General features: G+C 63.4%; 45 protein-coding genes, 1 pseudogene and 2 riboswitches (1 of these 48 only partly in view). Of the genes and pseudogenes, 32 read left to right on the top strand and 14 right to left on the bottom strand.

From position 1 onward, the window contains the following. The 7 genes in view from GGR36_RS20800 to GGR36_RS20830 are tightly spaced (at most 52 nt apart) and all read left to right on the top strand, a layout consistent with a single transcriptional unit that may run on beyond the window. Positions 1-1,101: the 3' portion of a TIGR03013 family XrtA/PEP-CTERM system glycosyltransferase gene (locus tag GGR36_RS20800; protein ID WP_183638154.1), read on the top strand. The gene continues 285 nt to the left of window position 1, outside the view; 1,101 of the gene's 1,386 nt are visible here — the last part of the coding sequence; its start codon lies off the left edge, out of view; it ends in the stop codon at positions 1,099-1,101. A 52-nt stretch (positions 1,102-1,153) separates the two neighbouring features. Further along, positions 1,154-3,232 (top strand): XrtA/PEP-CTERM system histidine kinase PrsK, encoded by a 2,079-nt coding sequence (gene prsK / locus GGR36_RS20805; protein WP_183638157.1) that lies wholly within the window; start codon positions 1,154-1,156, stop codon positions 3,230-3,232. A 2-nt stretch (positions 3,233-3,234) separates the two neighbouring features. Next, entirely contained in the window at positions 3,235-4,599 is a 1,365-nt protein-coding gene (gene prsR / locus GGR36_RS20810; protein WP_183638161.1) for a PEP-CTERM-box response regulator transcription factor, read from the top strand. A 16-nt stretch (positions 4,600-4,615) separates the two neighbouring features. After that, complete coding sequence (prsT, locus tag GGR36_RS20815) at positions 4,616-7,384, top strand: XrtA/PEP-CTERM system TPR-repeat protein PrsT (RefSeq protein WP_183638164.1); 2,769 nt, start codon at positions 4,616-4,618, stop codon at positions 7,382-7,384. A gap of 33 nt (positions 7,385-7,417) precedes the next feature. Next, on the top strand, positions 7,418-8,701 hold the full coding sequence (locus GGR36_RS20820) for a nucleotide sugar dehydrogenase (RefSeq protein ID WP_183638180.1): 1,284 nt from the start codon (positions 7,418-7,420) through the stop codon (positions 8,699-8,701). Between the two features lie 29 nt (positions 8,702-8,730). Beyond that, positions 8,731-9,627 carry a transglycosylase SLT domain-containing protein gene (locus GGR36_RS20825; protein ID WP_183638199.1) on the top strand — a complete coding sequence of 299 codons (897 nt, stop codon included), beginning with the start codon at positions 8,731-8,733 and terminating at the stop codon, positions 9,625-9,627. Beyond that, positions 9,614-10,387, top strand: coding sequence for a S1 family peptidase (locus GGR36_RS20830; RefSeq protein WP_244971073.1), 774 nt, complete (start codon positions 9,614-9,616; stop codon positions 10,385-10,387). The genes GGR36_RS20825 and GGR36_RS20830 overlap by 14 nt, the downstream gene beginning before the upstream one ends. On the opposite strand, the gene GGR36_RS20835 is transcribed toward GGR36_RS20830, so the two are convergent. From GGR36_RS20835 to GGR36_RS20850, 4 genes are all read right to left on the bottom strand, one after another. Further along, positions 10,384-10,848 (bottom strand): C40 family peptidase, encoded by a 465-nt coding sequence (locus GGR36_RS20835; RefSeq protein ID WP_242533492.1) that lies wholly within the window; start codon positions 10,846-10,848, stop codon positions 10,384-10,386. The two genes, GGR36_RS20830 and GGR36_RS20835, sit on opposite strands and share 4 nt — an antisense overlap. Positions 10,849-10,885: 37 nt before the next feature. Then, entirely contained in the window at positions 10,886-11,323 is a 438-nt protein-coding gene (gene dtd, locus GGR36_RS20840; protein ID WP_183638209.1) for a D-aminoacyl-tRNA deacylase, read from the bottom strand. Continuing rightward, complete coding sequence (locus GGR36_RS20845) at positions 11,320-12,030, bottom strand: SIMPL domain-containing protein (RefSeq protein ID WP_183638212.1); 711 nt, start codon at positions 12,028-12,030, stop codon at positions 11,320-11,322. Before GGR36_RS20845 ends, dtd begins: the two co-directional genes overlap by 4 nt. Before the next feature lie 68 nt (positions 12,031-12,098). Continuing rightward, positions 12,099-12,623, bottom strand: a complete 525-nt coding sequence (locus GGR36_RS20850; RefSeq protein ID WP_183638215.1) for a gamma carbonic anhydrase family protein — start codon at positions 12,621-12,623, stop codon at positions 12,099-12,101. Between the two features lie 214 nt (positions 12,624-12,837). On the opposite strand from GGR36_RS20850, the gene GGR36_RS20855 reads away from it, so the two are divergent. The 4 genes from GGR36_RS20855 to GGR36_RS20870 all read left to right on the top strand — a co-directional run bounded on the left by GGR36_RS20855 (position 12,838) and on the right by GGR36_RS20870 (position 15,645). Further along, complete coding sequence (locus tag GGR36_RS20855) at positions 12,838-13,374, top strand: SRPBCC family protein (protein ID WP_183638218.1); 537 nt, start codon at positions 12,838-12,840, stop codon at positions 13,372-13,374. A gap of 82 nt (positions 13,375-13,456) precedes the next feature. Then, complete coding sequence (locus GGR36_RS20860; RefSeq protein WP_183638221.1) at positions 13,457-13,624, top strand: LiaI-LiaF-like domain-containing protein; 168 nt, start codon at positions 13,457-13,459, stop codon at positions 13,622-13,624. A 93-nt stretch (positions 13,625-13,717) separates the two neighbouring features. Continuing rightward, positions 13,718-14,347: a uracil phosphoribosyltransferase gene (upp, locus tag GGR36_RS20865; protein WP_183638224.1), complete on the top strand. Its 630-nt coding sequence runs from the start codon at positions 13,718-13,720 to the stop codon at positions 14,345-14,347. A 68-nt stretch (positions 14,348-14,415) separates the two neighbouring features. Next, a complete protein-coding gene (locus tag GGR36_RS20870; RefSeq protein WP_183638226.1) occupies positions 14,416-15,645 on the top strand; it encodes a uracil-xanthine permease family protein in 1,230 nt (409 codons plus the stop codon). 87 nt (positions 15,646-15,732) lie between these two features. Here GGR36_RS20870 and GGR36_RS20875 read toward each other — a convergent pair whose 3' ends face one another. The 3 genes from GGR36_RS20875 to GGR36_RS20885 all read right to left on the bottom strand — a co-directional run bounded on the left by GGR36_RS20875 (position 15,733) and on the right by GGR36_RS20885 (position 18,059). Then, entirely contained in the window at positions 15,733-16,260 is a 528-nt protein-coding gene (locus tag GGR36_RS20875; RefSeq protein ID WP_183638229.1) for a glycine cleavage system transcriptional repressor, read from the bottom strand. A gap of 25 nt (positions 16,261-16,285) precedes the next feature. Continuing rightward, positions 16,286-17,185, bottom strand: a complete 900-nt coding sequence (locus GGR36_RS20880; RefSeq protein WP_183638231.1) for a DMT family transporter — start codon at positions 17,183-17,185, stop codon at positions 16,286-16,288. 67 nt (positions 17,186-17,252) lie between these two features. Further along, positions 17,253-18,059, bottom strand: a complete 807-nt coding sequence (locus GGR36_RS20885; RefSeq protein WP_183638233.1) for a transporter substrate-binding domain-containing protein — start codon at positions 18,057-18,059, stop codon at positions 17,253-17,255. Between the two features lie 275 nt (positions 18,060-18,334). On the opposite strand from GGR36_RS20885, the gene GGR36_RS20890 reads away from it, so the two are divergent. Next, positions 18,335-18,670: a rhodanese-like domain-containing protein gene (locus tag GGR36_RS20890; protein ID WP_183638235.1), complete on the top strand. Its 336-nt coding sequence runs from the start codon at positions 18,335-18,337 to the stop codon at positions 18,668-18,670. Here GGR36_RS20890 and GGR36_RS20895 read toward each other — a convergent pair. The 3 genes from GGR36_RS20895 to GGR36_RS20905 form a co-directional block, all read right to left on the bottom strand. Then, complete coding sequence (locus tag GGR36_RS20895; RefSeq protein WP_183638237.1) at positions 18,659-19,237, bottom strand: hypothetical protein; 579 nt, start codon at positions 19,235-19,237, stop codon at positions 18,659-18,661. The two genes, GGR36_RS20890 and GGR36_RS20895, sit on opposite strands and share 12 nt — an antisense overlap. A gap of 97 nt (positions 19,238-19,334) precedes the next feature. Next, complete coding sequence (locus tag GGR36_RS20900; RefSeq protein ID WP_183638239.1) at positions 19,335-20,636, bottom strand: glycoside hydrolase family protein; 1,302 nt, start codon at positions 20,634-20,636, stop codon at positions 19,335-19,337. Continuing rightward, positions 20,633-21,514 (bottom strand): glycoside hydrolase family 16 protein, encoded by an 882-nt coding sequence (locus GGR36_RS20905; protein ID WP_183638241.1) that lies wholly within the window; start codon positions 21,512-21,514, stop codon positions 20,633-20,635. The genes GGR36_RS20900 and GGR36_RS20905 overlap by 4 nt, the downstream gene beginning before the upstream one ends. 160 nt (positions 21,515-21,674) lie before the next feature. On the opposite strand from GGR36_RS20905, the gene GGR36_RS20910 reads away from it, so the two are divergent. The 3 genes from GGR36_RS20910 (at position 21,675) to GGR36_RS20920 (ending at position 24,953) form a co-directional block, all read left to right on the top strand. Further along, entirely contained in the window at positions 21,675-22,541 is an 867-nt protein-coding gene (locus GGR36_RS20910; protein ID WP_183638243.1) for a GyrI-like domain-containing protein, read from the top strand. Between the two features lie 333 nt (positions 22,542-22,874). After that, a complete protein-coding gene (locus GGR36_RS20915) occupies positions 22,875-23,462 on the top strand; it encodes a hypothetical protein (protein ID WP_183638246.1) in 588 nt (195 codons plus the stop codon). Between the two features lie 186 nt (positions 23,463-23,648). Then, positions 23,649-24,953 (top strand): InlB B-repeat-containing protein, encoded by a 1,305-nt coding sequence (locus tag GGR36_RS20920; RefSeq protein ID WP_183638249.1) that lies wholly within the window; start codon positions 23,649-23,651, stop codon positions 24,951-24,953. Between the two features lie 84 nt (positions 24,954-25,037). On the opposite strand, the gene GGR36_RS20925 is transcribed toward GGR36_RS20920, so the two are convergent. Next, complete coding sequence (locus GGR36_RS20925; protein ID WP_183638251.1) at positions 25,038-25,949, bottom strand: hypothetical protein; 912 nt, start codon at positions 25,947-25,949, stop codon at positions 25,038-25,040. Positions 25,950-26,998: 1,049 nt separating this feature from the next. Here GGR36_RS20925 and GGR36_RS20930 point away from each other — a divergent pair. Then, positions 26,999-27,397, top strand: a complete 399-nt coding sequence (locus GGR36_RS20930; protein ID WP_183638254.1) for a contact-dependent growth inhibition system immunity protein — start codon at positions 26,999-27,001, stop codon at positions 27,395-27,397. A gap of 172 nt (positions 27,398-27,569) precedes the next feature. Here the strand turns inward: GGR36_RS20930 and gcvP are convergent, their stop codons facing one another. The 3 genes from gcvP to gcvT all read right to left on the bottom strand — a co-directional run bounded on the left by gcvP (position 27,570) and on the right by gcvT (position 32,252). Further along, positions 27,570-30,440, bottom strand: a complete 2,871-nt coding sequence (gcvP, locus tag GGR36_RS20935) for an aminomethyl-transferring glycine dehydrogenase (protein WP_183638257.1) — start codon at positions 30,438-30,440, stop codon at positions 27,570-27,572. A 222-nt stretch (positions 30,441-30,662) separates the two neighbouring features. After that, the gene (gcvH, locus tag GGR36_RS20940) at positions 30,663-31,043 is read right to left on the bottom strand and encodes a glycine cleavage system protein GcvH (RefSeq protein WP_183638260.1); all 381 of its coding nucleotides are present in this window, start codon (positions 31,041-31,043) and stop codon (positions 30,663-30,665) included. A gap of 129 nt (positions 31,044-31,172) precedes the next feature. Beyond that, complete coding sequence (gcvT, locus tag GGR36_RS20945; protein WP_183638263.1) at positions 31,173-32,252, bottom strand: glycine cleavage system aminomethyltransferase GcvT; 1,080 nt, start codon at positions 32,250-32,252, stop codon at positions 31,173-31,175. A gap of 101 nt (positions 32,253-32,353) precedes the next feature. Then, positions 32,354-32,459: riboswitch (glycine riboswitch) on the bottom strand. Positions 32,460-32,478: 19 nt separating this feature from the next. Further along, a riboswitch (glycine riboswitch) is annotated at positions 32,479-32,567 on the bottom strand. Between the two features lie 75 nt (positions 32,568-32,642). On the opposite strand from gcvT, the gene GGR36_RS20950 reads away from it, so the two are divergent. The 16 genes and pseudogenes from GGR36_RS20950 to dnaB all read left to right on the top strand — a co-directional run bounded on the left by GGR36_RS20950 (position 32,643) and on the right by dnaB (position 50,168). Further along, positions 32,643-33,542: an alpha/beta fold hydrolase gene (locus GGR36_RS20950; protein WP_183638266.1), complete on the top strand. Its 900-nt coding sequence runs from the start codon at positions 32,643-32,645 to the stop codon at positions 33,540-33,542. Positions 33,543-33,564: 22 nt separating this feature from the next. Further along, the gene (locus GGR36_RS20955) at positions 33,565-34,401 is read left to right on the top strand and encodes a 3',5'-nucleoside bisphosphate phosphatase (protein ID WP_183638269.1); all 837 of its coding nucleotides are present in this window, start codon (positions 33,565-33,567) and stop codon (positions 34,399-34,401) included. A 62-nt stretch (positions 34,402-34,463) separates the two neighbouring features. After that, complete coding sequence (locus GGR36_RS20960; protein WP_183638272.1) at positions 34,464-35,093, top strand: L-threonylcarbamoyladenylate synthase; 630 nt, start codon at positions 34,464-34,466, stop codon at positions 35,091-35,093. A gap of 41 nt (positions 35,094-35,134) precedes the next feature. Next, positions 35,135-35,788: a site-2 protease family protein gene (locus GGR36_RS20965; protein WP_183638275.1), complete on the top strand. Its 654-nt coding sequence runs from the start codon at positions 35,135-35,137 to the stop codon at positions 35,786-35,788. Between the two features lie 4 nt (positions 35,789-35,792). Then, positions 35,793-36,995: a tryptophan--tRNA ligase gene (locus tag GGR36_RS20970; RefSeq protein ID WP_183638278.1), complete on the top strand. Its 1,203-nt coding sequence runs from the start codon at positions 35,793-35,795 to the stop codon at positions 36,993-36,995. A 16-nt stretch (positions 36,996-37,011) separates the two neighbouring features. Then, positions 37,012-37,845 carry a segregation/condensation protein A gene (locus GGR36_RS20975; RefSeq protein ID WP_183638281.1) on the top strand — a complete coding sequence of 278 codons (834 nt, stop codon included), beginning with the start codon at positions 37,012-37,014 and terminating at the stop codon, positions 37,843-37,845. After that, positions 37,835-38,446 carry an SMC-Scp complex subunit ScpB gene (gene scpB / locus GGR36_RS20980; protein WP_207064570.1) on the top strand — a complete coding sequence of 204 codons (612 nt, stop codon included), beginning with the start codon at positions 37,835-37,837 and terminating at the stop codon, positions 38,444-38,446. Before GGR36_RS20975 ends, scpB begins: the two co-directional genes overlap by 11 nt. After that, positions 38,403-39,239 (top strand): annotated as a pseudogene (gene rluB / locus GGR36_RS22030) (23S rRNA pseudouridine(2605) synthase RluB); the annotation flags it as partial. The gene scpB and the pseudogene rluB, both read left to right, overlap by 44 nt. A 648-nt stretch (positions 39,240-39,887) precedes the next feature. Next, a complete protein-coding gene (rimP, locus tag GGR36_RS20990; protein ID WP_183638290.1) occupies positions 39,888-40,316 on the top strand; it encodes a ribosome maturation factor RimP in 429 nt (142 codons plus the stop codon). 21 nt (positions 40,317-40,337) lie between these two features. Beyond that, positions 40,338-41,810 carry a transcription termination factor NusA gene (gene nusA, locus GGR36_RS20995; RefSeq protein WP_183638293.1) on the top strand — a complete coding sequence of 491 codons (1,473 nt, stop codon included), beginning with the start codon at positions 40,338-40,340 and terminating at the stop codon, positions 41,808-41,810. A gap of 19 nt (positions 41,811-41,829) precedes the next feature. Continuing rightward, on the top strand, positions 41,830-44,628 hold the full coding sequence (infB, locus tag GGR36_RS21000; RefSeq protein ID WP_183638296.1) for a translation initiation factor IF-2: 2,799 nt from the start codon (positions 41,830-41,832) through the stop codon (positions 44,626-44,628). Positions 44,629-44,712: 84 nt separating this feature from the next. After that, positions 44,713-45,138: a 30S ribosome-binding factor RbfA gene (gene rbfA / locus GGR36_RS21005; protein ID WP_183638298.1), complete on the top strand. Its 426-nt coding sequence runs from the start codon at positions 44,713-44,715 to the stop codon at positions 45,136-45,138. Further along, complete coding sequence (truB, locus tag GGR36_RS21010; RefSeq protein WP_183638301.1) at positions 45,135-46,052, top strand: tRNA pseudouridine(55) synthase TruB; 918 nt, start codon at positions 45,135-45,137, stop codon at positions 46,050-46,052. Before rbfA ends, truB begins: the two co-directional genes overlap by 4 nt. A gap of 65 nt (positions 46,053-46,117) precedes the next feature. Next, the gene (gene rpsO, locus GGR36_RS21015; protein ID WP_183638304.1) at positions 46,118-46,387 is read left to right on the top strand and encodes a 30S ribosomal protein S15; all 270 of its coding nucleotides are present in this window, start codon (positions 46,118-46,120) and stop codon (positions 46,385-46,387) included. Positions 46,388-46,562: 175 nt separating this feature from the next. Beyond that, entirely contained in the window at positions 46,563-48,674 is a 2,112-nt protein-coding gene (gene pnp / locus GGR36_RS21020) for a polyribonucleotide nucleotidyltransferase (RefSeq protein WP_183638319.1), read from the top strand. 102 nt (positions 48,675-48,776) lie between these two features. Then, positions 48,777-50,168: a replicative DNA helicase gene (gene dnaB, locus GGR36_RS21025; RefSeq protein WP_183638307.1), complete on the top strand. Its 1,392-nt coding sequence runs from the start codon at positions 48,777-48,779 to the stop codon at positions 50,166-50,168. The last annotated feature ends 160 nt before the right edge of the window (positions 50,169-50,328 follow it).

A 50,328-nucleotide genomic window follows, 5' to 3' on the forward strand; every position in this document is an offset into this window, starting at 1 on the left:
GTTTTTCGCGTATTGCCGTGGGGTTCGTTCGACCAGCGTCAGGGCGAACTGACCGTGGTGCTGATTCTCGGCTCGATTCTCGCGCTACGAGGCTTCGTGGTCGGCGCTGCGGGCGAACCCCTCTGGCGTCGGCGCGTGATGGTGATCGGAACGGGTGATGAAGCGGCCGCTGTCGATCACAGTCTTCGCAATCTGCATTCGCGTGCCCTTCAAGTCATCGGGTTTTACCCCGCCGTCAACAACGACGATGTGGCGGTATCGAATCACCGCATCCTGCCTTCGAACGCTTCGCTGCTTGAAGCGGTGCGGGCGCACGACGTGAATGAAATCATCGTTGCAGTCCGCGAGCGGCGTGGCGGTTCAATGTCGCTCAAGCAACTGCTCGATTGCAAACTTGCTGGCGTAAAGGTGCTTGACCTCTCGTCGTTCTACGAACGCGTGCGTGGGCAGGTGCGCATCGACTCACTCAAGGCCAGTTGGTTGATCTACGGAGAAGGGTTCCGTCAGGGCTGGTTGCGGTCAGCCATCAAGCGGACATTCGATCTGGTGGTGGGCGCTGCGATACTGTTGATGGCGTTGCCCATCATGCTGGTGACCGCAGTGGCGATAGCGATTGAGTCCGGGATGCCGATCTTCTACACGCAGGAGCGGGTCGGCCGCGGCGGGCGAGTGTTCCACGTCATCAAGTTCCGCAGCATGCGGACCGACGCGGAAAAGGACGGCAAGCCTCGCTGGGCGTCGGCCAAGGATGATCGGGTGACCCGGGTGGGACGGGTTATTCGCAAGACGCGGATCGACGAGTTGCCGCAGCTGTTGAACGTGATTCGCGGCGAGATGAGCCTAGTCGGTCCGCGCCCGGAACGTCCCTATTTCGTGGATCAGCTCGCGCGCGACATTCCGTTCTTTGCGGTTCGCCATAGCGTAAAGCCGGGATTAACAGGCTGGGCGCAGGTGCGTTATCAGTACGGATCAACGGTTGATGATGCTGTGCAGAAACTCCAGTACGACCTGTATTACGTCAAGAATCACACGCTGTTTCTTGATGTTCTCATCCTCGCCGAAACGGTTCGTGTTGTGCTCACCGGCGAAGGGGCTCATTGAGAGTGACTTTTCGCGCTGCTGCCTGCGGGTGGCATGAACAAAGGGGGCGGCGATGAACGCTGTTCCTGCGGGCATTGCGGCAACCGGATTCGGAATTGCCGCGATTGTCTTTGTGTTGGTCGGGCTGCACCTTCGACTGAGTTGGCGAGGAGGTCGCCAGGGGGCGTTGCTGCTCTACGCGGTCGCAGCGAGCCTGGCCTGGGCTGCGGCTGGGCTCGGATTCTCCCTGGAGCCATCGTGGTTATCGTGGGCTTTCGTCGGCATGCTCGACTGCCTGAGGATCGCCGCATGGCTCCTGTTCCTGCTGTCGCTGCTTCAGGCGGGGGCACCAGATCTGCCGCGTCCGCTTGTGCAGGTACGTCAGGTCACGCTCGCGATCCTTGGCCTCCGCTTCCTCAGTGAACTCCTTGGTGCAAACGGGCTATTGTCCGGTGTGCTAGGAGGGCAAGTCTCCACCGTACTTGCGCTGGCAAGTGCCGTTGCGGGCCTGGTGACTATCGAGCAGCTCTATCGCAACTTCCCCGAGCAGTCGCGCTGGGGCATCAAGCCGCTCGCGATCGGCCTGATTGGCGCGTTCTTCTTCGATACCTATGTTGCCGCAGACGCCTTCATGTTCCGGCGTATCGACCTGACCCTCTGGGGCGTCAGGGGATTCGTCTGGTCGGCATCCATGATTCTGGTGGCAATATCTGCGGGTCGCAGTCGGCAGTGGAATTTCCGCATCAGTGTGTCGCGAGAGGTGGTCTTCCACTCGGCCACGCTGGGCGTCGCGGGGGTCTTTTTGCTCGTCGTCGCGGCGGCAGGGTATTGGGTGCGCTATTTTGGTGGGGAGTGGGGCGGCGCGCTGCAGGTGCTGCTGCTGTTCAGCGGGTTGCTGGGTTGCGCGATCGTGCTGTTCTCCGGCTCGTTCCGCGCACGGCTTCGCGTTCTGCTGTCAAAGCACTTCTTCAGTTATCGCTATGACTATCGCGCCGAGTGGTTGCGATTTACACAGTCCCTGGCTGTCTCGGGCGCGAGCGCAGATCTTGCCGCGGCGGTCATTCGCGGTCTTGCCGATCTTGTCGAAAGTCCGGGCGGCCTTCTGTGGCTCAAGGATCACAATGGGCGTTTCGTGCCGTTTGGTCGGCTCAATCATGTGCAGGTCGATGCGTCAGAGCCTGTCGGCGGCCCGTTTGCACAGTTTCTTCAGTCGCGTGGATGGATTGTGGATCTGGCTGAGGTGCGCAGCCAGCCTTCGATCTACGAGGGATTCTCGCCACCCGAATGGCTGGAACAGGTGCCCGACGCGTGGCTGATTGTTCCCCTGTTCGTCGAAGTCGAGCTGGTCGGATTCGTTGTCCTGATGACTGCGCGAACGACGATTGATGTTGACTGGGAGGTTCTTGACCTCTTGAAGACGGCTTCGCGCCAGGCCGCGGTCCACCTGGGAAGGCATCAGGCGACCGAAGCGCTGCTGGAGGCGCAGAAGTTCGATGCCTTCAATCGCATGTCTGCGTTTGTCGTGCACGATTTGAAGAATCTGGTCGCCCAACTGCAGCTGATGTTGCGTAACGCAGACCGACACAAGGACAACCCCGAGTTCCAGCAGGACATGCTCGACACGGTGAGGCACGTGCAGGAACGCATGAAGGCCTTGATGTCCCAGTTGCAGGAAAAGCGCTCGATCGATATGCGGCGTCCGGTGGCGCTCGCTGAACTGGCGCAACGTATAGCCGACTCCAAGCGGCATCAGCGCCCGGCCGTCAAGGTGGTTCAAGAAAGCTCTCCAGTGGCAATGGCGCATCCGGAGCGGATCGAACGGGTGATCGGGCATCTCGTTCAAAATGCGATCGATGCCACTGGTGACGATGGTATTGTGGGAATCAGGGTGTTTGAACAGGCTGGCGTGGCGTGTGTTGAAGTCGCCGATAACGGGTGTGGAATGTCCGCACAGTTTGTACGCGAACGCCTGTTCAAACCGTTCCAGAGCACCAAGGACGCCGGAATGGGGATCGGCGCCTACGAGACCCTGCAGTACATCACCGAATTGGGCGGCAGGATCGACGTGAATAGTGAACCCGGGCGGGGAACTTCCATGCAAGTGTGGCTTCCTTGCGTGCGGGATGAGGCGGTGCCGGCTGAGGCGGCTTAGAGATGAACGACCGAAAACGCACACTTTTGATTGTTGAGGATGATCCCGCGCTGCAGAAGCAGATGAAATGGGCGTTCGACCAGTATGAGGTCGTTACGGCGGCGGATCGGGAATCTGCGATTACGCAGATCAGGCGCTACGAGCCGGCTGTGGTGACGATGGACCTGGGGCTGCCGCCATCGCCAGACGACACGAGCGAAGGCTTCCGGCTGCTCGGCGAGATCCTCTCTCTGGCGCCTGATACCAAGGTGATCGTGCTGACCGGACAGCACGACCGAGAGAACGCGGTGCGAGCTGTGGGCGCAGGCGCCTACGATTTCTTTGCGAAACCTTTCGAACCTGAGTTGCTGATGCTTACGATCGACCGGGCGTTCCGCCTGTTCGACCTTCAGCACGAAAACCGGCGCTTGCAGGCGCAGCACGCTGGCGGGCCGCTTTCCAGCGTGATCACCCGTGATGCGGCGATGCTTCGCATCCTGCGCACGATCGAGAAAGTCGCCTCCGCGAACGTAACCGTCATGTTGCTCGGCGAGAGCGGCACCGGTAAGGAAGTCCTCGCGCGAGGTTTGCATGAAGCCTCACCGCGGCGCGCGGCGCGTTTCATAGCTATCAACTGCGCCGCAATTCCTGAGAACTTGCTCGAAAGCGAGCTCTTTGGCTATGAGAAGGGGGCGTTCACCGGTGCGGTCAAGCAGACCCCCGGTAAATTCGAACTCGCCCATAAAGGCACCCTGTTTCTCGACGAAATCGGGGATTTGCCAATAGCCTTGCAGGCAAAGCTGCTTCGCTTCCTGCAAGAACGCGTCGTCGAGCGGATTGGCGGGCGCGAGGAAATTCCCGTGGACGTGCGAATTGTCTGCGCGACCCACCAGGATCTGAAATCTTTGATCGCACAGGGAAGGTTTCGCGAGGATCTCTTCTACCGGCTGGCTGAGATTGTTGTCGACATTCCGCCGGTACGTGATCGCGATGGCGACGCCATGTTGCTGGCGCACGCGTTCGTTCAGCGGTTCGCGACGGAGCACCGCAGGAATTCCATGGTGCTTACTGATGATGCGCTGGCCGCACTGGCAGCACATCGTTGGCCAGGGAACGTTCGCGAGCTAGAGAACTGCATCAAGCGCGCGGTGATCATGGCAGACGCTGGACGCATCACGGCGGACGATCTTGGCCTCAATGTTCCAGACGAAGATCTGGATGCCCTGAACTTGCGCGCGGTCCGTGACGAGGCTGAGCGACGTGCAGTGGTGCGCGTGTTGGCGCGGGTGAACGGCAACATCGCACGTGCGGCGGAAGTCCTCGGAATCAGTCGTCCGACACTTTACGATCTGATGAATCGATTCGGGTTGAAGAAAGACCCGGTCTGACACCACAGGAAAACCCATGAACAAGTCTTGCGTATCGACCCTGCTGGCTGCGCTGCTGGCATGTGCTCTGATTGCTGGTTGCGGTGAGAGCCCAGAGAAGATGCTCACCTCGGCGCGTGAGTACATAGCCAAGGGTGACACCAATGCGGCGACGATCCAGTTGAAGAACGCGCTTCAGAAGAATCCGGGGCTGGCCGAAGCACGTTTCCTGTTTGGCAGGATCCTGTTGGAAAGTGGCGATGCACCCGGGGGAGAGAAGGAACTGCGCAAGGCGCTCGATGCTGGGTATCCGATCGAGCATGTTGCGGTTCCGCTGGCGCGCGCGATGGTAGCGCTGGACAAGGCTCAGCAGGTGGTTACCGAGTTCGGTTCCCTCAAACCGCAGCAACCATTGGCCAAGGCAGCGGTTGCGGCGGCTCTGTCTGATGCCTATCTGATGCTCAATCAGATGGAGCGCGCAGAAGCTTCGATGCGTGAAGCACTTGATGCAGCGCCGGGTTTTCCGCCCGCCGCAATGGCGTTTGCCCGGATCAAGGCCGCCAAGCATGAGCTGCCCGCCGCCATTTCGATACTCGATGATTCGATCAAACGCAATCCTGCTGACTACGACTCAATTGCCTTGAGGGCCGAACTCAAGTTGGCGCAGGGCCAACAGGATGAAGCGATCGCCGACCTCGATACCGCAATCAAGCTGCGTCCGCAGGCCGTTCCTCCGCGGCTGCGTGAGGCGCAGATTTACATCGGACAAAAGCAGTTCGATAAGGCGGACGCCGCCGTTGCCGCCGCGAAGAAGATCGCTCCTGGACACGTGTTGGTCCGCCACATGGAAGGGGTGGTTGCCATCAATCAGGGGCAAAACGAGAAGGCACGCGACGCTGCGCAGCAAGTCCTGAAGGTTGCGCCGGAATTTCTGCCTGCGGTCATGTTGTCTGGCGTTGCACATATGCGCCTCCATGACTACGTCCAGGCCCAGGCGAATTTCGAGAAACTCGTCTCCAAGGCGCCGGATTCACCAGGTCCGCGCCGCTTGCTCGCGCGTGCGCTCCTCGCGTCCAAGGATCCCGTGAGGGCATATGAGACGCTCGCACCGGTACTCGCTAAGGACCCGGATCGCGAAACGCTGATGCTTGCCGGTCAGGCGGCACTTCAGAACGGAGATTTCAATCGTAGTTCCGAGCTTTTCGCCAAAGCCTCGGCAATGGATCCAAAGGATGCTGCCTCGAAGTTGAGACTTGGCGTCACGCGTCTGGCGCGCGGCGAAATCGATGCTGGCATGCGAGATCTGGAAGCAGCGGCTTCGATCGAGGATTCTGGTACCGACGCCGAAGTCACCCTGGTAATGGCCTATTTGCGATCGGGGAATATTCCAAAGGCACGCGCGGTCGTAGATCGCCTAATAGAGCGCGACCCCAAGAACCCAATGGGCTACAACCTGCTCGGTGGCGTCCAGATGGCGGGCAAGGACAACGATGGCGCTCGCAAGGCCTTCGAGAAGTCGATTGAGCTTGATCCGGGATACCTGGCGGCTGCGATGAACCTTGCGCGACTGGACATGGCTACCGGCAACGCTGCTGCAGCGAGTGCCCGGTTCGAGAAAATCATCGAAAAAACGCCAAAGGCGGTCGAAGCGTACCTGCTTCTGGCACGCCAGATGTCCGAGAGCGGCGCCAAGCCCGAGGCGATCCGCAAGATTCTCGACAAGGCCATCACAGCGAACCCGGGCGTTGCTGCGCCGAAGATTGCGCTTCTTGAGCTATTGCTTGGGATGGGTGACAACAAGGCCGCGCTCACTGCGGCTCAGGAGGTTGCCGCGGCATTCCCGGCCGATGCCGATGTGCAGGCCGTTGCCGCACGTGCACAGGCGCGAGCCGGTGATACGCGCCAGGCAATCGTGACGATGCAGAAGGCAGTGTCGCTGCAGCCGCAGTTGCCCGCTCCTTTGGTGATGCTCGCCGACCTCCAGCGATTGGGTAAAGACATCCCGGGCGCGGAAGACAGTCTGCGCAAAGCCTTGCGGATCAAGCCGGACATGATCGAGGCACAGCAGCGCCTGGTGACGCTGAAGATCGAACAGCGCAATACCGCCGAAGCGGTCACGATTGCTCGCGAAGTGCAGAAACAGCATCCCAAGGAAGCCATCGGCTGGCTCTATGAGGCTGATGCCTACGCGCAGGTGAAGGACTGGCCGCAGGCGAACAAGGCGTATGCAAAAGCCTATGAACTCGGCAAATCCTCGATGGTTGTCGCAAAGTACCACGGGGGTTTGTTCGAAGCCGGGCAGCGGGCAGAGGCCGACAAGCTTGCTGCGGCGTGGCTCAATCAGAATCCCAAGGATGTCGGATTCCGTTCCTATCTGGCAGAGCGCGCGCTCTCGGCCAAGGATTACGAAGGTGCTGCGAAGGCCTATCGCGCCTTGCTGGAAATTGATCCGAAGAACGCGGTGACTTTGAACAACCTCGGATGGGTCAGCGGCAAGCTGAAAGATCCGAAAGCGATGTCGTACATCGATCAGGCCCTTCAGCTCACGCCTGACAATCCAGCGATCCTCGACACCAAGGCGCAGTTGCTGCTCGATGCCGGCCAAACCAAACCGGCTGTAGATGTCTTGCGGAAGGCAGTTGCCGGGGCGCCCAACAACATGACGATTCGCCTGAACCTGGCACGGGCGCTATCAATGGCCGGGGACAAGGCGGCCGCCAAGAACGAAGTCGATGCCGTACTTAAGATCACACCTGAAGGTTCAACGCTTCACAGTGACGCTGCGGCACTGATGAAGACGCTCTGAACTCGCAATACAACGAACGCATCTGGACAAATCATGACTACCGTTGCCGTCATCGGACTGGGCTATGTGGGCCTGCCGCTCGCCGTCGAGTTTGGAAAGAAATATCGCACTCTCGGTTTTGACCTTTCGGAGCAGAAGGTTGCGTCCTATCGCAACTTTGTAGACCCGACCGGTGAAGTCTCATCCGAGGATTTGCGTGCCGCGACGCACTTGAGTTGTCACACCGACCCGAAGGTGATCGCGGAAGCGGACTTCATCATCGTGGCAGTACCCACGCCTGTGGATGATGCGCACCAGCCGGATTTCACGCCGCTCGTGAAGTCGTCGGAGTCGGTCGGCAAGAATCTCAAGCCGGGTGCGATTGTCGTGTACGAATCGACGGTCTATCCCGGCGCGACCGAAGAAGTGTGCATTCCGATCATCGAGAAGCATTCGGGGCTCAAGTGGAAAGAAGGCTTCTTCGTTGGCTACAGCCCGGAGCGGATCAACCCGGGCGACAAGGAGCGCACGCTCACCCGCATCGTCAAGGTCGTTTCAGGCGACACGCCGGAGACCTTGAGCAAGGTGCAGGAACTCTATGGCGCGGTGATCACCGCCGGCGTGTACCCGGCATCCAGCATCAAGGTTGCCGAGGCGGCCAAGGTCATCGAAAACACCCAGCGTGACCTCAACATCGCGCTGATGAACGAACTCGCCCTGATCTTCCACAAGATCGGCATCGACACGCTCGAAGTACTCAAGGCAGCCGGAACGAAGTGGAACTTTCTGCCGTTCCGCCCGGGCCTGGTCGGTGGGCATTGCATCGGCGTCGATCCCTACTATCTGACGCACAAGGCCGACAAGCTGGGTTACCACCCGCAGGTGATCCTCGCAGGGCGTCGCATCAACGATGGCATGGGCAAGTACATTGCCGAGCAGACCGTGAAGGAGATGATCGCCAACGACCTGCCGGTCAAAGGGGCCGACGTCATCGTGCTTGGTCTGACCTTCAAGGAAAACTGTCCCGACCTGCGCAACAGCAAGGTGATCGACGTCATCCGCGAACTGGAGACCTTCGGCGTCAAGGTGCATGTGCATGATCCGATCGCCGAGAGCCATGAAGCCGAGCACGAGTACGGCGTGTCCCTGACGCCCTGGGAGCAGTTGCCCGCAGCCGCTTCAGCGATCGTTGCGGCGGTCTGTCACAAGTCCTACGCGGACATGGGAGTCGCCAGTCTTACGTCAAAGCTGGTCAAAGGTGGTGTGTTCTCCGATGTGAAGAGCTTCTACGACCCCGCCGCGGTTGCCGCCGCCGGCGCGCGACTCTGGAGGCTCTGAGGCCTGTTGGCCGCGACGAGGCATGGTCGATGCGCTCCCTCTTTTGCGTCCTCCTCGTCGCGTTCTCCAGCGCGGTTTCCGCCGAGCCAAGCGAGACGGTTCTGGCGGATCCACGCGCGATGCTTGCGCGCCAGCTGGTTGCTCTGGGCACTCAGTACGAGCACGGCGAGGGCATGCCGCAGGATTCGATGCGTGCGGTGGAGCTCTACTGTGACGCGGCCCGGTACGGCGACCCGGAAGGCTTGTTTGCATTGGCCTGGATGTACGGCAAGGGGCGCGGTGTCGAGCAGGACGACCGCATCGCCGCAACCCTGATGGCGCGTGCCGCTGCTGCAGGATTCGAACCTGCCCAGGGCGCCCAGCGATTCTTCGGCCCATCGGCGGGCGTATTGCCGCCCTGCATGAATCCTCGGCCTGTGGTCAGCCGCAACGACCCCGTGGCTTCTGATGAAGCGGACCTGGATGCCGTGCTGACTGGCCTGGCGCCGAACAAGAAGCGCATCGCGCAGCTGATCCGCCTGCTCGCGCCGCAATACGGCATTGATGCGCGTTTGGCGCTCGCCGTGGCCGCGGCCGAATCCAATTTTGAATCGCTCGCGCGCAGCCCGCGCAATGCATACGGTGTGATGCAGCTGATTCCGGAAACGGCGCAGCGCTTCAAGGTGCACAACATCTACGACCCGTCGCAGAACATCAAGGGCGGTCTGGCCTACCTGCGCTGGCTGCTGGCGTATTACCGCGGCGACGTTCTGCTGACGCTTGCGGCCTACAACGCGGGTGAGGGAGCGGTCGATCGTTACCGCGGCATCCCGCCGTATCGGGAGACTGTCGACTATGTCAAACGCATCTACGGCATGTTCCGTCGTGCCAGCCACCCGTTTGATGCCAACATGGTTGCACCCTCGCCGATCATTGCGATGCGTTAGGCAAACCCTAATCGCGCTCTGCGCGGCGCTGACGCTTGCGCCGCCGTCCGCGCGCGCCGACCTGGTCGAGACGGTGCAACGGATCAAGCCCTCGATCGTTGCTGTCGGTACCATGCAGCGCGATCGGACCCCGCAGTTCCGTTTGCTGGGCACCGGCTTCGTCGTCGGCGACGGTTCCCTTGTGGCCACCAATTCCCACGTCGTGCCCGCGACGCTGGACAACGAGCACTTTGAAGAACTCATCGTGGTCACCTTCGGCAGCGCAGGCGAGCAGAAGGCGGCCAAGGTCACCAAGGTCGGGAGCGATCCGATGCACGATCTCGCCTTGCTCAAGTTTCCGCACGGGGTGAGTTTTCCGGCGCTGACGCTTGATGACGGCATGCATGCGCGGGAGGGGCAGGCGATCGCATTTACCGGCTTCCCCATCATTGGCGCGCTGGGGCTCAACCGCGCAACGCACCGGGGCATCGTCGCGTCGATCACGCCGGTCGTGCTGCCTACTGAACACGGCTCGCAACTCAACCCGCAGGCCATCAAGCGGATTCGTGAAGGGGCCTTTCCGGTTCTGCAACTGGATGCGACCGCGTACCCCGGAAACAGCGGCAGCCCTCTTTACGATCCCGATACCGGCCTGGTGCTCGCGGTCGTCAATATGGTCTTCGTCAAAGGCAGCAAAGAAACCGCGCTGACGCAACCCTCCGGCATCACTTACGCGATCCCGGCGCAGCACCTGCGTGCGCTGGTCGAAAGCGTGCGCTAGTCCAGCAGCGTCCGCGCACCGTCGAAGCGCTGCGCGAAGTAGGCGGTGTCGAGGCGTTCGATGCGGACCGCACCGTTCGTCGACGGCGCATGCACGAAGCGACCGTCGCCGATGTAGATGCCCATGTGCGAGAAGGGTCGCCGCATCGTGTTGAAGAACACCAGATCGCCAGGCCGCATTTTTTCTCGATCCACCGGCCGTGCGCGCGCGGCAATCTCTGCCGCGTTATGGGGAAGCCGCACGCCCGCCACCTGCTCCATCACGTAGCTGACCATGCCGCTGCAATCAAGGCCGGCTTCCGGGTTGCGTCCACCGAAGCGGTAGCCGGTATCGACCAGACTCACGGCGAACACCACCACGTCGTTGCCCATGCTTGCGTCGGGCAAGCGCGTGAGATCTCGCGCTGGGGCGGTTGTGGTTCTTGGCGGTGAAGTCGTACACGCCGCCAGCAGGATCAGCATCAGAAACAGGGCAGGGCCGCGCGCTGCAAATGCCACGTCAGGATTCCAGCCAGAACGTAACCGGGCCATGATTGGTCAGGCTTACCGCCATCTCGGCGCCAAAACGACCGGTTTCCACCTTCGCATGGGTGCCGCGGGCGAGTGACACCGCGTGGTCGAACAATTCACGCGCCCGCGTGGGTTCCGCGGCTGAGGTGAAACTGGCGCGCGTGCCTTTGCGGGTGTCCGCGGCCAGCGTGAACTGCGGCACCAATAACAGGCCGCCGGCAGTGTCGGCGAGCGAGCGGTTCATGCGCCCCGCGTCGTCGCTGAATACCCTGTAACCGAGGATGCGTTCGATGATGCGCGCCGCGCTTTTCTCGTCGTCCTCCGGGCGCACACCGACCAGCGCCAGCAGCCCGGGGCCGATCTCGCCGACGGTTTCGCCCTCGACCACGACTGACGCATGCAGCACGCGCTGGATCAGTGCGATCACTGCAACTCCACCGTCCCGGTCACGGTGACGCTGATCTGCGTTTCGCCCGACTCGATTGCGGGCGGCGTGGAGTCCGCCGCCGCGCTCATCACCGCAGCGCGCGCCATCGGCATCGGTGTCGGACGGAAATTCTGGTTGGTGTTGATCGCGAACTGGCGGATGCGGTACTTGCGCCCAAGCGCATTGGCCGCCAGTTCGGCGCGTGCCTTGAAGGCTGCGATTGCATCGACGATGGCTTCGTCTTCGGCCTTGCGGCGCGTTTCCGGCGACGGCGTGAAGCTGATCTGGCCGAGCGCCAGTTCGCCCTGCAGCTTGCCGAGCAACTCCGACAGCGCCGCGCTGTCCTTGCTCTCCAGCACCAGTTCCGAACGCGCGCGCCAGCCCTCGATCTTTTGCGTGTTGCGGGTGTAGGTCGGCCAGGTGCTGCTGTTGCCGGACCTCACTTTCACCGCCGGCGCGGTCTTCGAGATCGACACGCCTTGCGCGATGGCCTGGTTCACTTTCTTGTTCAGCGTGTTGAGGTTGGCGTCGGTCGCCTCGATGAACACCACTGCGCGCTGCAGGTCGTTCACTGCGGAACGGCTGCTCTCGACGCTGAGGTCGATCGTCGGGACGCTTGGCGTTGGCGCCGCGACCGGCGCGCTTTGCGCGAAAGCCGGCAGGGCCAGCGCGGTCGCAAGGATCAGGCAATTGCGTATCGGCTTCATCGTGACGCTCCGTGACAGGTTGATCCCAGCATAGCAGCCCTCGCCGCCGCTGCCTGTGAGCGGATGTATCACCCGATCTTGCGCAGGCCGCTGGCGTAGCGGGTGGCGTTGCGCACGTAGCCGGCGGCACTGCGTTCGAGCGCCGCAACTTCGTCGTCGCTCAGTTCGCGGATGATGCGGCCGGGCGTGCCAACCACCAGTGAGCGGTCCGGAATCACCTTGCCCTCGGGGATCAGCGTGTTGGCGCCAATCAGGCAATGCTTGCCGATCACTGCGCGGTTGAGCACCACCGCGTTGATGCCGATCAGCGAGCCCTCGCCGATCGAGCAGCCATGCAGCATCACCATGTGGCCGACGGTGACGTTGGCGCCCAGCGTCAGCGGCACGCCGTCGTCGGTGTGCAGAATCGAACCGTCCTGGATGTTGCTGTTGTCGCCGATGGTGATCGGGTCGTTGTCGCCGCGCAGCGTGGCGCCGAACCACACGCTCACGTTGCGGCCCAGGGTCACCGATCCGATGACCGTTGCGTTCTCGGCGATCCATGCGCCCTCGCCCAGCTGCGGGCAGTGATCGTCCAGTGCGTAAACACTCATGCGTTTGCTATCCACTTGATTTGTCTGCATTTGCTGCAGCGCGAGGGGCGCCATGTTAGGCCCCGGCTCAGGCTGCTGCAAGTTGGGGGCGAACCGGGGGGGCGAATCCATGCAGTCCTGAGGCTTCAGGCAAACCTTTGCGCGCGGCGGATCCGTGCTTCAAGCGGTGCCGCATGGCGTCTATCCTGAGGGTTTCGACACTCCGGAGCTGATGATGCGAATACTGATTCGACTGATGGCCGGGCTTGCGCTGGTGGCCGTGCTGCTTGTCTGTGTCGGCTGGTTCCTTCCTGCCCGCTACGCGGTATCGCGCACAGTGATGTTTGCGAGTCCGCCCGAGAAGATCTGGCCCTTGATCGAGAGCCCCAGGGAATGGGCGCGCTGGACGGTGTGGAACCAGCGCGATCCGGCGATGAAGATGCGCTATTCCGGCGCCGAGCGGGGGGCGGGCGCAGCGTGGGCCTGGGAGAGCCACAGCGAAGGCAACGGCAGGATGACCTTCACCGCAGCCGACGCGCCGCGCCGGCTCGCCTACCGGCTGGAGTTTCCTGACTTCGAGGGCGGCACCAATACTGGCGAGCTGCTGCTGGTGCCCGACGGCAAGGGCACACGGGTGACCTGGTCGATGCAGGGCGAGATGGGTGGAAACCCGATCCTGCGCTGGTTCGGGCTCCTGATGGACCGCATGGTCGGGCCGGACTTCGACGGCGGCCTGGCGCGGCTGCGCACGCTCGCCGACAGCGCAACATGAACGGCGCGCGCCCGGATGCACGCCACTTGCGGCGTGCGCCGTGGCGCGGCACAGTGCGGGCTATCGTACTCTGGAGTCTCCCATGCAATTCCGTGTCGGTCCGATCGTCCTGATCGTCGTTGGCCTGCTGTTTCTCCTCAACAACCTGGGCCTCTTCCAGCTCAAGGAGCTGTTCCATCAGATGGGCACCTGGTGGCCCCTGATCCTCATCGTCATCGGTGCTGCCGGCCTGATTGGCGGCAAGCGCTGAATCGCCTGCCGCGGTTGACCTGATCGCGAGCGCCCGCCGGCGCAATCGCCTATCGTTGCGGGCATTCCACCCGTCGCATTCCCCGGAGTCGCCATGCCTGTCGTCGAAGTCAAACACCCGCTCGTCAAACACAAGATCGGCCTGATGCGGGAAGGCGACATCAGCACCAAGAAGTTCCGCGAACTCACTGCGGAACTGGCGCGCCTTCTTGCGTACGAAGCCGCGAAGGACTTCGAACTGGAACGGGTGACGATTCAAGGCTGGGCAGGCCCGGTCGAGATCGACCAGATCAAGGGCAAGAAGCTGACTGTTGTGCCGATCCTGCGCGCCGGCATCGGCATGCTCGACGGCGTGCTGGACATGGTGCCGAGTGCGAAAGTGTCGGTGGTCGGCATCGCCCGCAACGAAGAGACGCTGATGCCGGAGCCCTACTTCGAGCGCTTCGTCGGCAACCTGGCCGAGCGCAGTGCCTGGATCATCGACCCGATGCTGGCGACCGGCGGCTCGCTGATCGCGACGATCGACATGCTCAAGCGCAACGGCTGCCAGCACATTACCGCGCTGACGCTGGTGTCGGCGCCCGAAGGCATACGCGCGCTCGACGCCGCCCACCCGGACGTGCATGTGTTCACGGCCGCAATCGACAGCCACCTCAACGAGCACGGCTACATCATTCCCGGCCTTGGCGATGCCGGAGACAAGATCTTCGGCACCAAGCTCTGACCCCCGCATCGGCCGCCACCCGCGGCCGATTTTCTATCCCACCTCCGTCACCCGGAAAGGCCCCCCGCATGTCCGCTACCCCCGAGCCCGTCTGGCGCACCGCGCTGTCCGGCGCCCAGATTCTTTTCGTTGCCTTTGGCGCCACCGTACTGGTGCCACTGCTCACCGGCCTCAACCCCAGTCTTGCGCTGCTCGGTGCCGGCGTCGGCACGCTGATCTTTCAGGTCTGTACCAAGCGCCAGGTGCCGATCTACCTCGGATCGAGCTTTGCCTTCATCGCGCCGGTGATCTACTCGGTGCAGACATGGGGCATGCCGGCCACGCTCGGCGCGCTCGCGTCGGCCAGCTTCTTCTACTACGTCGCCGCGGGGCTGGTGAAATGGCGCGGCGTGGATTTCATCCACAAGCTGCTACCGCCGGTGGTGATCGGCCCGGTGGTGATGGTGATCGGCCTCGGGCTTGCTCAGGTAGCGGTGAACATGTCGTCCGGCAAGGCGGGTGACGCACAGGTCGTGCCCTACGGCACCGCGCTGGCCGTGGCTGCGATTTCGCTGGTGGCGACCATGCTGACCGCGATCCGCGCCAAGGGCCTGCTCAAGCTGGTGCCGATTCTGGTCGGCGTGGCGGTCGGCTATGTGGTGTCGCTGTTCCTTGGCATCGTGAACTTCCAGAAGGTGATCGACGCACCGTGGCTGGCACTGCCCCAGTTTGGCCATCCGGAGTTCAACATCGCCGCGATCCTCTTCATGATCCCGGTCGCGATCGCGCCGATCGTCGAACACGTCGGCGGCATCCTCGCGATCGGCTCCGTCGTGGGCAAGGACTACACCGACTCGCCCGGCCTGCACCGCACGCTGCTCGGCGATGGCCTCGCCGTGAACGTCGCCGGCCTGTTCGGCGGCCCGCCGGTGACCACGTACGGCGAAGTTACCGGCGCGGTGATGCTGACGAAGAACTACAACCCGGTCGTGATGACCTGGGCCGCCGGTTTCGCGATCCTGATGGCTTTCGTCGGCAAATTCGGCGCGCTGCTGCAGACGATTCCGATGCCGGTGATGGGCGGCATCATGATGCTGCTGTTCGGTTCGATCGCCGGCATCGGCCTCAAGACGATCATGGACGGCAAGGTCGAGCTGATGAACCCGCGCAACCTGTGCATCGTGTCCGTCACCTTGGTCACCGGCATCGGCGGGCTCGGTGTCCATATCGGTAGCTTCAGCCTGCAAGGCATCAGCCTGTGTGGTGTGCTGGCGGTGTTGCTGAATCTGGTGCTGCCGAAGGCACAGGCAGAGCACTGATCGATTGCGGCAACAAAGCGAAGCAGGGCGCGGGTGTGCATTTACACCCGCGCCCCGTTTGTTTCCGGGTTGGCCCGGAACGCTGGCTTAGATCTTCACGACTTCGTCGAGCGTGATGTCGACCATCAGGTCGTCGGAAATGCGCTCGAGGTCGCTCTTCAGCGCTCGGGCATCCAGATCCTCCCCCGCCTGCAGTTCGGCTTGCGCATGGAACATCACCTCGGCCGACATGGGCGCGCTGGCGGTGAAAGTGTTCAGCGCCTCGACGTTCACCGCATGCCGCGCCAGCACCTGCGAGACTTCGCGCACGATGCCGATGCGGTCGTGGCCGACCAGCGATAGCGTCAGGCGGCGGCCCTTGTGGGATTCGGCACCGGCGTTGGCTTCCTCCACCGTCACCTTCAGTGCACTCAGCCCCGCCAGCGCTTGCCGCAAGGCGCCGACTTCCTCGCTGGGAACAGAGACTTCGACGATGCCGGCGAACTTGCCGGCCAGATGCGCCATCGACGATTCGAGCCAGTTGCCGCGGTGGCTGCTGATCGCGGCAGCGAGTTGCTCGACGAGGCCGGGGCGATCGTCGCCGAGCGCGGTGAGGACGAGGAAAGTAGTGCTCATGCACAGGCTCCAGTAAGAAGTGGGCTCATTTTAAGGCGCGGCGCAGCGTGGTGAGCAGAATGCCACCGAGGATCAGCGCCATGCCGGCGAAGTGGTAGGCGTGCGGTGTCTCGCCGAGGAATACGGCGGAAAGCAGCGGCGTGAACACCGGCATCAGGTGGATGAAGAGTCCGGACACCGGCCCACCGACCTGCGCCACCGCGCGGTTCCAGAAAACGTAGCCGAGAAAGCCAGGGAAGATGCCGGTGTAGAGCACGCCAGCCAGTGCCGCGGGCGTTGCGTGGATCGTGCGCCCCTGCGCCAGTTCCCACGCATACACCGGCGCCAGCGTGATCACGCCGATCGCGGTCAGGATCGCCAGCATCGCCATCGGGTGCAGCCCGGCGGGGCGGAACTGCAAAAGCAGGGTGTAGCCGGCCCACACGAACACCGAGACCATGATCCACAGATCGCCGGGGTTCAGCGACAGCGTGGCCAGCGTGGCCGGGTCGCCATGCGCGACGATCACCGTGACGCCGCCCAGCGAAATCAGCACGCCGGCGATCTCGCGCGGCGAAAGCCGCTTGCCGAGGAAGGCCCACGACAGGCCGATGATCACGATCGGAATGAAGGAATTGAGCAGCACCCCGTTGGTGGCGGTGGTGTGTTGCAGGCCGATGTAGGTCAGGGTGTTGTAGCCGGTGATGCCGAGCAGCGCGAGCAGCACAAGGATGCCCGCATGCTGCCGCAGTGCGGTGCCGATCTGCGGCAGATGGGGCCAGGCGAAGGGCAGGGTGCAGGCGAACGCGATCGTCCAGCGCCAGAAGGCCAGCGCGACCGGCGGCACCTGCCCGCGGAAACCGCGGCCGACCACCCAGTTGCCGGACCAGAACAGCACCGTGAGCAAGAGCAGCAGGTAAGGCGAATCGAAGCGCAGTCGGCGCATGGTGGCGGGGCGGCGTCGGCAGGGACGCGCACTATCGCACCGGCGAGTGTGCAATGCCAGCTTTCCGTCAGCGGGGCGGCGCGATGCGGACGGTCGTGCGGGCTTCGTCGGGGCCGAGATAATGCATGATCAGCTTCAGGTCGGTGCCATCGTCACGCATTGATTCGGCTGCGCGGATCAACAGCTTCAGGTCGCCGGGCGCGATCGGCGGAGAAAAGAACTTCCAGCCGGTTGTCAGCGTGCCATCACGCGAGAACGGCAACGAAATGAACTGGTGCTCGAGGTGCTGATCCCGCAGCCACTTGACGTATTCCACCGGCAGCAACGGCGAGGCGTCGATGCGGCCGGCCGCAAGCTTGCGCAGCAGGTCGTCCATCGTTGCCGAAATATCCTTCCGCGCCTCCGGCAGTGCGTCGAATAGCGCATCGAAGGCATCGCCATAGTAAAGGCCGCGGACCACGCCGATCACCAGGCCCGGCGCCCGCATCGCGGCGTCAAAGCTCGGGTCTGCGGGCGCGCGATCGCGCCGCACCAGGAGCCGAACGTCCTGCTGCAAGGTGGGCACCCAGTACATCGGCGGCGCCACCGGGCCGTCGAGCGACGTAAAGCCTTTCACCGAGACCTGGCCCTTGGTGCTCATCACTCGGATGCGCTCCACCGGGTAGTCCGCCGCCTCGATGACGCAGCCGCTTCGGCGTGCAAGCTCCCGCATCTCGTCGATCATGTATCCGGCGAGATTGCCTTGGGCGTCGCGGTAGGCTGCGTAGCCCAGGTGTGTGATCGGCATCTCGTAACGGCCGGCGCAGGCCGCCTCAGCCGCGCCGGTGATTGCGGTCAGGAGGGTCAGCGCGGAGCGGGGAAACCATGGGTTCACATCAGCATTTGCGGTCGCGCGCGCGCCGACTTGAGCCTGTCGGCTGCAAGCTATCCACCCGATCGGGTTTTCGGCCCAGCGGGTCGTCACACGCCAGATTGCTGCAGCGACTGCCGCACCGCTGGCGCGGGCTGCGCGCAAGCGCTGGATGCCGACAGTCGCGAGGCTGCAGTCCAATGCTCGGTCGTGTTGGGGCGGATTCGCTGCCCGGCGCTGATAAAGTGAGCAATTCAGCGATCCACCACGAGCGGATTGTTTTCAAGGGAGAGCACGCAATGAACCGACGACGTTTTCTGGCCCGGTCAGGTTGTGGCATGTTTGCTGCGGCGTGGCTCGGCATCGCCCTTGCAGTCAGCCCGGTGGTGATCGACGTGCGCACGCCGGAAGAATTCGCCACCGGCCATGTCGAGGGGGCGTTGAACCTGCCGCATGACCAGGTCGCCACAAAGATCACGGCGCTGGTGCCGAGCAAGGACGCCCCGGTGGTGCTCTATTGCCGCAGCGGGCGTCGCGCCGACATCGCGCTCAAGACGATGCGGGAAATGGGTTACACCAAGGTCGAGAACTACGGCGGGTTCGAAGACGCCAAGGCGAGACTGTCAAAGCCCTGATCGCGGCCGCCCCGGCCAGTTCGCGGTCGTAGCGCGCACCGCACAGCGGGGGCGAGTCACCGAGAGCAGCGACTGGAAGGTTTGGGTAATCTGCAGCGCCATCCGCGCGCCTTGGGGCGAATCGACCGAGGCGATCTCTCCCGACGCGTCGTAGCGCACGCGGATCAGCCCCACGCCGACCAGTTCGATGCGAACCGGCTTGCCTGAGCGGTTGTAGTCGAAGCGCATGAGCTGCGCGGGGCGGCCGTCGGACAGCATGCGCAGCGTGCGGATCTGCTTTTTTCCGTCGTAGTCGAGCTGGAAGTGCGCGCCTTCCGAATTGCTGACCTCCGTCAGTTCGCCGTGCGCGTCGTAGTGGAATTGCGTCAGCACGCTGCCCTCGCGCACCAGCAACGCCTTGCCGTTGTCAGGATGGGTGATCAACTCATCGGCGGGCTGGCATGGCGCCGCGCACGGCGACAGACCGGGCAGTCTGTCTTCGGCGTCCCCGGCATGCACTGCCGGCGCCGATGTCAGCGCGGCGCAGAAGCAACTGAAAACGATCGATCGGATGACAACGCTGCGCATGATCTGCGCCCTCCTCGCAAAGTGATGGAATGCGAGGGATAGGACGCAGCGGGTGGCGTGTTGTCAGGAAGCCGCCGCGCGGACAGCGAGTCGCGTTTCACGGACGCTTGAACGTAAGCAGCGACATCGAGTGCGGGGCGAGATGGAGCACCGGCCCCGGCGCCATCGATGCGGGCGGCGCCTCCTGATCCACCGTGTCGGCAACGAATTGCCGGCCATCCAGCACCGACCAGCCCCCCGCATCCACAGCGATGTCGCGCGGCGCCTCGGCGCTGTTGAGGATCAGCACACGCAAGGTTTCGCCTTCGCGCGCCGCATGGGCCCACACCTGAGCATCGGCGCTGCGCGTGGCGACGAATTCGCCGCGCAGCGCGTTGAGCATGCGGAAGCCGTAAAAGGTGGGGCGCGGTGCGCCGGCAGTGTCGAGCAGGCCATGATTCACCACCCCCTGATAGGCAAAGTAGTGCGCCACCTCGGCGCCGCCCTTGGCCAGACGCAGCGCGGTTTCCACCGCCCACAGCGCACCCGGCATGTCGCTCAGAAAGGTCGGCCGGTCGGTGCGCCACGACAGCCCGAATTCGGTGACGCCGAAGCCGATCTTGCGGGTGTGACCGCGCGGGTTGCGCGCCGGGTCGGCCCACAGTTCGCGGTAGTAACGAAGCTCGCTGTCCGCGTTGCGCACCGTTGCAAGCGCGTCGTCGGTGCGCCCGTTGCCTTCCGTGGGGTAGATGTGCCAGGTGAGCAGGTCGACCACATCACCGCATTCGTGAACGAAACGTTCGGCAAAAGTGGTGGCGGCGGGCACCGCGCCCGATACCGCCGGTCCGGCGATGCGCGCCGCCGGGTCGACCGCGCGGATCGCCGCCGCCTGCGCGCGAAACACGTCGCAGTAGCGTTCCGCCGTCCAGCTGGGGTCGCCGCGGGTAACCGCGAAGAGGTCGGGTTCGTTACCGATCTCCCAGTATTTCACCCGCAGGCCGCGTGCCTGCGCCATGCGCACCGCGGCGGCGGCATCTTCCGGGCGATTGGCCGCCGGTGCCTCACTCGGCTTGGCCTGGAACACGCGGGTCTGCACCATCAAGGGAATGGGATGCGGCTGTTTGAGCAGACCCAGCAGCGATACCAGAGTGTTGAGCGAGTGCTCGCTCAAGTCGGTTTCGTCGCCGACATTGCCACCGGGGAAGCGCAGCGCGGCCGGGGGCGCTTCGCGCCCCATCTCTTCGCCGTACTCGGCCATCTGCATCCAGTTGCCGAAGTTGTAGCCCGCGGTGACGTCACGATTGACCGCCATCAGCGGCGTGTCGGGCGCGATGTGGATGGCCACCGGCGCGGCGAGCACACAAAGCGGCAGGGCGGCGGCGAATGCCACCAGCCTGTGAAATTTTCTGGGCGCGCTCATTGGGCCTCCCGTTGATAGACCCGCACGTAGTCGATTTCCATATTCGCCGGAAAGGCGGCGTCGTCGATGCCCTTGAGCCCGCCCCATGTTCCGCCCACCGCCATGTTCAGCAGCAGGTACTGAGGTTTGTCGAAGGGCCAGGTGGCGCGGTCGCCGGTGCCGTCGTTGCGGAACTGGAAGTAGGCGCGGTCGTCGACGCCGATCGTGATGCGCTGCGGCGTCCACAGCAGCTGGTAGCGGTGGAAGGCGTCGCAGGCGTCGGCGAACCGCGTCTGCGCGGTCTTGTGGGTGCCGATGCTGTGGTAGCAGGCCTTGGTGTGAACCGACCCATGCACCACACCCGGCTCGTAGCCGACATGTTCCATGATGTCGATCTCGCCATCGTCCGGCCACTGGGTCGCGGGCGGCGCCGACAGCATCCAGATTGCCGGCCAGGTGCCGCGGCCGCACGCGAGCTTGGCGCGCACCTCGAAGAAGCCGTAAGTCCACTTGCCCGCGTTGCGCGACAGCAGCCGCGCCGCCGTGTAGGCCTGACCCCCGTAGTCGGGGAAGCTCGCGGGGTCGAGCGTTTCGCGATGCGCCTCGATCACCAGCCGGCCGCCTTCCACCCGAGCGTTGCGGGCGCGTTCTGCCGCGTAATACTGGCGTTCGTCGTTGTACCAGCCGAGCTTGTTGCGGTGGGTGTCGTAGCCCCATTTGGCGGGGTCGGGCAGGCCATCCGTGTTGAACTCGTCGGACCATACCAGCGCGTAGCCCGCGGGCAGGCCGCCCGCCTCGTCGATGGCCGGGCTGCCGGGGTCGGCCGCTGGCGCTTCGGCGTGCGGGCCGCCGCAGGCGGTGCATAGCAGCGTCAGAAGCAGCAAAGGGGTGCGACACATCGCGATCGTCTCCGGTGCGGCCGGTGCGAGCGCCCGGCCTTCTTGTGTTGGACGATGCTATGCCCGGCAGGCGACCTGTGCACTGTTGCAGAGCGTCGTACGCCTGCCCGATCTTGCGATATTGTTGCGGTCTTCCTTCTTCGAGTGACCGTTACACGCCGTGAGCACCGCCTGCACCGACAACCTTCCAGCCGCCGATTCGCTCGCGCGGCGTATGAACCGGGTGCTCGATTTCATCGAAAGCGGACTGGGCGGAAACCTGTCGCTCGCAACGCTCGCTGAGATCGCCGCCTACTCGCCCTGTCACTTCCAGCGCGTCTTCCAGGGGTGGACCGGCGAGTCGCCAAACGCTTATGTGCGCCGCAGGCGCTTGGAGAACGGCGCCAGCCGCCTGCGTTACGACCGCAGCGCGACGGTCGGTGATATCGCGCTCGGGGTCGGCTTCGCCACTGCAGAATCTTTCGCCCATGCCTTCCGCAAGCATTTCGGCATGTCGGCCAGCGCGTGGCGCGCTTTGCGTGAGGACGATGCCCTCCTGAACAGTGAGCCGCGGGATCGCCTGCCGACCTTGCTCGTGCGTGAGTTTGCACCGATCGACATTGCCTACGTTCGCGTCACCGGTGCCTACGACGCGGTGATCGAGCCGGCCTGGCGGCGTTTTATGGTGTGGGTTGAAGCTGCGGGGCTGGGCGGCCAACCGCTGATCGGAATCGGCGTCGACGACCCCGGCATCTCTCCGTCCAACCGTTGCCGTTACGACCTGTGCGTGGTGCTGCCGCCCGGCTGGCGCGAGGGGAGCGCGCGCGTCGCACGGCGCCGTCTGCTGGGTGGCCTGTACGCCTGCAGCCCTTTCGACGGACCGCGCTCGGCGCTCGGCGCACATTGGGGGCGCCTGCTGGTGCATTGGCTGCCGGCAAGTGGCCTGCGGCTCGGAGACGGGCACTTCCTTGAGGTGATCAGCCCCGACGCGCGCCCCGACGATCCGGCACGACTCGCCTGCGAACTGCGTATGCCGGTTCAGCGCTGAGGGCTCATTCGATGCTCCTCCTTCTGACGGGGGCGGGGCACCCTATGACGATCGGCGGATACAGCCCACGGAGTAGCGCGTCGACAGGCGCGCTTACGGGCGCATCAATCCTTGGTAAGGCGGTGCTGGGGCGTACCGGATTGCCGCAAACGCCTCAGGCGCATTGCGGCGCGGCGTTCGGTTTTCCACGTGGCGATTCCGTCTTGCCCATGCCGTGCGGATGTGCATATCAATCGCGGTGCGCCGATCGGTATGCTTGAGACAGACGGGCGATCGGCCAGTCTTCACAGCTGTCATATGCCTTTCCAATGACTGGAAAACGGAGTGCAAGGATTGGACGCAAACATATACGCACCGCCCAAAGCCGCTGTGGTCGAGCCCGATAGCGCAATCGAGGCGCGTCACCCCTTCTATGTCGTATCGACCCGCAAGTTCACGACACTCTTTCTGGCGACCTTGGGCATCTACGTTGTGTTCTGGTTCTACCTCAATTGGCGACGCTACAAAACGGCCACTGGCGCGTCGGTATTGCCGGCCGTGCGCGCGGTATTCAGCGTCTTCTTTGTCCACGCGCTCTTTCGCGCGGTCGACGAAACGGCGGCGGAACGCGGCGTAGCGCACCGCTGGCCACGCCAGGCCATCGCCACGCAGATGGTGGTTTTCCTGATCCTTGCCAACATGATGGACCGCATGAGCGCCAAGGGGCTATGGGCGCCGTATGCCGATCTGCTCTCGTTCGTGTGCATCCCCGTTATTGCCTTGCTCGGTGTGCAGGCGCAGGGGGCGATCAACGCAGCGTGCGGCGATCCGGCTGGGCGATCGAACAGCACCTTCAGCAAAGCCAACATTTTCTGGATCGTGCTTGGCGGATTGCTGTGGGTTCTCGCAATCATCGGTTTGGTCGAGGTTGTGATGCACTGAGTGCGATGCCGGGGGAGCCTGCGGATTCTCTGTGAACGCATGCTCTTTGAAGAGCGCGCGGATTGCTCTGCGGGTTTCTCGACCCATAATGAAACAAACAATACTGCTTTGCGCCCGACAGAGATGCAGGCGGCAAGCTGGTAGCCGGTTTTCCGGTGCCGGGCGGCCTTCTTCCGGGGGGATGTCATGGGCAAATGCAAAGTAAGCGTTGAGGCCGGATCGAACGGGCGTGTGGCCTTTGCGGGGCGCGACGAGAAGGGGCGCCAGGTTGAAGACGAATTCGAGGCCGGCACCGACGTCGAGGTCGCGATGTTCCCGGACCCAAACTGCACTGTGTCCGGCTGGTACTACAACGGGCAAATGGTCGACAGTCCGGGGCGCGGGCCCGACGTCGACGGCAAGACACTCACCTGCCGCATCAACGGCATCGCGCGAAGCACCCATGTCAATGTGACCTTCGCGCCGCTCACGTACACGGTGCAGACGATGCCGAACAGCCTGGCGCCCGATCCGCACGGCACGCTGAGCCCGGCTTCAGGTGCAAAGCCTCTGGTGGTGTCGTGGGCGTCGGGCCAGACCTTCAAGGCAAGCGCTGCCAGCGGCTACCGCGTCGGGCACTGGAAATTCGACGGAAAAACCGTGCAGGAAGGCAAGGACAGCTTTTCGCTCAAGGGCGTGTTCGACTGCCGCCTGCATGCGCTTGAAGTGGTGTTCGTGGCGCAGGACTTCCAGATCAAACCGAGCGCCGGCAAGCATGGCAAGGTCGACCCTTCAGAACCGTTCCGCATCGCCCTTGGGGGCCAGCAGCTATTCACTGCGCTGCCCGATGCAGGCTATCAAGTGAACGAGTGGCTGCTCGATGGCAAACCGGTGCAACTCGAAGACGGGGCCGACGGCACCTTCTATTCGCTTGAAGACATCGCCGCAAACCATGCCGTCAAAGTCAATTTCAAGCGGCGTGCACGTGGCGAACTGCGCGCTGCCGTGGCGACGCTGACCGCGGTCACCGCCGGCAAAGTGAAGCTCATCGCCTATCCGGTGGCGACGGACACTGCTTACGAGGTGCCGCTTTACGTGCTGCGCCTCGATGGTAGTGCGGAAGACGGCAGCCGGGTCTCGCGTGAATTCAAGGTGGCGCGTTTCGGTGTGGCGTTCAAGGAGACGGATGCGGCGCCCTATGTCTACGGGCTGCGTGCGGGTACCTATGTCACCAAGGAGTGGATTCCCAACTATGCCAGCCTCGGCGCCTGGCGGGTTTCCGGCAAACACTGGATGCATGCGGCACGGGCCAACCCGGCGGAGGCGACATGCCTTGCTGGCTGCATCGGCGTGTACGGGCCGGGCACCTTGAATCCCTTCAACGAAGCGCTTTGCGCAATGATGAATGCCGATAACGACGATGCCGGGCGGGCAGCCATCGCGAAGTCCGGAAAATTCAGCGTGGTCATTGATCCGGCACCAAAGCCGCCCCTCAAGCCCTGGAAAGCGTGACGCCCTGAGGGCCGCACGGCCTTCTGGGCGGAGCTTGAATCGCGGATGATGCGTGGGGGGCGCCGGGGCTCTGCGCGGGCCGGCTCAGGCGTCGGGTGACAGAGCCGACATGAGCAATGCGACGACGCCACCCGCCTGACGGGCCGGTGCGTGCAGCGTGACGCACACGCCGTTGCCGAATGCGAGGCGCAACACGACGTCGCCCTTGTTCGCGGGTGCCGGCGCGTGCAGCGTAATCCCGTGGTGGCGCAGCAGGTAAGTCGCGATCTTGCCATGCGGCGACTTGCCCTTCTGTTGCTTCTCCTTGCCCGCTGGCGGGTCGGTAATCACGCACAGGCAGGTATCGGTCACTGCCACGACCCCGGCCGGGGCGGCGGGCTTCATGAACAGCAGCCGCGCGAACGGCGAAACTTCGCTGCTCCAGCTGTACAAGTCGCGGAGTGCAAACCCGGTTGGAATCTGCTCCTGCAGCGCGGTGCGGAACTTGAACGTCAAGCGCGCCTGTTCTGTTTCGATATCGTCGCGCAACGGGACCGCGGGGCGTGGCGGCGGCGCGCCTTTGAGGATGAGGAACAGCGCTTCGCGGAACAGATCGATCGACACCATGTTGAAGCCCACCGCGCAGCCCGCGGCGCCACCTACCGACTCGATCCGCAACTGCCCGCCGAGCAGGATCATTGTCAGCTCGATGACCGCTGCGGCGGTGAAGGGGGCGGTGCTTGTCACGGTGCCAGTGGCCGTCTTGGCGACCAGAATCCAGCGCGTGCTCGTCAAGGCGAACACATTCTCCGGACTGCTCTGCCCTACGGTGGCAAAGGCGGGCGAGTGGATGATCAGTTGCACGTCCTCTGCGTCGTCGCCAAGCGCCTGCTTGAGCGCAGTGGCGAGCGCTTCGGGCAGCTCGTCCGGCGAGCCGACACTCTCCGAAAACGGAAGGGCGCGACCCACGTTGGCGGCCTGACGGCCAAAGGCGGACACACGGGCGACATCAGTCATGGATGGGGGCTGCTTTCATTTACGCGGTGTTTGGCCGCTGCCGGTCGGACGGCACGGCGCTGATCGACCGCTCTGGCGGCGGCTCGGTGTGCCCGGCAGCGTACCAAGCGCGCCGAGCTTCGGCTGTCGCGGTGGTGAGCGCGAGTTGAGCGGGCTCAAGTCGCCGTGTCGGCAGTTGCGTAGTGCGGGTTAGCCGCATCCACGACTCGCGCCGCGCCGGCGGTGGTCTGGCGTAGGTTGATAAAGCCAACCCGCCCTCGGCTTGGGCCTGCGATTTGCGCTGCTGGTTTGTGCCGGCCTTCGCGCTCAAGCCGGGTCCCGCCCCGGCGGGCGGGGTACTTTCTTTGTGCGAACAAAGAAAGTACCCAAAGAAAGTCGCCCCGCTTCAACGCCCCGACTTTGTCGGGGTGCCCTGCGCTGCTCGGAACGCCGGGGGCCTGCGGAACTCGCCCTCGCTGCGCTCGGAGCTCGGACAGTCCTCGGCCCCGCCGTGCTGCGCACGTCGGAACCCGGCGCCCCTGTGCTGCTCGGCGTTTCAGAGGGGGAAGGAAATGCGTCGACGTTTGACCGTTGGTGCCCAGGCTCTGAAGACCCGACGGGCCGTGAAGTCGCGATGGTTTTGACCTTGGATCCCGTCGAGAGCGCCGAGTGGCGCAGCGGGGTCGGGGCATCGGCGCGTAGCGCCGACGGCGAGGACTGTCTGAGGCCCGTAGGGCCGAGTTCCGCAGCCGCCCGACTTCGCGAGCACGCGAGGGAAGTCAGGCGCAACGCGCCTGACCGCAAACGCCGGGCGGCACTCTTTGCTTACTTTCTGGTGCTGTTGCCAGAAAGTAAGACGCCCGCCGGGGGCGGGACCCCGGCCAACGCGGTTCGGCAAGGAGTTGGCGGCTGAAAATGACGTTTGGCTTCGCTGCGTCCAGCCGCAACCTGCGGCCTGCCGTCAGGAAGTTGGAAGGCCTAATGAGATAGGATGTTCGCGCCGTGTGGAGCCAAGCTATTCGGTTATTGAACAGGATTGCGTCCGGGATCAGGGATTATGGAGTTTGAACATGAGATTCTGCGATCTGGAAGCCGAGCAAGCGCACGATACGATTGAGCGGGATACGTCATCTTTGGGTGCGTGGTACCGCGATGTCCGCACCTGCGAGATTACGGACCTTTCGGAGTGGGATCTCTGTAGAGCTGTTCGGCAGCGGCTCTTTCTCAATCATGTCTTGCCAGTAGCGCTGGCGCTGACTGTCAGAGACGTCAACGCTGGCGGGGCATATGACGGGGAGTTGGTGCATGACCTGGCCTCGCTGGATGCTCAAGAGTTCGAACGTCTGGTTTGCGCCAAAGATTGGCTGCACGAACTAGAGCGAATAGAGGCAGAGTCGCTCGATATTGAGGTCCGCAAAAACCTGGATGACCTAATCAGGCTTCTACGTGAGTCCGCACAAGGGTACTGATTCAGGGCTGCTCCATTTGGTCCTTCATGGACCTAACATCCTCAAGATACGGTTGAGCCGATCGTCATCCCAAGTAGCCCGCTAGCCGTGGCTCGCTGTGAGAGATCAAGAAGAAGGGCCGCCCATCGGGCGGCCCTTCTGCGTCACTGCAACAGCCGAAGCACCCCGGCCATTACGCCGAATACTCCTCCATCGGCACACACGCGCAGAACAAATTCCGATCCCCATACACGTCATCGATGCGATTGACGCTCGGCCAGAACTTGTTCTCGGCAACGTAAGCCAGCGGGAACACTGCTTCTTCGCGTGAATAGACGCGCGTCCACTCCGCCACCATCACGTCTGCCTGCGTATGCGGCGCGTGCTTGAGCGGGTTGGCGTCAGCGGGCCACGTGCCTTGTTCGACCTTGCGGATCTCTTCGCGGATCTGCGTCATCGCGGCGATGAAGCGGTCCAACTCGCCCTTCGATTCCGACTCGGTCGGCTCGACCATGATCGTGCCGGCCACCGGGAAGGACATCGTGGGCGCGTGGAAACCGTAGTCCATCAGGCGCTTGGCGATGTCGACCTCGGTGATGCCGGTGGCAGCCTTGATCGGGCGGATGTCGAGGATGCACTCGTGCGCGACGCGGCCGTGCGTGCCGCGGTAGAGCACCGGGTAGTGCAGGCCGAGCTTGGCGGCGACGTAGTTGGCGTTGAGGATCGCGTACTCGGTCGCCTGCTTGAGGCCTTCGCCGCCCATCATCGTGATGTACATCCACGAGATGGTGAGGATGCTCGCCGAGCCGAACGGGGCGGCGCTGACCGCGCCCTGGCCGGCGTGTGACCGTGCGTCGGCGCCGGTGGGCTTCACGGCGTGGTCGGCCATGAAGGGGGCAAGGTGCGCCGCGAGGCCGATCGGGCCCATGCCGGGGCCGCCGCCGCCGTGCGGGATGCAGAAGGTCTTGTGCAGGTTCATGTGGCTGACGTCGGCGCCGATGGTGGCGGGCGAGGTGAGGCCGACCTGCGCGTTGAGGTTGGCGCCGTCCATGTAGACCTGGCCGCCGAAGGCGTGCACCGTGGCGCAGATGTCCTTCACCGCTTCCTCGAACACGCCGTGCGTCGAGGGGTAGGTGATCATCAGCGCGGCGAGGTTGTCCTTGTGCTGCTCCGCCTTGGCCTTGAGGTCCGCGACGTCGACGTTGCCGTTCTCGTCGCAGTCGACCACCACCACATCCAGCCCGCACATCTGCGCGGTAGCGGGGTTGGTGCCGTGGGCGGATTTCGGGATCAGGCAGATGTTGCGGTGCGCGTCGCCGCGCGACTCGTGGTAGCGGCGGATCGCGACGAGGCCGGCGTACTCACCCTGTGCGCCGGAGTTCGGCTGCATGCAGATCGCCGGGAAGCCGGTGACTGCGCGCAGGTAGTCGGCGAGGCCGTCGATCATCTCGAGGTAGCCCGCAGCCTGTTCGCGCGGCACGAAGGGGTGCACGTCGCCGAACTCCGGCCAGGTGACCGGGATCATTTCGCTGGTGGCGTTGAGCTTCATGGTGCAGGAGCCCAGCGAGATCATCGAGTGGTCGAGCGCGAGGTCGCGATTCTGCAGCTTCTTCAGATAGCGCAGCATCTCGTGCTCGGTGTGGTGGCTGTTGAACACCGGGTGCGTGAGGATCGCATCGGTGCGCAGCAGCGAAGCGGGCAGCGCAACGCTGGCTTCCAGCGCGGCCACGTCGGCCTTCACGCCGAAGAGGCCGAACAGCGCTACCACATCGTCACGCGTGGTCTTCTCATCGAAGGACACGCCCAGCGCGGTGTCCGACACATGGCGCAAGTTGTAGCCCGCGGCCACGGCGGCGGCGTGCAGCGCGGTGGTCTTGTCGCCGGTGTCGATGTCCAGCGTGTCGAAGAACTGCGCGGTGCGCAGCGTGTAGCCCGCGCCCTTCAGCCCGGCGGCGAAGATCGCGGCGAGCTTGTGGATGCGCGACGCAATCGTCTGCAGGCCCTTCGGGCCGTGATACACCGCGTACATGCCTGCCATGTTGGCCAGCAGCACCTGCGAGGTACAGATGTTGGAGTTGGCCTTCTCGCGGCGGATGTGCTGTTCGCGCGTCTGCAGCGCCATGCGCAGCGCCTTCTTGCCGCGCGCGTCGACCGACACGCCGATGATGCGGCCCGGCACCGAACGCTTGTGCTCGTCGCGGGTCGCGAAGAAGGCGGCATGCGGGCCGCCGAAGCCCATCGGCACACCGAAGCGCTGCGCCGAACCCAGCGCGATGTCCGCGCCCATCTCGCCCGGCGATTTGAGCAGCACCAGCGCCATCAGGTCCGACGCCACGGCCACCAAGGCGCCCTTGGCCTTCAGTGCGGTGATGGTGTCGGTCAGGTCGCGCACCGCGCCGGTCTTGTCCGGGTACTGCAGCAGCGCGCCGAACACGTCGGCCGAGGCGGCTTCCTCGGCGGTGCCGAAGACCAGATCCCAACCGAAGTACTTGGCGCGGGTCTTCACCACGTCGATGGTCTGCGGGAAGGCGGCGCTGTCGACGAAGAATGCGTTGGACTTGCTCTTCGAGGCGCGGCGCGCCATCGCCATGGCTTCGGCCGCGGCGGTGGCTTCATCGAGCAGCGAGGCGTTCGCCAGTTCCAGCCCGGTGAGGTCCATCACCATCTGCTGCCAGTTCAGCAGCGCTTCAAGGCGGCCCTGGGCGATCTCGGCCTGGTAGGGCGTGTAGGCGGTGTACCAGCCCGGGTTCTCCAGCACGTTGCGCAGGATGACCTTGGGCAGGATCGTGTCGTAGTAGCCCAGACCGATCAGCGAACGCTTCAGCACGTTCTTGCTGGCGATGGCCTTGAGCTTGGCAAGCGCTTCGTGCTCGGGCACCGCGGCGGCGATCGGCAGCGGTGCAGCCAGGCGGATGCCGGCAGGCACGGTCTCGGAAATCAGCGCGGCGAGCGACGCGGCGCCGATGTCGGCACACATCGCGGCGGTCTCGGCGGCATCGGGGCCGATGTGGCGGCCGATGAAGTCATCGCGCTGTTCAAGCGCGGAAAGCGGAAGGTTCAGCATGGTCTGGCTCTGTCAGGATGCGGTACAGGTCGGGGCAGAGGCGCGGTGTGTTGTTCTTTTGGGCGCCGGCAATCGGGGTAGATCGCGTGCTCAGAAACGAGGATTTGCGCGAAGCGATCGTCGCGAGCGACCCAAGCTCGGGCCGAGAAGCGCAGCCGTACTTGAGTACGGCGAGCATCGCAGGCCCGTGATTGGATCGCGCAGCAGATCGATACGCGTAAATCAGGCGTCGGCGATCTTGTCGTAGGCGGCCGCGTCGAGCAGCTTGGTGACGTCGTCCGCATTCACCGGCTTGAGCTTGAACAGCCACGCGGCATAGGCGTCGGCGTTTACCGATTCCGGTGCATCCACCGCAGCCTGGTTGGTTTCGATCACTTCACCCGCGATCGGGGCGTAGATGTCGGATGCGGCCTTCACCGACTCGACGATGGCGCAGTTCTCGCCGGCCTTCAGCGTGCGGCCGACATCCGGCAGCTCAAGAAAAACCACGTCGCCCAGTGCGTTCTGCGCGTGGTCGGTGATGCCGACGGTCACGGTGCCGTCCGGCTCCATGCGGACCCATTCGTGCGATTCGGTGTAGCGCAGGCTGGTCGGGGTGCTCATGTGTTCGCTCCTGTGAGTGAATTTCAGATGTTCAAAGCCAATCAAGTGTCGCCGCAGCCTTCATTCGCGCACCGGGATGAAGTCAAAACATCGCGATGCATCGCCCGAATCTGCCGGCAGTCGTGTCGCTCAGGACAGTACCTTGCCGTTGCGCACGAACGAGAGTTTGGTGACGCGCGCCTTCAGCAGCTTGCCGCGGATGTCGACCGCCACCGTGTCACCCAGTTGCACCGCAGCCGGGACGCGCGCGAACGCGATCGAGGCGTTCATCGACGGCGCAAACGAACCGCTGGTCGTCTCGCCCTCGCCATGCGGGGTGACGACGCGCATGTGGCCGCGCAGCACGCCGCGGTCTTCGAGCAACAGACCCACCAACTGCTTGCTGCGATCGTAGGCTTCGAGCGCGGCGCGGCCGATGAAGTTGCGACCCTCGGTGAAGTCCACCGTCCAGGCGAGGCCGGATTCGAGCGGATTCTTCGTCTCGTCCATGTCCGAGCCGTAGAGGTTCATACCGGCTTCCAGGCGCAGCGTGTCGCGCGCGCCCAGGCCGATCGGCTTCACGCCGGCCGCTTCCAGCGCCTTCCAGATCTCGGCTGCGCGTTGCGCCGGCACGATCAGCTCGAAGCCGTCTTCGCCGGTGTAGCCGGTGCGGCAGATCATCAGGTCGTTCCACTTGGCGGCCTGGAAGGGCTTTAGGCCTTCGCTGGCGGCTTGTGAGCCGGGCAGGGCGGCCCAAGCCTTGGCGCGGGCGTTCGGGCCTTGCACCGCGATCATCGCCAGGTCGCGGCGCGATTCGATGGTGACGTTGGCGCCCATCTTCGCCGCCTGCGTGCGCATCCACGCGATGTCCTTGTCGGCGGTGCCGGCGTTCACGACGATGCGGTAGTCGTCCGGCGCGAAGAAGTAGGTGATCAGGTCGTCGACCACGCCGCCATCGTCCTGCAGCATGCAGGAGTACAGCGCCTTGCCAGGCAGCGTGAGCTTGCCGATGTTGTTGGCGAGCAGCTTGCTGAGGAAGGCCTGCGCGCCGGCGCCGGAAACGTCCACCGGAAGCATGTGCGAGACGTCGAACATGCCGGCGTCGCGGCGCACCTGGTGATGCTCTTCGAGTTGGGAGCCGTAGTGGATCGGCATGTCCCAGCCTGCGAAGTCGACGATCTTCGCGCCCGCGGCGACATGGAGGTCAAAAAGAGGTGTCTGCTTGCCCAAGTGAGGCTCCCGGAGTGTTGGCAACTAAGGTGCCAAATAAGGTGGCAAATTCAGGTTAGTCCAAAAACGCAAAAGGGCCCGATACGCTGTGTTACGCGTATCGAGCCCCATCTGTCCTTGGTACCTGAGAGATTGCATACCGGCTCCGGTATGTCTGCCCCTTCGGTGGATGCGGTCAGGCCGCACCTGCTCTCCAGATTTTTCGGAGCCGCCTTGCGGCCTGCTCCACTGTTGTCCGGTCCCTTATACCTGAGCGATTCCGGGGTTACGCCTTCGGCGGCCTGCACAGGGCAGACGCTCTCCCGAACAACAGGGGCGCGACTCTACCGGAAGGGCGGGGGCGCGGCAACCTGCTGATAACATTTAGGCTTTCCGCGCCCGGAGGCCGCCATGTCTGTGCCCGAAACCGCCTGGACGGCGCGCCGCGAATCCGTCAGCGAGTGGCTGGACGTGCGCGGCTTGCGCCTGCACGTGCGGCGCTGGCCCAACCAGGGGGCGCCCAAGCTTTTCCTGCTGCATGGCTGGATGGATGTGTCGGCCTCGTTCCAGTTCGTCGTCGATGCCTTGCGTGACGATTGGGACGTGATCGCGCCCGATCTGCGTGGATTTGGCGAGAGCGAATGGAGCCCGGATAGCTACATCTTCGCCCACTACCTCGCTGACCTCGATGCCTTGCTCGAAGCGTATTCGCCGGACGAGCCGGCGCGCCTCGTCGGGCACAGCCTCGGCGGCAATCTGGTCTGCCTGTACGGCGGCGTGCGGCCGGCGCGGGTGCGCGCGCTGGCGACGCTGGATGCTTTCGGTTTGCGTGACGCCGCGCCGGACGAAGCGCCGGGGCGGCTGGAAAAATGGCTGCAGCAACTGCGCACGCCCGAGCAGTTCCGCAGCTACCCCGACTTCAGCGGCCTCGCCCGCCAGCTGCGGCTGGAAAATCCGCGCCTCACCCCGCCGCGCGCTGAATTCCTCGCCCATCACATCGGCGAGGAAGATGGCTTGGGCGGCGTGATACGGGCCGCCGATCCGGCGCACAAGCATGTCAGCCCGGCGCTGTACCGCTTCGCTGAAGTGGCGGCGGTGTGGCAGCGGGTGTCGGCGCCTGTGCTCGCAGTGCTGGCCGACGACAGCGTGCTGCTGGAACGACTCGGCCTTGCCCGCGACGAAGTCACCGCGCGGCTCACCATGTTCCGTGACCTGCGTGTCGAGACGATCCGCGAGAGCGGCCACAACCTGCATCTGGAACAGCCGGACGAACTGGCGCGCGTCGTGGAGGAGTTTTTCCGCGCCCATTGATAGGGCGGAGTAAACTTCGGTCATGTCTCAAATCAATGCTGATCTCCACTGTCACTCGACGATTTCCGACGGTTTGCTCTCTCCCGCGGCGGTAGTCGAACGCGCCGCCGCCAACGGCGTGGAAATGCTCGCCCTCACCGATCATGACGAACTCGGCGGCCTCACCGAGGCGCGCGAAGCGGCCGTGCGCGCCGGCATCCGCTTCGTCGACGGCGTTGAAATTTCGGTTTCGTGGGGCGAGCAGACGGTGCACATCGTCGGCCTGGGCGTCGATCCGCGCTGCCCGGCATTGGTCGAAGGGCTCGCCGCGGTGCGCGGCGGGCGTGACGGGCGCGCCGCGCGCATGGGCGATGCGCTCGCCGAAATCGGCATTCGCGGCGCCTATCAGGGCGCCTTGAAATACGTAGGCAATCCGGCGCTGGTCAGCCGTTCGCATTTCGCGCGCTATCTGGTGGAAATCGGGGTTTCCCGCGATGTGAAGAGCGTCTTCGACCACTACCTGGTGCGTGGCAAGCCGGGCTACGTCGAGCATGTGTGGGCCACGCTCGACGACGCGGTCGGCTGGATCCATGCCGCCGGCGGACTCGCGGTGATTGCGCACCCCGGGCGCTACCGGCTCTCGAAACGCGAGCTCGAAGAACTGTTCCTGCGGTTTCGCGAGCTTGGCGGCGACGCGATCGAAGTCGTGTCCGGATCGCACAACCGCGAGGCAACACTGGAGTTTGCGCGGGTCGCGCGGCGCTACGGGTTCCTTGCTTCGCGCGCTTCGGATTTTCACGGCCCGGGCGAGAGCAGCGTCGATCTCGGGCGCTCCGATCTGTTGCCGGAAGACCTCACCCCGGTCTGGTCGAAACTCTGAAACCCGCGACAGCGCTTGCGCTGCGGGCATAGAATCGGCGCTTTCCTGCGCGGTCTGCGAACGTGGCCCAGTACTTTTCGCTTTTCCCCGAGAACCCCCAGCCCCGCCTGTTGCGTCAGGCGGCGGAGATCATCCGCGATGGCGGGCTGGTCGTATTCCCTACCGATTCCGCCTATGCGCTGGCGGGGCAAACCGGGGACGCGCATCTGATCGATCGCATTCGTCGCATCCGCGGTGTGGACGACCGTCACCACCTCACGTTGATGGTGCGCGACCTTTCCGAAATCGCGCATTACGCGCGGGTCGACAACGCGCAGTACCGCCTGCTCAAGGCGGTGACGCCCGGCCCCTACACCTTCATCCTCGAAGGCACCAAGGAACTGCCGCGCCGCGTGCTGCATCCCAAGCGCAAGACGATCGGAATCCGCTGCCCGTCGCATCCGGTCGTGGCGGCGCTGCTGGGTGAACTCAACGAGCCCATGCTGACCTCGACGCTGATCCTGCCCGGCGATGATTTGCCGCTCACCGATGCCGAGGAGATCCGTGAGCGCCTCGAAAAGCTGGTGGATCTGGTGATCGAGGCAGGTGGTTGCGGCCCGGAGGCGACCACGGTTGTCGACCTCACTGGCGGCGCGCCCGAGGTGATCCGCCGCGGGCTGGGCCCGCTCGGCCCGCTCGGGCTGGACGATTGAGGCGTCTGCTAGACTGCGGTTTTCCAGACACTTAACGGGCCATGGACATCGTCCTGACGATTCTGGTTTGGGCGTTCCCTGTCTTGCTTGCGATTACCCTGCACGAGGCCGCGCACGGCTATGCAGCCAGGCATTTCGGCGACCCGACGGCGTTCCTCGCCGGCCGCATCAGCCTCAATCCGCTGCGCCATATCGATCCGGTCGGCACCATCGCAGTCCCGTTCGGGATCGTGCTACTCAACCTTGTGACCGGCGCAAGCTTTCCGCCTTTCGGCTGGGCCAAGGCGGTGCCCGTTGATTTCGGCCGATTGCGTCATCCCAAGCGTGACATGCTGTGGGTGGCGGCGGCGGGGCCCGCCGCGAACCTCGCGCAGGCATTCGGCTGGGGCCTGATGCTGGGATTGCAGAACGCGCTCGACGGATACGGCGGCGATCTCTTCTATCAGATGGGTGTCGCCGGCATCATGGTGAATCTGGCGCTGATGCTGCTCAACCTTCTACCCATCCCGCCGCTCGACGGTGGCCGTATCGCGATCAGCCTGCTGCCGGCGCCCCTGGCGTATCGTTTCGCGCAGCTTGAACGCTACGGTTTCATGATCCTGATCGCCCTGCTTTACCTGCGTGTGCTCGATTACCTGGTGTGGCCGCTGATCGCACCGCTCAAGGCCATCATCATGGCCCTGACCGGAGCCTGAACGCGTGTACCCGGATCGCGTTCTTTCCGGCATGCGCCCGACCGGGCGCCTGCACCTCGGTCACTATCACGGCGTACTCAAGAACTGGGTCGCGCTGCAGACCGAACTGCCCTGTTTCTTCTTCGTCGCCGACTGGCACGCACTGACCACCAGCTACGACGACCCGAAGGTCATCGCCGAGAGCGTGTGGGACATGGTGATCGACTGGCTCGCTGCCGGCGTCGATCCGAACCAGAGCACGCTGTTCCTGCAAAGCCGGGTGCTGGAGCATGCCGAGCTGCATCTGCTGCTGTCGATGATGACGCCGCAGGGCTGGCTGGAGCGGGTGCCAACCTACAAGGACCAGCAGGAGCGCCTTTCGCACAAGGATCTCTCGACCTACGGCTTTCTTGGCTATCCGTTGCTGCAGAGCGCCGACATCCTGATCTACCGCGCGAGCCATGTGCCGGTGGGTGAGGATCAGGTGCCGCATATCGAACTGACGCGCGAGATCGCGCGCCGCTTCAATCACCTCTATGGCCGCGAACCGGGTTTTGAGAACAAGGCACGCGAGGCGCTGCGGCAGCTTGGCAGCAAACGCGGGCGTTTGTACGAGGAACTGCGCGTGCGATTCCAGCAGGAAGGCGATGTCGAGGCGCTGGAGCAGGCGCAGGCGGTGATCGACGAATGCCAGAGCCTGTCGCATGGCGATCGCGAGCGCCTTTTCGGTTATCTCGAAGGCGGCGGCAAGGTGATCCTTGCCGAACCTGAGGCGCGTCTGACCGAAGCCTGCCGGCTGGGCGGGTTGGACGGGCAGAAGATGTCGAAGTCTTACAACAACACGATCTTCCTGCGCGAAGAGGCGGCATCGATCGAGCGCAAGATCCGCACGATGAAAACCGACCCGGCGCGCGCGCGGCGCACCGACCCCGGCAATCCTGAAAACTGCCCGGTGTGGCAGTTCCATGTGCTCTACTCGGACGATGCAACGCGCGGTTGGGTGCAGCAGGGGTGCCGTTCGGCAGGCATAGGCTGCCTCGATTGCAAGCAACCTGTGATTGACGCGGTGGTCGCCGAGCAGTCGGTGATGAGCGAACGCGCGCAGCGCTACCTCGACGATCCGGCGCTGGTGCGCAACATCATCGCCGACGGTTGCGAACGTGCGCGCAAGCTGGCGCAGGAAACCATGCGTGACGTTCGCGAGGCCATGGGCCTCGACTACAGCTGAGGCGAGCGGGCGAATCGTGAGCGAAGCCGATCTCGCGCTCGACCTGCGCCCCCATGACGAGGGGCTGCCGCCCGCGCTGGCGCGCATCTACGGCGAATCCCTGTTCGAGCTGCCGAAGGATCTCTACATCCCGCCCGATGCGCTGCAGGTGTTCCTCGAGGCTTTCGAAGGGCCGCTCGACCTGCTGCTCTACCTGATCCGCAAGGCGAACATCAACGTCCTCGACATTCCGATGGCGCCGCTCACCGCGCAATATCTGAAGTATGTCGAGGCGATGCGGCGGGGCAATCTCGAACTCGCGGCCGAATACCTGTTGATGGCGGCGATGCTGCTGGAGATCAAGTCGCGCATGCTGTTGCCGCGTCCCAAACACGAAGCGGAAGGTGAAGAGGAAGACCCGCGTGCGGAGTTGGTGCGTCGCCTGCTCGAATACGAGCAGATGAAGCTCGCCGGCGCGCGACTCGATGCGTTGCCGCGAGTCGAGCGGGACTATGAGTGGGTGACAGTATGGGTGGCGGAAAAGGTCGCCGAGCGTCTCCCCGAGGTCAGTCTTCATGATCTGCAGGCGGCCTGGCTCGGCTTGGTACGCAAAGCCAAGCTGATGCGGCACCACACGATCAAGCGCGAAGAACTGTCGGTGCGCGAGCGCATGACGACGATCATGCGCCAGCTCGGTGGCGGCCAATTTCAGCCGTTCGAAGCGCTTTTCGATCACGACGCCGGGGTGCCGATGCTGGTGGTCAGCTTTCTCGCCGTGCTGGAACTGGTCAAGGAGCGCCTCGTTGTGGTCAGCCAGGTGGCACCCTTGGAGCCAATTTATGTCAGACTTAACACCTCGGATGCCGATTGACTCGAATATTTCGGTCCCGACCGAAGATTCGATAGACTTCGAACTTGCCTTGCGCGTGCTTGAGGCGGCCTTGTTGGCTGCCGCCGAACCGCTCGCAATGGCCGAGCTGCGCAGGCTCTTCGACGACCAGCTGGAAGCGGACCTGATCCGCCGTCTGCTCGAAGCCTTGCGTGAGCGCTGGAATGATCGCGGCGCCGAACTGGTTCAACTGGCGACTGGCTGGCGGTTTCGCACCCGTGCGGAATACCAACCCTATCTCGACCGGTTGCGCGAACAGAAACCGCCGAAGTATTCGCGTGCAGTACTGGAAACCCTGGCGATCATCGCCTACCGGCAACCGGTCACGCGTGGCGACATTGAAGATATTCGCGGTGTTGCCGTATCTCCGAACGTACTGAAGACGCTGGAATCACGTGGCTGGGTCGACGTTGTTGGCCATCGCGAAACACCGGGCCGCCCGGGGTTGTATGCCACGACGCGACGATTCCTGGATGAACTGGGCCTGCGCAGCCTCACCGAGCTGCCGCCTCTGGCCGAAATTGAAAAGGTGATGGACCTTGTCGATACCGCAACGCAAGCCGCGCCCGCCGCGGCGGAATGACAACGCACCGGCCGGCCGTCGTGGCCGTGGCGTCAAGGCGCAAGCCGAGGCTTACGAGCCGCAGCGCCTGCACAAACTGCTCGCCGAGGCGGGCTACGGTTCGCGCCGCGAACTGGAAGAATGGATCATCGCCGGGCGCATCAGCGTAAATGGCCTGCCAGCGGGCGTGGGTCAGAAGATCGGCCCGGGCGACCGCATCAAGATCAATGGCAAGCTGGTGAACATCCGCTTCACCGAACGCGCTCCGCGCGTGCTCATGTACCACAAGCCCGAGGGCGAAATCGTCAGCCGCGACGACCCGGAAGGCCGCCCTACCGTGTTCGAACGCCTGCCGGTGCTCAATCGCGGTCGCTGGATCGCAATTGGCCGGCTCGATTTCAATACTTCCGGGCTGTTGCTGTTCACCAGCAACGGCGATCTTGCCAACCGCATGATGCATCCGCGCTACGAGCTCGAACGCGAGTACGCGGTGCGAGTGATCGGCGAACTGACCGAGGAGCAGCAAGCGACGCTGACGACCGGCGTTGCGCTGGAGGATGGCGAGGCGCGCTTCAACTCGCTGCACGACGGTGGTGGCGAGGGTAGCAATCACTGGTACCGCGTCACGATCTCCGAAGGTCGCAACCGCGAGGTGCGCCGCATGTTCGAAGCGGTCGGCCTCACGGTGAGCCGGCTCATGCGTGTTCGTTACGGCCCGGTGCAATTGCCGCGCCAACTCAAGCGGGGTGCCTGGGCTGAAATGTCCGACGCCGACGTGCGTGCCCTGATGGCGGCACTTCCCGAAGTCGTAGAGCCGGAGTCGCCGTTCGCCGAGCCGGACGAACACCAGCTCGAGGCCGATATGGAGGCCGAAGATGCGGAGGCGTGGGCCAAGGCGCAGCGGTTGAAGGTGCCCGGTGTGCGTCCGCTGGCGGATATCGGCGCGCCACCGCGTCCGGCGGGTCGTGGCCCCAAGCCCGGAGCTGGCAGTGGCCCTCGCCGCCGCGGCGCGCCGCAGGCGGGCGAACAGCGGCCGCGCGGCAACGGTGGTCGACCACAGCGCAAGGCGGGCGATGGAATGCCTGGTGGCGATGCGAGGCCCGATGTGCCGGCCGGCGACGGTGGGCGTGCGGAGTCTGGCAATGGCGAACGGCGGCGTCCCCGATCTGGCAAACCGAAACGGCCGCAGGGCGCGCCACGGCCGCCGAAACCCGCCGGCGAAGGTGTCCCGCCCGGCGTCGAAGGCGTGTCATCGAAGCCAGACGGTGAGCAGGCAGCCCGCAAGCGCTCGGGCGGTCGCGGGCGTCGGCCACGCAAGCCGCCGGTTGCTGAGTGAACTGATTTACCTGGGCCGCGAGGTCTGATAAACTCTCGCCGGTTATACGATCTGGCGGCCGCTTATGTGGCCGCGTTCGGTTTTTCTAGAGTGGGCATTACGCCCACTTTTTGTTTCTAGCGGCGCATGGATCTGAAACAACTGATTGAAAAGACGGCAGAGGGCTTGGGCTTCGAGGTGATCGACATCGAATCGTCACCGCGCGGGCGGCTGCTGCGTGTCTTTATCGACAAGCCCGACGGTATCGATGTCGATGATTGCGCAACGGTCAGCAACCAGCTGACGCGCCTTTTCGAAGTCGAGAACATCGACTACGACCGGCTGGAAGTCTCGTCGCCCGGGCTTGATCGTCCTTTGACCAAACTGGCGCATTTTGAGCGCTTCGTTGGCGAGCAGGTTCAGATGCGCGTGCGGATTCCGGTCGGCAACCAGCGCAATTTCACTGGTGCTCTGCACGGTGTCGAGGGCGATACCGTGGTTCTGGCAACTGCAACAGGTGAGCAACGGTTCGCGTTCGACGATATCGAGCGGGCGCGGATTGTTCCCAAGTTTTGAGAGAGTTGAGGGGTTGATGCAATGAGCCGCGAGGTGTTGCTGCTTGTCGACGCGCTGTCGCGCGAGAAGAACGTTTCAAAAGAGATCGTGTTCCAGGCGCTGGAATCTGCGCTGGCCTCTGCCACCAAGAAGCGCATTCATGACGATTCCGATGTGCGCGTAACGATCGATCGCGAAACCGGCGAGCACGAAGCAGTGCGTCGCTGGGTGGTTCTTCCGGATGCCGAGGTGACGAACGATGAGTCCGAAATGGGCATCATCGACGCGCGCGAACAGTTTCCGGACATCCAGGTTGGCGAATATGTCGAAGAGGCGCTGGAGCCGATCGACTTCGGTCGTATCGGTGCGCAGGCGGCCAAGCAGGTGATCCTGCAGCGTATCCGCGATGCTGAACGTGAGCAGATCCTCAACGACTTCCTCGAGCGCGGTGAGCATCTGGTCACCGGCAACATCAAGCGGATGGAGCGTGGCAACGCGATCGTCGAAGTCGGGCGCCTTGAAGCTGTGCTGCCCAAGGATCAGATGGTGCCCAAGGAAAACCTGCGCGTCGGCGACCGCACGCGTGCCTTCCTGAAAGAAATCTCGCGCGGCGCGCGCGGCCCCCAGCTGATCCTGTCGCGCACGGCACCGGAATTTGTCATCAAGCTGTTCGAGCTCGAAGTGCCGGAAATGGAAGATGGGCTGCTGGAGATCAAGGCCTGCGCCCGCGACCCCGGCATGCGTTCCAAGATTGCCGTGAAAGCAAACGATGCCCGCATCGATCCAATCGGCACCTGCGTCGGCTTGCGTGGCTCGCGTGTCACCGCGGTTCGTAACGAACTCGGCGGCGAAAACATCGACATCGTCTTGTGGTCGGCCGACCCGGCTGAATTCGTCATCAAGGCGCTCGCACCGGCCGAAGTCTCTTCGATCGTGGTCGACGAAGAGGCGCATGCGATGGATGTGGTGGTCGACGAGAGCAATCTCGCAATTGCCATTGGCCGTGGCGGCCAGAACGTCAAGCTGGCTTCCGAGTTGACGGGCTGGCAGATCAACCTGATGACGGTGGAAGAGAGCGCGCAGAAGAGCGAGGCCGAGCGTGGCCGTCTGCGCAACGCATTTACCGAGAAACTGGATGTCGATAGCGAAGTTGCCGACATCCTGATCGACGAAGGCTTTACTTCCCTTGAGGAAATCGCCTACGTCCCGCTATCTGAAATGCTGGAAATCGAAGCCTTTGACGAAGAGACGGTCAACGAACTGCGGACACGTGCCCGCAATGTTCTGCTGACCGAAGCCATCGTCAGCGAGGAGCAACTCGAGCAGGTCGCTGAAGACCTGCTGGCACTCGAAGGCATGGACAAGCCACTCGCCGCCAAACTGGCGCGCGCTGGCGTTAAAACCCGTGACGATCTTGCCGACCTTGCCGTCGATGAGCTGACTGAAATCGCGGGTATCACCGACGAAAGTGCGAAGGCCCTGATTACCAAGGCCCGGGCGCACTGGTTCGAGTAAGACGGAGGTTGTTTCGGTTATGGCAGAAATGAGCGTGGCGCAGTTCGCCAGCGAGCTGAGGATGCCTGCATCCGTATTGCTTGAACAATTGCAGAAAGCCGGCGTTTCGAAATCGAGCGAAAGCGACTCGGTCAGCGAGACTGACAAGGCGCGTTTGCTAGATTACCTGCGCCGCTCTCACGGTGAGACCGCGCCCAAGGCGAAGATCACCCTGACGCGCAAGCAGACTTCGGAAATCAAGGCGTCGGATTCGACCGGCAAGGCCCGTACGATTCAGGTCGAGGTGCGCAAGAAGCGCGTTTTCGTCAAACGCGATCCTTCCGAACTGGTCGCCGAAGGCATGGGGCACGCAGAGTCGGACGAGGCACTCGATCACTCGGTGGTCGCTGAACTCGAGGCTCCTGCTGAAATCGAGCATGAGGTGTTCGCCGAGGTGGCTGTGCCTGCTGCCGAACCTGAGCCGGTACCGGTCGCAGAGCCTGAGCCCGTGCTTGCGGTTGAGCCTGAGCCCGTTGTCGAGCCCGAGCCCGCGCCGGAACCTGAAATCGCGGTCGCCGAACCTGAGAGCATCGAGGCGCCAGCGCCGCAGCCGGCTGCAGAAGCGACCCCGGTGCAGCGTTCGATTCAGGACATGCTTTCGCCCGAAGAGCGCGCGGTTCGTGAACGCGAAGCGCGTCGTGCCGCCGAACTCGCCCGTATTCAGGCAGAAGAATTGCGCTTGAAGCAGGCGCGGGAAGCTCGCAAGAAAGCCGACGAAGAGGCCGCCCGCCAGCGTGCGCTTGAGGCTGCGGAAAAAGCGCGCCAGCCGGCTCCTGCCGCAGCTGCGCCAGCAGGAAAATCCGGCACGCTGCACAAGCCGGTCAAGGCCGAAGGCGCCAAGGAAGAGAAGAAGGCTCCCGCCAAGAAAAACGAGCGCGAGGATGATTCGAAGCGCCGTCAGATCAAGACGCGCGGAGACGCTGGCGGCGGTGCTGCCGGTTGGCGCGGTGCGCGCGGTGGTGGCCGTCATGGCAAGGACAACAGCCGGCAGCAGGACACCAATTTCCATGCGCCGACTGAGCCGATCGTGCGCGAAGTCCACGTGCCCGAGACGATCTCGGTAGCGGATCTGGCGCACAAGATGGCGATCAAGGCCACCGAGCTCATCAAGCAGATGATGAAGCTGGGTCAGATGGTCACCATCAATCAGGTGCTGGACCAGGAAACGGCGATGATCCTCGTCGAGGAGATGGGGCATCAGGCGATCGCTGCCAAGCTCGACGATCCGGAAGCTCTGCTCGACGAATCGCAGCAGAAGGATGTCGAGGCGTTGCCGCGTGCTCCGGTGGTGACCGTGATGGGTCACGTCGACCACGGCAAGACGTCGTTGCTCGACCACATCCGGCGCGCCAAGGTGGCCGCGGGTGAGGCTGGCGGAATTACGCAGCACATTGGCGCTTACCACGTCGAAACCGAGCGTGGCGTCGTGACCTTCCTCGATACGCCTGGCCACGAGGCCTTCACGGCCATGCGTGCGCGTGGTGCGAAGGCGACGGACATCGTGATTCTGGTGGTCGCCGCAGACGATGGCGTGATGCCGCAAACCAAGGAAGCGATCCACCATGCTAAGGCCGCGGGTGTCCCGCTCGTGGTTGCGATCAACAAGATGGACAAGCCGGGCGCTCAGCCGGACCGCGTCAAGCAGGAGTTGATTGCAGAGGGCGTTGTTCCTGAAGAGTACGGCGGCGATTCGCCCTTCGTGCCGGTGTCTGCGAAGACCGGCATGGGCATCGACGACCTGCTCGAAAACCTCTTGCTGCAGGCAGAAGTGCTGGAACTGACGGCGCCGGTCGAAGCGCCTGCCAAGGGCTTGATCATCGAAGCGCGTCTCGACAAGGGGCGTGGCCCGGTCGCCACGATGCTGGTGCAAAGCGGCACGCTCAAGCGGGGTGATGTGGTGCTTGCCGGTGCAACTTTCGGCAAGATCCGCGCGATGCTCGACGAGAATGGCAAGCCGATCAACGAAGCTGGCCCCTCGATTCCGGTCGAGATCCTGGGTCTCTCGGACGTGCCGGCTGCAGGCGACGACGCAATCGCTCTGGCCGACGAACGCAAGGCACGCGAAATCGCGCTCTTCCGTCAGGGCAAGTTCCGCGACGTCAAGCTGGCGAAGCAGCAGGCTGCCAAGCTTGAGAACATGTTCGAGCAGATGAAGGAAGGCGAGGTCAAATCGCTGCCGCTCATCATCAAGGCCGACGTTCAGGGTTCGCAGGAAGCGCTGGTTCACGCGCTTACCAAGCTCTCTACCGAAGAGGTGCGGGTTCAGGTCATCCATGCGGCAGTCGGCGGCATCACCGAAAGTGACGTCAACCTCGCGCAGGCCTCGAAGGCCGTCATCATCGGCTTCAATACGCGTGCCGATGCGGGTGCGCGCAAGACCGCCGAGAACTTCGATGTCGATATCCGCTACTACAACATCATTTACGATGCCGTCGATGATGTGAAGGCAGCCTTGTCCGGCATGCTGGCGCCGGAAAAGCGCGAAGAGATCATCGGTACCGTGGAAATCCGCCAGGTTTTCCGCATCTCGAAGGTCGGTGCGGTTGCGGGCTGTTACGTGCTGGATGGCAACGTCAAGCGCAACGCCCGCGTGCGGGTACTGCGCAACAATGTCGTGGTTCACGACGGCGAACTCGAGTCGCTCAAGCGGTTCAAGGACGACGTCAAGGAAGTGAAGTTCGGCTTCGAGTGCGGTCTGCAGATCAAGAACTTCAACGACATCATGGAAGGCGATCACCTGGAAGTGTACGAGATCCAGGAAATCGCACGTACGCTCTGATCCGCGTCGCGGTGGAGTGCCGACGGGCCCCGTGACGGGGCCCGTTGTGTTTGACGCCTCTCGCGAGAGGGCAGGAGTAGCTGTATGGCAAAGACGTTTTCACGTGGCGATCGGGTTGCCGAGCAAATCCGCCGCGAACTTGCCGAATTGATCCGCATGGAGGTCAAGGATCCCCGGGTCGGATTTGTCACGCTGACCTCGGTGGAGGTGAGCCCGGATTACTCGCACGCCAAAGTGTTCTTCACGACGATGGAAGGCGAGCGGGCGGTACCCGAACTCGCGCAAGGCTTGCGCCGCGCGAGCGGCTTTCTGCGTCGCGAACTCGGTCGGCGAATTCGCATCCACACGATCCCGGATCTGCACTGGGTGTATGACCGTTCGGTCGAACGTGGCGCCCAGCTCTCTGCCTTGATTGACGCGGCTGTGCGCAGCGACGCAGCCCATAGCGCCGACATTTCCGGTGACGACGAAATCGATGTGCCGCCTGCGGACGAGAACCCCAGCGCATGAGCGCGAGTCGTCTTCCGAGAGCGCCGCGCCAGAAAGTGGACGGCGTTGTTCTGCTCGACAAGCCGTGCGGGATGAGCTCCAACGCGGCTTTGCAGACGGTACGGCGGCTCTACAACGCGGCGAAGGGAGGCCACACCGGCACCCTCGACCCGCTGGCGAGCGGACTGTTGCCGCTCTGCCTTGGTGAGGCGACGAAGTTCAGCCAGATGCTGCTTGATGCCGACAAATCCTATGTGGCACGCGTCAAACTTGGTGTGACGACGACGACGGCTGACGCGGAAGGCGAAGTGCTGAACGTACGACCGGTACTTGCCGACGACGAAGCTGTGTCCGGTGTGGTGGCGCAATTCTCGGGCGAAATCGAGCAGATTCCGCCGATGTACTCCGCGCTCAAGCGCGATGGCAAGGCGCTGTACGAGTATGCGAGAGACGGAGTCACGCTCGAACGTGCGCCGCGGCAGGTCACCATCCACGAGATATCGGCGGGGCCGCTCGAGGGCGACGAATTCGACCTGGCCGTACGCTGCAGCAAGGGTACCTACATCCGCACGCTCGCAGAAGATATCGGAGAGCGCCTGGGATGCGGCGCGCATCTTGTCGCGTTGAGGCGCACCGCGATCGGCCCTTTCGGCATCGAGTCTTCCGTGCCGTTGCTGCAACTTGAATCTGGCGAGGATGCCCGCGCGCTCGCGCTGCGATCGGCTGACCTGCTTGTCTCTCATTTGCCTGAAGTTCCGCTTGCTCCGGACGCTGCAGGCAGTTTCTTGCACGGCCAGGCTGTCGCTGCCCCGCTGCCGCCAGGCGCGACGGAGTGCCGTGTATTTGCCGAAGGGCGTTTTCTCGGTCTTGGCCGGGTCGACGTCGACGGCCGTCTTGCCCCGCGCAGGCTGATTGCAACAGCCGCAGGTGCTTGATGTAAATGAAAATCCGCCGCTATAATGCGCGGCTCGACCGAACGCACAGATAACTGGATTAAGAGATGGCTATTGTTACCGCACAAAAGGCGCAAATCGTTGCTGATTTCCAGCGCGCCAAGGGCGACACCGGTTCGCCCGAAGTTCAGATCGCGCTGCTCACCGCGCGTATCAACGACCTGACCGGTCACTTCAAGACCCACGTCAAGGATCACCATTCCCGCCGCGGCCTGCTCGCGCTGGTCAGCCAGCGTCGCAAGCTGCTGGACTACCTGAAGCGCAAGGAAGTTGACCGCTATCGCAGCGTCATCGAACGCCTGGGCCTGCGCAAGTAATCGACGGCTGTCAGCCGTGATCACGACGCATTTCCCGCGGTTCGGCTGAATACGCAATGCCGGCGAGCCCTACGGGCCACGCCGGCATTGTTCCATTTACGCTCCGTTGCGCTGCCATGCGGAAGACGTCCGCAAATGTTGCCGCGCGGCGGGCAGACTGAAAGGAATTCCCTTGCTGCCTACCCCGATCAAGAAGACTTTCGCTTACGGCAACCAGACCGTCACCATGGAAACCGGTGAGATCGCGCGCCAGGCTCATGGTGCAGTGGTTGTTACGGTTGAAGATACCGTCGTACTGGCAACTGTTGTTGCTGCAAAGAACCCGAAGCCGGGTCAAGATTTCTTCCCGCTCACCGTCGACTACATGGAGAAGTTCTACGCTGCGGGCCGTATCCCCGGCGGCTTCTTCAAGCGTGAAGGTCGCCCGACCGAAAAAGAGACGCTGACCTCGCGTCTCATCGATCGCCCGATCCGCCCGCTGTTCCCGGACGGTTTCTACAACGAAATCCAGGTTGTCGTGACCGTGCTGTCGCAGAACCCGGAAGTCGACGCAGACATTCCTGCAATGATTGGCGCGTCCGCCGCGCTGTCGCTGTCGGGCGTACCGTTCCAGGGGCCGATTGGTGCGTGCCGCGTGGGTTACGCGGACGGCCAGTACATCCTCAATCCGACCGTGACCCAGTTGCAGACCAGCCAGATGAACCTGGTGGTTGCCGGTACCGAAGTTGGCGTGATGATGGTCGAGTCCGAAGCCAGCGAACTGTCTGAAGATGTCATGCTGGGTGCAGTGGTCTATGGCCACCAGCAGATGCAGGCAGTCATTGCGGCCATCAATGAGTTCACCGACGAGGCTGGCAAGCCGGAGTGGGACTGGCAGCCGCCCGCCAAGAATGAAACGCTTGCGGCAAAGGTTGAAGAACTCGCACTCGCTGGTCTGACCGAGGCCTTCAGCATCACCTCGAAGCAGCAGCGCAGCGACCGCATCAAGGAAGTCACCGCCGCGACGATTTCCGCCTTGGCGACGAGCGAAGAGGGCGCGCCGACCGACGCTCAGATCAAGGATCTGCTGTTCGGTCTGGAGTCGCGCATCGTGCGCAACCGGATCCTGAACGGCGAACCGCGGATCGATGGTCGCGATACGCGCACCGTACGCCCGATCACCATTCGCACCGGCGTCTTGCCGCGTACCCACGGCTCGGCGCTCTTCACCCGCGGCGAGACTCAGGCGCTGGTGGTTGCCACGCTGGGCACCGGTCGTGACGAGCAGATCATTGATGCCATCGCGGGCGAGTACAAGGAGCGTTTCATGCTCCACTACAACTTCCCGCCGTTTGCGACCGGCGAAACCGGCCGTGTCGGCGCGCCAAAGCGTCGCGAAATCGGCCATGGCCGTCTTGCCAAGCGCGCACTCGTTGCCGCGCTGCCGGCGGACAACGAGTTCAGCTACACCATGCGTGTCGTGTCGGAGATCACCGAATCGAACGGGTCGTCCTCGATGGCCTCGGTGTGCGGTGGTTCGCTGGCGATGATGGACGCGGGTGTTCCCCTGAAGAACCACGTGGCGGGCATCGCCATGGGCCTGATCAAGGACGGCAACCGGTTTGCCGTACTGACCGACATCCTCGGCGATGAAGATCACCTTGGCGACATGGACTTCAAGGTCGCCGGCACCGAGAATGGCGTCACCGCGCTGCAGATGGACCTGAAGATCGATTCGATCAACCCGGCCATCATGAAGAAGGCGCTTGAGCAAGCGCGCGAAGGCCGCCTGCACATCCTCGAGCTGATGAAACAGGCGATGGGTGGGCATCGGACCGAACTGTCGGAATTCGCGCCTCGCCTTCTGACCATCAAGATCAACCCGGAGAAGATCCGTGATGTGATCGGCAAGGGTGGTGCTGTGATTCGTGCGCTTACCGAGGAGACCGGCACCGTCATCGACATCCAGGACGACGGTACTGTGACGATCGCCTCTGCCGATGGCGCAAAGGCGGAGCTGGCGAAGAGCAAGATCGAAGCGATCGCTGCAGATGTAGAGATCGGCAAGATCTACGAGGGTCCGGTTCTGAAGATCCTCGAGTTCGGTGCGATTGTGAACATCATGCCGGGTCGCGATGGGCTGCTGCACGTATCGCAAATTGCGAACAAGCGGGTCGAAAACGTCTCCGACTACCTCAAGGAAGGGCAGGTCGTCCGCGTCAAAGTCATCGAGACTGACGACAAGGGCAAGATTCGCCTGAGCCTGAAGGCAGTTGAGGCCGAAGCTCAGCAGCAACAGCAGCAGTAACGACATCTCCGTTGTATCAAAAGGCCCGCTTGCGGGCCTTTTTCATTTCTGAGTCAGCACGGCGCTGCTTCGATAGAATCGCCCCTCGACCAGAGGTATCACATGTCCCAGTTCAGCCCCGTCAGCCCGCCGTTCGATCCTCAGCTTGCGAAACTCAAGCTTCCCCCACACTCGATCGAAGCGGAGCAGTCGCTGATTGGCGGCCTTTTGCTGGACAACGAGGCGTGGGACCGGATCGCCGATCTCGTCAACGAGACCGACTTCTACCGCGACGACCATCGCCGGATCTTCCGACACATCGCTACGCTCGTTGAACAAGGCAAACCGGCCGACGTTGTGACGGTCTTCGAGTCGCTCGACAAATCCGCGGAGGCCGGGCAGGTCGGCGGCTTGGCCTATCTTGCCGAGATTGCCAACAACACACCTTCCGCGGCGAACATCCGCCGCTATGCGGAAATCATCCGCGAGCGGTGCATCCTTCGGCGGCTGGTGACTATCGGGGATGAAATCGCAGCCAACGCATTGGCGCCGGCGGGTCGTGACGCGAAGGACCTGCTGGATCAGGCGGAAGCGAAGATTTTTGAGATCGCCGAGAGTGGAGCCCGTAATGCTTCCGGGTTTGTTCCGATACAACCGGTGCTTGGGCAGGTTGTCGACCGCATTCAGGAACTCTATGACCGGGACGATCCGGATGAGGTGACGGGCATTCCTTACGGGCTTGTCGATCTCGACGAGAAGATGTCCGGCTTGCACGGTAGCGACATGATTGTCGTCGCCGGTCGTCCTGGTATGGGTAAGACGACTTTCGCACTCAACGTTGCCGAGAACGTCGCCATTCACTCGAAGCTGCCAGTGGCGATCTTCTCTATGGAGATGCCTGCGACGCAACTTGCCATGCGATTCATCGCCTCGGTCGGTCGCCTGGATCAAACTCGCCTGCGAAGCGGGCGGCTGACCGACGACGACTGGCAAAACCTCACGATGGCGCTTGGCCTGCTCCATGAAGCGCCGATTTTCATCGATGAAACGCCCGGCTTGAACCCGACCGACCTCCGTGCGCGCTGCAGACGTCTGCACCGCCAGTGCGGCAAGTTGGGGTTGATCGTCATCGACTACCTTCAGCTGATGACATCGCTGAAGGAAACGGACAACCGTGCTCAGGAGCTGTCGGACATTTCCCGCTCGATCAAATCTCTGGCAAAAGAGCTCAATGTGCCGATTTTCGCGCTATCGCAGCTCAACCGGAGCCTTGAGCAGCGTCCCAACAAGCGGCCAGTGGCGTCCGACTTGCGAGAATCGGGCGCAATCGAGCAGGACGCCGACATCATCATGTTTATCTATCGGGACGAGATCTATAACCCCGACTCTCCCGACAAAGGGACGGCTGAACTGATCGTTGGCAAGCACCGAAACGGCCCAACGGGCACCGTCCGTTTGACGTTCCGCGGCGAAAGCACTCGTTTCGAGAACTATGTATCGATGCCCACCTACTGATTCAGCGGTTTGACTCCCCAGCGATATGCGTTAAAAACGCGAAAGTAGTTGACGGGAGTCGTCTCAATGTCTATAGTTCCGCTTCTCCGCTGCTGACGAAGCAGACGCAACGAAACGGCGGGGATTCAGGCGGTTCTGGTTGTGGCGAAACGCCGCAGCG

Source organism: Niveibacterium umoris, assembly GCF_014197015.1.
Classification (GTDB): Bacteria; Pseudomonadota; Gammaproteobacteria; order Burkholderiales; family Rhodocyclaceae; genus Niveibacterium; species Niveibacterium umoris.

Coding starts and splice junctions, on each gene's coding strand:
- prsK (WP_183638157.1), top strand. CDS start 1,154: ATGAACGCTGTTCCTGCGGGCATTGCGGCAACCGGATTCGGAATTGCC.
- prsR (WP_183638161.1), top strand. CDS start 3,235: ATGAACGACCGAAAACGCACACTTTTGATTGTTGAGGATGATCCCGCG.
- prsT (WP_183638164.1), top strand. CDS start 4,616: ATGAACAAGTCTTGCGTATCGACCCTGCTGGCTGCGCTGCTGGCATGT.
- GGR36_RS20820 (WP_183638180.1), top strand. CDS start 7,418: ATGACTACCGTTGCCGTCATCGGACTGGGCTATGTGGGCCTGCCGCTC.
- GGR36_RS20825 (WP_183638199.1), top strand. CDS start 8,731: ATGCGCTCCCTCTTTTGCGTCCTCCTCGTCGCGTTCTCCAGCGCGGTT.
- GGR36_RS20835 (WP_242533492.1), bottom strand. CDS start 10,848: ATGCTGATCCTGCTGGCGGCGTGTACGACTTCACCGCCAAGAACCACA.
- GGR36_RS20845 (WP_183638212.1), bottom strand. CDS start 12,030: ATGAAGCCGATACGCAATTGCCTGATCCTTGCGACCGCGCTGGCCCTG.
- GGR36_RS20850 (WP_183638215.1), bottom strand. CDS start 12,623: ATGAGTGTTTACGCACTGGACGATCACTGCCCGCAGCTGGGCGAGGGC.
- GGR36_RS20855 (WP_183638218.1), top strand. CDS start 12,838: ATGCGAATACTGATTCGACTGATGGCCGGGCTTGCGCTGGTGGCCGTG.
- GGR36_RS20860 (WP_183638221.1), top strand. CDS start 13,457: ATGCAATTCCGTGTCGGTCCGATCGTCCTGATCGTCGTTGGCCTGCTG.
- upp (WP_183638224.1), top strand. CDS start 13,718: ATGCCTGTCGTCGAAGTCAAACACCCGCTCGTCAAACACAAGATCGGC.
- GGR36_RS20870 (WP_183638226.1), top strand. CDS start 14,416: ATGTCCGCTACCCCCGAGCCCGTCTGGCGCACCGCGCTGTCCGGCGCC.
- GGR36_RS20875 (WP_183638229.1), bottom strand. CDS start 16,260: ATGAGCACTACTTTCCTCGTCCTCACCGCGCTCGGCGACGATCGCCCC.
- GGR36_RS20880 (WP_183638231.1), bottom strand. CDS start 17,185: ATGCGCCGACTGCGCTTCGATTCGCCTTACCTGCTGCTCTTGCTCACG.
- GGR36_RS20890 (WP_183638235.1), top strand. CDS start 18,335: ATGAACCGACGACGTTTTCTGGCCCGGTCAGGTTGTGGCATGTTTGCT.
- GGR36_RS20895 (WP_183638237.1), bottom strand. CDS start 19,237: ATGCGCAGCGTTGTCATCCGATCGATCGTTTTCAGTTGCTTCTGCGCC.
- GGR36_RS20900 (WP_183638239.1), bottom strand. CDS start 20,636: ATGAGCGCGCCCAGAAAATTTCACAGGCTGGTGGCATTCGCCGCCGCC.
- GGR36_RS20905 (WP_183638241.1), bottom strand. CDS start 21,514: ATGTGTCGCACCCCTTTGCTGCTTCTGACGCTGCTATGCACCGCCTGC.
- GGR36_RS20920 (WP_183638249.1), top strand. CDS start 23,649: ATGGGCAAATGCAAAGTAAGCGTTGAGGCCGGATCGAACGGGCGTGTG.
- GGR36_RS20925 (WP_183638251.1), bottom strand. CDS start 25,949: ATGACTGATGTCGCCCGTGTGTCCGCCTTTGGCCGTCAGGCCGCCAAC.
- GGR36_RS20930 (WP_183638254.1), top strand. CDS start 26,999: ATGAGATTCTGCGATCTGGAAGCCGAGCAAGCGCACGATACGATTGAG.
- gcvP (WP_183638257.1), bottom strand. CDS start 30,440: ATGCTGAACCTTCCGCTTTCCGCGCTTGAACAGCGCGATGACTTCATC.
- gcvH (WP_183638260.1), bottom strand. CDS start 31,043: ATGAGCACCCCGACCAGCCTGCGCTACACCGAATCGCACGAATGGGTC.
- GGR36_RS20950 (WP_183638266.1), top strand. CDS start 32,643: ATGTCTGTGCCCGAAACCGCCTGGACGGCGCGCCGCGAATCCGTCAGC.
- GGR36_RS20955 (WP_183638269.1), top strand. CDS start 33,565: ATGTCTCAAATCAATGCTGATCTCCACTGTCACTCGACGATTTCCGAC.
- GGR36_RS20965 (WP_183638275.1), top strand. CDS start 35,135: ATGGACATCGTCCTGACGATTCTGGTTTGGGCGTTCCCTGTCTTGCTT.
- scpB (WP_207064570.1), top strand. CDS start 37,835: ATGCCGATTGACTCGAATATTTCGGTCCCGACCGAAGATTCGATAGAC.
- rimP (WP_183638290.1), top strand. CDS start 39,888: ATGGATCTGAAACAACTGATTGAAAAGACGGCAGAGGGCTTGGGCTTC.
- nusA (WP_183638293.1), top strand. CDS start 40,338: ATGAGCCGCGAGGTGTTGCTGCTTGTCGACGCGCTGTCGCGCGAGAAG.
- infB (WP_183638296.1), top strand. CDS start 41,830: ATGGCAGAAATGAGCGTGGCGCAGTTCGCCAGCGAGCTGAGGATGCCT.
- rbfA (WP_183638298.1), top strand. CDS start 44,713: ATGGCAAAGACGTTTTCACGTGGCGATCGGGTTGCCGAGCAAATCCGC.
- truB (WP_183638301.1), top strand. CDS start 45,135: ATGAGCGCGAGTCGTCTTCCGAGAGCGCCGCGCCAGAAAGTGGACGGC.
- rpsO (WP_183638304.1), top strand. CDS start 46,118: ATGGCTATTGTTACCGCACAAAAGGCGCAAATCGTTGCTGATTTCCAG.
- dnaB (WP_183638307.1), top strand. CDS start 48,777: ATGTCCCAGTTCAGCCCCGTCAGCCCGCCGTTCGATCCTCAGCTTGCG.